The following is a 55,623-nucleotide window of genomic DNA, read 5'->3' on the forward strand; positions in this document are numbered from 1 at the left end:
GAATTGACCGCAGATCGAGCCATCGGTATCGAAGCGCACGTTGGCGAATTTGGCGGTCTTGGGATTACTCAAGTGTTCGGCCACCTGTTTGTGCACGCCATCCACTTCATTGTTGCAGCCCGCCAAGGCCAGCATCGCTGTTACCACCGCAAGTTTACGCACGCGTCTAACTCCAGAATCGAAGGCGCGGATTCTACCATGATGGCTGGCTAGCGCCGATGGGCAGGCTGCCGCAGGGTGTTTCAGGCGCGAAACAAATGCAAAAAGGGCGACCCTTTCGGATCACCCTCTTCAAGTTTGGTAGGCACAATTGGACTCGAACCAACGACCCCCACCATGTCAAGGTGGTGCTCTAACCAACTGAGCTATGTGCCTGTCGTGGGGCGCATATTACGAGTGAAGCGCACCCCTGTAAAGCTTTTTTTTGAAGAAAATCAAAACCTTTGCGCCACCGAGCGGCGCACTCTGGTGCACGCCCCTGAGACTGTGGTCGCCCCACCAGTCTCAGCAACCAACAGCAGCGTAAATGAAAAAAGGGTGACCCTTGCGGATCACCCCTTTTCGATTTGGTAGGCACAATTGGACTCGAACCAACGACCCCCACCATGTCAAGGTGGTGCTCTAACCAACTGAGCTATGTGCCTGTCGTGGGGCGCATTCTACGGAATCCAAAAACCCTGTCAACTGTTTTTTCCACGCTAAGCCACTGAATCATAAAAATATTTACTAATAGTCACGCGCCACCGCTGCGTAAAGGATTTTCACCGTACGACTAGCGGGTGTTTATTATTATTGATAGCATCGGTACATTCGTTAAAAATATAAAACACGAGGTCTCTCGAGCATGGCTAATACCCCCTACCCACAGTCCTACTACGCCGCCTCGGCCAACCCGGTGCCGCCACGTCCGGCGCTGCAGGGTGAGGTGGAAACCGACATCTGCGTAATTGGTGCGGGCTATACCGGCCTGTCCAGCGCACTGTTCCTGCTGGAGAACGGCTTCAAGGTCACCGTCGTCGAAGCGGCCAAGGTTGGCTTTGGTGCATCCGGCCGCAACGGTGGCCAGATCGTCAACAGCTACAGCCGTGACATCGACGTGATCGAACGCACTGTTGGCCCGCGCGAAGCACAATTGCTGGGCGCGATGGCCTTCGAAGGCGGGCGTATCATCCGCGAGCGCGTAGCCAAGTACAACATCCAGTGCGACCTCAAGGACGGCGGCGTATTTGCGGCCATCACGCCCAAGCAGATGGCCCACCTGGAATCGCAAAAACGCCTGTGGGAACGCTATGGCCACACCCAACTGGAGCTGATGGACCAGAAGCGCATTCGTGAAGTGGTCGCGTGCGACAGCTATATAGGCGGCATGCTCGACATGAGCGGCGGCCATATTCACCCGCTCAACCTGGCCTTGGGCGAAGCGGCTGCGGTCGAGTCGCTGGGCGGCGTGATCTATGAACAGACCCCAGCCATACGCATCGAGCGCGGCGCCAACCCGGTCGTGCACACCCCGCAGGGTAAGATCCGCGCCAAGTACATCATCGTTGCCGGCAACGCTTACCTGGGTAACCTGGTGCCGGAGCTGGCCTCGAAGTCGATGCCATGCGGTACTCAGGTGATCACCACCGAGCCACTCAGCGAGGAGCTGGCACGTACCCTGCTGCCGCAGGACTACTGCGTCGAGGATTGCAACTACCTGCTCGACTACTACCGCCTGACCGGCGACAAGCGCCTGATATTCGGCGGCGGGGTGGTCTACGGCGCACGCGACCCGGCCAACATCGAAGCGATCATCCGGCCGAAGATGCTCAAGGCATTCCCGCAGCTCAAGGACGTCAAGATCGACTACGCCTGGACCGGCAACTTCCTGCTGACGCTGTCACGTCTGCCTCAGGTCGGCCGCATCGGCGACAACATCTACTACTCGCAAGGCTGCTCCGGCCACGGCGTGACCTACACCCACCTGGCGGGCAAAGTCCTGGCCGAAGCGCTGCGCGGCCAGGCCGAACGCTTTGACGCATTCGCCGGCCTGCCGCACTACCCGTTCCCGGGTGGCCAACTGCTGCGAGTACCGTTCAGCGCCATGGGTGCGTGGTATTACAGCCTGCGCGATCGCCTGGGCTTCTGAGCCATAGCGGATGAAGACGGCCGGCCATCAGCGCCGGCCGTTTGCGTTCAGGGCTGGCCGAGGCTGCTGACGGCTTGCCTGGCCGCCATTTCCTGCCCTGCCCGGGCAAGTTCATCGGCGCCTTGCAACCAGCGCTGGCGATCAACCTGTGCAGGCAGTTGCTGCGGTGGCTGAATCAACACTGCCCAACTGCCCTGCTCCGCCCACGCCTTGGCAAACGCGTCGAACGACATCATCTGCCGCCGCTGCATGCCTGCACGCAGCAGCACCCGCTGCTTGTAGCTGTCATAGCCGACCAGTACCGCATAACGCGGCTCACTCCACCACGCCGAACCCTCTTGATAACGCAGCAGCACCGGGTTGCCCGCCGCCACCTGGGCGAGCAATGCATCCAGACGCTTGTCCAGCGGATACACCAGCATGCCGTAATCACGCGCCACAGGCGGGATCGATGTTTCCAGCGCTTCGGCTGCTTCAGGCAGCTTCAGCGGCTTGTCGAGCAAGCCCGGGGTGATCCGAATGCCTTGCTGCGAGAGCATGACCGCCAGCGCCATGGCGCCGCTGTGATTGGCGTTGCCGCGGAAGAACGGCACGCTGCTGATCTCGACCCGCTGCGGCAAGCCTTTTACATCCGCTGGAGGCGCGCCGGCGCAGCCAACCAGACTGGCCGCCAGCAGGCATGCAGCGAGCAGGCGCTGTGAAGGGTTGAGCAACGACTTGCGGGAAGCTTGCAACATGGACACTCACTTGTCTGAAGCCGGGCTGGCATCCGGCGATGGTCTCTGATCATAGGGCGGACGCGCGCGCAGGAATAGCCCGACGCAGGCTAGTAACAAATCGGACCAAGGGTTCGACCTAAGCTCAATTGAACGTCATGAAGGTAACGCTAGACTAAGTAAGTGTCTGGAAGGTAAGCCTGGGGCAAGCCCGAGAGAAGGAGGCACACATGAGCCTGACTATGGGAATTCTGTTATTGGTAGGTATGTGGCTGAGTGTGGCCGCTGCCATGTTATGGGGCGTTCTGCGGATTGTCCGCAGGCATTCACATCATCCACTGCCGGTTCAGGCCAAGCCCTTGCCCGTGCAACGCGCTCGTCAGCCCGCTGCAGCGCACTGACATCGCGTCAGCGCAAAACAAAAAACCGCGCAGCTTGAAGGCATACGCGGTCGCTTGATGAAAATGCTATTGCGGATGGGGCGCCAAGCGCCCCGCGCACCTTACTCCTGTGCCGCCTCACGTTTGAGGCGAGCGCGGCGGGCAAAGATGTTGAGCATCTCGATCGCAGTCGAGAACGCCATCGCTGCATATACATAACCTTTAGGCACATGGGCACCGAAACCTTCGGCGATCAGGGTCATGCCGATCATGATCAGGAAGCCCAAGGCCAGCATCACGACGGTCGGGTTGTCGTTGATGAAGTTGGCAAGCGGATCGGCGGCCACCATCATCACGATAACAGCTGCCACTACAGCGATGATCATGATCGGCAGGTGTTCGGTCATGCCAACTGCGGTGATGATGCTGTCGACCGAGAATACGATGTCCAGCAGCAGAATCTGGAATATCGCCGCGGCGAAGCCCAGGGTCACGGTGGACGAGACCGTGGCCTCATGCTTGGCACCGTGCGGATCGACACTCTCGTGGATCTCTTTGGTTGCCTTCCACAGCAGGAACAGGCCACCGGCGATCAGGATCATGTCCTTCCAGGAGAAGGCATTGCCGAAGATCTCGATTACCGGATCGGTCAACTGAACGATCCAGGCCACGGTGCTGAGCAACGCCAGGCGCATGATCAACGCCATGCTGATACCAATCCGGCGCGCCTTGGAGCGGTACTCGACAGGCAGCTTGTTGGTCAGGATCGAGATGAAGATCAGGTTGTCGATACCGAGCACAACTTCCATTGCCACCAATGTGGCCAAAGCTACCCAGGCGGTCGGGCTTGCGGCGAGTTCCAGCAAATATTCCATGAATCAATCCTGTTTCTGGCTATGTTAGGGCTGTGTTCGCAGCTGTGGGTCAGATGTCCTGGGTCTTGCCTTCGCCATCGGCGGGCTTGGCCGATTTCTCACCCTCGCCGCCAATGACGTCATTCAACGCTTGCTGAGCGGCTTCATTGGTCTTGTCGATGGCCTGCTTGGCAGACTGCGCCGCCTGATCGAGCACCTGCTGGGCAGATTTCTCAGCCTGATCGCACCCGGCCAGGCTGAACAGCGCCAGCACAAGAACCAACGGGGTACCGATGGATTTCAGTTGTAGCATAGGATCCTCACTTGTCATGTCTGGGCAGCGCGCGTGGCGCCTGATGAAAGGCATTCTAATGAAGCGGAAACATCCGGAAAATTCGTTTTTTTAGCGGCTATACTTCGTTTTTTACGAATCCGGAAACAACCATGCTCAATTACCGGCAGCTGCATTATTTTTGGGTAGTCGCACGCACCGGCAGTATTGCCCGCGCCAGTGAGCAGCTGAATCTGACGCCGCAAACCATCAGTGGGCAGATCAGCCTGTTCGAGCAGACCCATGGTCTGGAATTGTTCCAGCGTGTCGGACGTCAGCTTGAGCTGACCGAGAGCGGCAGGCAGACACTGGTCTACGCCGAACAGATGTTCCAGATCGGCAGCGAGCTCGAGACCATGCTGCGCGCCGGGCCGCAGGAGCAGATCCTGTTCCGCGTCGGCGTTGCCGATGTGGTCCCCAAGTCCATCGTTTATCGCTTGCTGGCCCCGACCATGGAGCTGGACGGCGCCCTGCGCATCAATTGCCGGGAAGACAAACTCGAGCGGCTGCTGGCCGACCTGGCCATCCAGCGTCTGGACCTGGTGATTTCCGACAGCCCCATGCCCAGCCATCTGGATATCAAAGGCTACAGCCAGAAACTCGGCGAATGCGGCTTGAGCTTTTTTGCCACCCCAGCTCTGGCGGCAGAATACTCGGGTGCATTTCCGGCCTGCCTGAATGATGCGCCGTTGCTGATCCCGGGTCAGGAGACAGTTGTACGCAGCCGTTTACTGCGCTGGCTGTCCGAGCAGCAGGTGCAGCCGCGGATCGTCGGTGAGTTCGATGACAGTGCCTTGATGCAGGCCTTCGGTCAGTCCGGCAGCGGCATTTTCGTTGCGCCCAGCGTGATTGCCGATGAGGTGTGCCGCCAATATGCGGTGGTGCTGATCGGCCATACCGAGGCGGTCAACGAGTCGTTCTATGCGATCTCGGTAGAGCGCAAGGTCAAGCACCCGGGGATCGTCGCGATTACCGAGGGAGCGCGCAAAGAGTTGTTCCACTGGTAAGCAGCGGCCGGGAGCGCTGGTCTATGGTACAGTCGCGCCCGTCCAAATCCCTGAGATTCGCTGCACATGCTGCCTGTTCTTCGCCTGCTCACCCGCACCAGCCTGGTTACCCAGATCGTCATCGGCCTGATCGCCGGCATCGCCCTGGCCTTGCTCGCGCCTGCCGTGGCGCTGGACCTGGCGTTTCTCGGCAAGGTTTTCGTCAGTGCGCTCAAGGCGGTAGCGCCCGTCCTGGTGTTCGTGCTGGTGATGGCCTCGATCGCCAACCACAAGCACGGCCAGCAAATCCATATCCGGTCGATCCTGTGGCTGTACCTGCTGGGCACCTTTGGCGCAGCCGTGGTCGCCGTGATCGCCAGCATGCTGTTCCCCTCGACCCTGCTGCTCAGCGCCAGTGAGGCGTCGCTGAGTGCTCCGGGCGGTATCACCGAAGTGCTGCAGAACCTGCTGCTCAGCGCTGTCGATAATCCGGTAGCGGCGCTGCTCAATGCCAACTTCATCGGCGTGCTGACCTGGGCCATCGGCCTGGGGATCGCCCTGCGCCATGCCAGCGAGGCCACCCGCACCGTAGTCGACGACCTGTCCAATGCGATGACTTATATCGTGCGCGTGGTCATTCGTTTTGCGCCGCTGGGGATCTTCGGCCTGGTCGCAGCGACCCTGGCCCAGTCGGGGCTGAGCGCCCTGCTTGGCTACCTGCACCTGCTGGCGGTTTTGATCGGCTGCATGCTGTTTGTCGCGCTGGTGATGAACCCGCTGATCGTGTTCTGGAAGATCCGCCGCAACCCCTACCCGCTGGTGCTGATGTGCCTGCGCGAGAGCGGCATCACGGCGTTCTTCACCCGCAGCTCGGCCGCCAACATCCCGGTCAACCTGACACTGGCGAAGAAACTCGGCCTGCATGAGGACACCTACTCGGTCTCGATCCCGCTGGGCGCAACCATCAACATGGCCGGTGCGGCAATCACGATCACCGTACTGACTCTGGCGGCCGTGCATACCCTGGGCATCAGTGTCGATCTGCCCACTGCCGTACTCCTTAGCGTAGTGGCTGCGGTGTGTGCCTGCGGCGCATCGGGCGTGGCCGGTGGTTCTCTGTTGCTGATCCCACTGGCGTGCAGCCTGTTCGGCATTCCCAGTGAAATCGCCATGCAGGTGGTCGCCGTCGGTTTCATCATCGGTGTGCTGCAGGACTCGGCTGAAACAGCGCTGAATTCTTCGACCGATGTGATCTTCACCGCCGCCGCCTGTAAGGCCCGGGAGCGACGCGCAGCCTGAGTGATAAGGCGGCGCCGCTGGCAATTGCTTAACGGCGCCGCTTTACCTAGGCTAGTGGCCTTTCCTCGCAACGAGACAGGGCCATGTCAGAACAACACAACGCCAGTGAAGGCCGCTTCAACAGCACCGAGATCCGCATCCTCGGCTCGCTGATCGAAAAGCAGGCCACCAGCCCTGAAACCTACCCCTTGACCCTCAACGCGCTGGTGGTCGCCTGTAACCAGAAGACCAGCCGCGAACCGGTGATGAACCTCTCTCAGGGCCAGGTTGGCCAAGCGCTGCGAGCGCTCGAAGGGCGTGGTTTTACCAAACTGCAGATGGGCAGCCGCGCTGACCGCTGGGAGCAACGCGTAGACAAGGCGCTGGAACTGGTGCCCGCGCAGCTGGTGCTGATGGGTTTGATGTTTTTGCGCGGGCCGCAGACGATCAACGAGTTGTTAACCCGCAGCAACCGCTTGCATGAGTTCGAGGATGACCAACAGGTCCAGCATCAGCTCGAGCGCTTGATTTCACGTGAGCTGGCGGTACACCTGCCGCGCCAGGCTGGGCAGCGGGAAGACCGCTATACCCACGCGCTGGGTGATCCGGCAGAGATCGAGGCTATTCTTGCGGCGCGCCAGCAAGGCGGCGCTGAACGCAGCTCGGCCCCCAGCATCGCTGAAGAACGTATCAGCGCGCTGGAGGCACGAATTGCAGCACTGGAAGAACGCCTGGCCCTGCTGGAAGGCTGAACCCAGCCAGCGCAGCAGGCGTCTACGTCAGGCCGGCGCCGAGCTGCGGATCAGGTGATCGAAGGCGGACAGCGAGGCCTTGGCACCCTCGCCCACCGCAATCACGATCTGCTTGTACGGCACGGTGGTGACGTCCCCGGCAGCGAACACACCAGGGATGTTGGTCTGGCCCTTGGCGTCGACGATGATCTCGCCACGCGGCGACAGCTCGACCGTGCCTTTGAGCCAATCGGTGTTGGGCAGCAGGCCGATCTGTACAAAGATCCCTTCCAGCGCGATGTCATGCAGCTCATCGCTGTTGCGGTCCTTGTAGCGCAGGCCGTTGACCTTTTCGCCATCTCCCAACACTTCGGTGGTCAGCGCACTGGTGATCACCTTGACGTTGGCCAGGCTGTGCAGTTTGCGCTGCAATACCGCATCGGCACGCAGCTGGCTGTCGAACTCGATCAATGTCACCTGAGCGACGATACCGGCGAGGTCGATGGCCGCTTCCACACCTGAGTTGCCGCCACCGATCACCGCCACGCGCTTGCCCTTGAACAGCGGACCATCGCAGTGCGGGCAGTAGGCAACACCGCGGGCGCGGTACTGCTGCTCGCCAGGCACGTTCATCTCGCGCCAGCGTGCACCGGTCGCAAGGATCACGGTCTTGGCCTTGAGCGAAGCGCCGCTGGCCAGCCGCACTTCGTGCAGGCCGCCAGCAGCAGCCGGGATCAATGCCTCACCGCGCTGCAGGTTCATGATGTCGACGTCGTACTGTTTGACGTGCTCTTCCAGCGCCGAGGCCAGTTTTGGCCCTTCGGTTTCCTGCACCGAGATGAAGTTCTCGATCGCCATGGTGTCGAGCACCTGGCCGCCGAAACGCTCGGCGGCAACGCCGGTACGGATGCCTTTGCGCGCAGCATAGATTGCAGCTGCGGCGCCGGCTGGGCCACCGCCCACTACCAGCACATCGAAAGCGTCTTTGGCATTGATCTTCTCGGCCTGGCGAGTGCCGGAGCTGGTGTCGATCTTGCCAAGAATCTCTTCCAGGCCCATGCGGCCCTGGCCAAACACTTCGCCGTTGAGATAGATACTCGGCACGGCCATGACCTTGCGTGCTTCAACCTCGTCCTGGAACAGCGCGCCATCGATGGCCACGTGTTTCACATTGGGGTTGAGCACCGCCATCAGGTTCAACGCCTGGACTACGTCCGGGCAGTTCTGGCACGACAGCGAGAAGTAGGTTTCAAAAGTGAAGTCGCCTTGCAATGCCTGGATCTGCTCGATCACTTCGGCACTGGCCTTGGATGGGTGGCCGCCGACCTGCAGCAGCGCCAGCACCAGAGACGTGAATTCGTGGCCCATGGGAATGCCGGCAAAGCGCAGGCTGATATCAGCACCCGGGCGGTTCAGCGAGAACGAGGGCCGGCGCGCGTCGCTGCCGTCCTTGTTCAGGGTAATCAGGTCCGACAGGCCGGCGATCTCCACCAGCAGGTCGTGCATTTCGCGGGACTTCGCACCGTCGTCGAGGGAGGCTACGATCTCGATCGGCTGGGTGACCCGCTCCAGGTAGGTTTTCAGTTGCGATTTAAGCGTGGCGTCCAACATACGGGCGATTCCTTGAGCAATCAGGGTAAACAAAAACGCCCAGGCAAAAGTGCCCGGGCGTTTGGCAGGGCGGTGATGACTTCAGCTGTGGCGGCTGTTCACCGCCCGCGACTGGCGCACGATCTTAGATCTTGCCAACCAGGTCCAGCGATGGTGCCAGGGTGGCTTCGCCTTCTTTCCACTTGGCCGGGCAGACTTCGCCTGGGTGAGCGGCAACGTATTGGGCAGCCTTGACCTTGCGCAGCAGCTCGCTGGCGTCACGGCCTACACCACCGTCGTTGATTTCGACGATCTTGATCTGGCCTTCTGGGTTGATCACGAAGGTACCGCGATCAGCCATGCCAGCTTCTTCGATCAGCACGTCGAAGTTGCGCGAGATGACGTGGGTCGGGTCACCGATCAGCGGGTACTTGATCTTGCCGATGGTTTCCGAAGTGTCATGCCAAGCTTTGTGGGTGAAGTGGGTGTCGGTCGACACACCGTAGATTTCCACGCCCAGCTTCTGGAACTCGGCGTAGTTGTCGGCCAGGTCGCCCAGTTCGGTCGGGCAGACGAAGGTGAAGTCGGCTGGGTAGAAGAACACGACAGCCCACTTGCCTTTCAGGTCGGCTTCGCTGACCTGAACGAATTCGCCGTTATGGAAGGCAGTAGCGTTGAACGGTTTGACCTGGCTGTTGATGATAGGCATGAGAGAAGCTCCGTCATGGGATTAAGAAGTGGTTGACGGGGAGAATACTAACCACCTAAACCGGCGATGGCTCATTGGCAAAGCTCATGCTCTTGATTGGTTTTGGCTATAAGCGGCTCACTCCGGTAGATCCTTTCATTCATAGGAAAGCAGCACAGTGGCACGCGCCCTGGCCACTCCCGGCCGAACGCTCTGCGCAATCTGCACATACGCCGCACGCAGACCTATCCGCACAAAGTCCTCCCCAAGTCGCACTCTGGCCAAGTTATGCCGAGTGGTGCCCAACTGCAGCAAGCCGCCATCACTGCGCATCAGACGCACCCCCAGGCCCGCAGCACTTGATTCGCCGGCAAGTTGCAGGTGATCAGTTGCGCCACCACCGCTGGCATCTTCGAACTGCGCAAGCACCTGCACTGACCGGCCGTTTGTGCTCGGCTGGCAGCGCAACCGCAACTCGAAGTCGACAGCCGCCGACTGGCTGCCAAGGCCCCGGAAACGGCTCCAGGACTGGACGCTGAGGTTGACCTGAGTGTCCCGGCTTGACCCCTCCAGATGGCAGGTCGGCTGCTGCACGCCCACGCTGATCACCGCCGGTGTCAGACCAAGACGCTGAATCAGCTGCGAGCCCGCATAAGCCTCGGCCGCAACCGCTGGCAGCCGTAGTTCACCGGCGCTGATCGGGCCGGTCTTGATCAGCGCGAGCTCATAACCGCTGTCGAAGCGGTGCTCACCTGCCGGCAGCATCCGCTCGCTCATCGGCCAGGTCAGGCCGCTGCGTTCGCCTGGCAGCGGTCGTAACCTCACGCTGATGCCGGCAATACTGGTCGACAGCAGACCGGGCTGAGCATTTCCTGCACCTGGCGCGTGCAACCAGCCCTCGCGCAACGGTGCTGGCTGGCTGCAACTCACCTGTAGTGACGGGCCATTCACCTGCTTGCTGAACAGCACCTGACCAATGCCAGCCGCCGCCGGCAGTTGCAACTGCGCCGGTAATGCCAGCGCCAGGCGCGCCGGCTGCTGCCCCGAGCCCAACCGGCATTCGGCGGTTGCCAACGGCGTGATGACCAGGCTGATCATGAGTAGGCCGAACGAACACTTCATGCTTGATCCTCAGGGTGGGCAAGGCACACAGCTACCAACGCTTGGGCAGGCACCTCAGTACGTTGCTCAATTCGGCAGCGTTGTCCGGCAGCGCTACCCCAGGTCACATCCAGCGTTGCCTGCTGATCATCACTGCGCAGGTGCAGGCGACTGCCCTGGCCAACCAGACCCAGCTCAGTGCCGTGCACATCGGTCACCTGTGCGCCAAAAGGCAACGCCTGGCCGTACTCGCGGCGGGCTTCGAGAATCCATGGGCGACCGCTGCGAGTGGCGAACTCCAGATAGCCGACGGCGCCAGCGCGCGGCACCAGGGATTGTGCAGTCAATTGCAGCTCGACTTGATCGGTCATGCCGCGCGGGTCGAGCTCGACGGTGTTGACGCTGTAGGGCGTCAGGGCCGGCGTGACGGCATAACCGCGACTGTCCAGACGTATGTAGGGGTGCTGGGCAATCCGCGCCGAGGCAGCGCCGGGCGCGCGAACGATGGCGAAGCTCTCGCCCAACGCCGGCGCTGCGATCACCCCACCCGCATGGGCGACCAGCGCACCACGAATGCCCAGCGCGGCCTGTCGATGACCCGGACGGCTGGCCAGCGAGCCGCTGAGCTCGCCAGCAGCGCTGCGCCGCAGCAGGTCGGCGTCAAGCCCGGTGGCGTTGTCAACGCCACCCTGGCGTACCGCGGCCAAACCATAGCGCCATTGATCATCCTCACCGGCGGTGGCGCTCCAGCGCAGACTGGCACTCGACTGGCCTTCGCTGTCCAGACTAAGGCCGCTGCTGATCGAACCGCTCCGCCGCTCGCCGAGGGGGGCGCTGACGGTAAACGTCAGGCTGTTGACAGCAAGGCCATCGGCACGCTGCTCACGGCTCAGGTTCAGGCCATACCCCATCGCGCGGTAAGCATTGTGATACCCCAGGTTGTAACCGGTAGTAGTGCCCTGCCCAAACCAGCGCTGGCTGCTGATGGCACTGAAGTTGAGCCGACCGCCGCCAGGCCCGAGGTCTTGATTGAGGCTGGCGCTGGCACGCCAGCGGGCCTGATCGCTGCGGCCATCGGCGCGGGCGAAGGCAAAGTCGTTGAAGGTTTGATAGCCCGCGCTGTCAGTCTGGGTCAGACTCAAACCCAGATCGGTGGCGCTGGACTCGAACCGATGGCGCCAGCTCCATCGCAGCGCTTGGCCTTGCAGCGTCTGCCCGGGATGGGGCGCGGAACGGGATAGGTAAGCGGTCAGGCCGAATGCGCCGAAATGGCTGTTGATCGCCGCGCCCACAGCGCTGGCCAGGTAATCGTCGCTCAGCCAGCCGCCACCGTGGGCGCTAAGCTGATTGTTCAGCCCCTGCTGCCAGCTGCCTTGGACGAAACCGGGCCCCGTGTCGCCCTGATCGTCACGCCAGACGCCGCCGTTGAGCTCGAAGCGATGCGAACCAGGACGCAATGCCAACGGCGCGGCCTGGTAGGGTATGGTGAAACTGCGCACACTGCCATCAGCCTCGCGCAGACTTACCTGCAGATCCTGGTTGATGCCGCTGGCATACATATCCTCGATTTCGAACGGCCCGGGCGGCACGGTCGACTCATGCAGCAACACCCCGCCCTGGCGAATGCTCAGCAATGCAGTGCTCTTGGCTACACCACGTACTACCGGCGCAAAGCCCCGCATCGACTGCGGCAACATGCGTTCATCGCTGCTGACTTGAAGCCCCCGGAACGCACTCGTCTCGAACACATCGCCGGCACTGTGACCGTCCCCTGCAGTGAACTGCGCCGACCAACTGGGGATATCCCGCCTGACCCAGCTCGCCGCAGGTAGATAGTGCGAACGGCCATCACTGGTCGCTTGCCAGCTGCCTTCGTGACGCCAGTACCAGGCGCCGGTATTCACCCCGGCGCGCACGCCAAGGTAACCTTGCCGACTGCTGCTGTGCTGCTGCAAATCCTGTTGCTGGAACAGGTTCAGGCGATAGTCGATAAAGCCCGCCGTGACACCGGACTCCCACGTACTGGGCGGCAGATAACCGTGCGGTTGCCTGAGCAAGGCCTGCTGAGCAACCTCAAGGTGCAGGCGTAGTTCGGCGAAGTTCAAGTCTTCACTGGCTGACAGTTGCAATGCCGGCAAGCTCAGGCAGGCGCTCGTATCAGCCAGCGCCTCAACTGCACCCGCTGGCAGTTGCCCCCTATCCACGCCCAGCGCCTGCAGCAGTGAGGCACTGTAACAAGGGCTGGCTTGCAGGTTGAGCGCCTGGCGCCGCAGTAATACCGAGTGACGTCCCAGCCAGCGCTGGTTGAGCGTTATATCGAGGGTCACTTCGGTCTCCGGTACGCTCTGGTCGTTCTCGTAACGCTGCAGATCAAGGCTGGTGCCAGGTCGCAGAAACCCCGCTTCGAATTCAACCGCGAAGGTCAGACGGGTGGCCAGGCAGCTGGCCAGGACGGTCAACCCGCGGGATGTGATCCAGCTTTTCATGGGCGCGCTAGCCCAACGCTCTCGCGCAAGGCGCCGTAGTCGTCGATGGCCGCATAACTGACCTTGACACTTGCGCCCGGCGCAGGCTGCAAGCCCGGGATGGCAAATCGAGTACTCGCCAGTGGTGGCACGTGGCTGGGCTCGCCGTGCAGCTCGCCTCCCCCCTGAAGCATGTCGAGACTGCTCAAGTTAATGAAATACGGGGTCGGGTTATAGGCCTCAAGGGCCCAACCCTGGGTATCGCTTACCAGCTTCCAAGTCAGTTGGAGGTAGGCCTCTGCGGCACTGCCGCTCAGCCCCACGGGCCGATACAACAGCTTGATCCGGCTGCGTAGCGACACCTGCAAGACGTTACCGTCAGCCTTGGGCGGTACATCCAGGATATTCAGCCAGTACAAGCTCTCACGGTCTGCCGGCAGTGCCTGGCCAAGCTTGGCAATGCGCAGACTCTGGCCCTTTTTGGGGTCGATGCGAAACAACGGTGGCGATAGACTGAACGGCACGTCCAGATCCTCCAGGGCCGCTTGAGCGCGGCCGTCATCGATCCAGGCCTGAACCAGCGAAGGGCTGCTGCCTTCGTTACTGAGCCTTACGGTGACCTCGGATTGCTGCGCCGGGTAAATCACCCGAGTGGAGGCAATCACCACACTGGCACTTGCCTGAGAGGGCAGCACGCAGACGCACAGCAGCAGCCCGCACACGCGGGCGGGAACGAACGATTGCATGGGGAGTACTCGCTGAGGGTTGGAAGGCAGCTCCGAACAGAGCTGCCTACTGCACTTACAGGTAGTTCAGCGAGTACTGAACGCGCGAGCTGACAGTGCCAGGCGTGGCTGCGCCAGTCGCATAGTAATTGACCGAATACTGCAGGAGCGCGCCGCCATTGCTGATTGCAACGAGCTGCGAGTTCTGGCTGCCGTCTGCGCCAGCCAGGTTCATTGGAACGCTGGCGTTGTTGAGCAGTTGCAACTGGACGTTGCGGGCCCCCCCGGCGTCGGTGATCAGGCGCCCCTCAGGACTGATGGTCGGGCCTGGCTCGAAATAGGTGGATACACGACTGATGCCTGGAGCGCATGCACTCAGGCGCAACTGGAAGTTTGTATTACCGGCAATCCGGCCGGCACGCGACAGGGCAGAGGCGTTGACTGGCTGCAAACGCACAGGCAGATCATTGCTGCCTCCATTGATCACACAGGTTGGCGCGACCACTTCCCCGGAAAAGCTGATCACGCCATCCGTTGCATTAGCGGAAGTAGCTGCCACAAGCAATGCGCAGCAAGCCGCAAGCGAGGCTTTCGATACCATGTTCATGTTCACCTTTGCTGATTCAAATAAGCATTCAGGCCTTTGCCTGGACGGCACCACCGCTGGGGTGCCGGCTCAGTATCTGCAAGGTGTGCTTGACTTGATGTCGGCTCTGGTAGTTGCAACAGGCGCTAAGTCACCGGACACCGTAGGAAACTAGGCAACTTAGCGTCGGCCCCTGACCCCACCAGCAGGATCAGCGCATTGCCGTGCGCATGGTTACAAACTCTTCGGCCGCTGTAGGGTGCACGCCAATAGTCTCGTCGAATTGCGCCTTGGTCGCGCCTGCCTTGAGCGCAATACCCAGGCCTTGAATGATCTCTCCCGCGTCTGGCCCGACCATGTGACAACCCAGCACCTTGTCGGTATCGGCGTCCACCACCAACTTCATCAGGGTCTTCTCCTGAATCTCGGTGAGGGTCAGCTTCATTGCTCGGAAGCGGCTTTCGAATACTCGCACCTTGTGACCCGCCTCAATGGCCTGCTCCTCGGTCAGCCCAACCGTACCAATCGGCGGTTGACTGAACACCGCGGTGGGGATGTTCCGGTAATCCACCGGTCGGTACTGCTCCGGTTTGAACAGACGCCGCGCAACGGCCATGCCTTCAGCCAGAGCCACAGGGGTGAGCTGGACTCGACCGATGACATCACCAATCGCCAGAATAGAAGGCTCAGTGGTCTGGTACTGATCATCGACACGCACGAAGCCACGCTCGTCGAGTTCCACACCCGTGTGTTCCAGGCCAAGGTTGTCCAGCATCGGCCGGCGGCCTGTCGCGTAGAACACGCAGTCGGTGAGCAGCTCACGGCCATCCTTGAGGGTGGCCTTGAGGCTGCCGTCTGCCTGCTGATCGATCCGTTGAATGTCGCTATTGAACTGCAGGTCAACGCCGCGCTTGTCCAATTCGTCCTTGAGATGAGTGCGCACCGAGCCGTCGAAGCCGCGCAGGAACAAGTCGCCGCGATAAAGCAGGCTGGTGGCGCTGCCAAGCCCTTGGAAAATGCCGGCAAACTCGACCGCGATGTAGCCGCCGCCGACAACCAGAATGCGCTTGGGCAGCTGCTTGAGGTAGAACGCCTCGTTGGATGTGATCGCCAGCTCTTTGCCAGGGATGTCCGGCACCAGCGGCCAACCGCCGGTAGCGATGAGGATATGCTTGGCTGAGTAGCGCTGACCGTCTATTTCGACTTCATTGGCGCCCGTCAGTCGCGCATGGCCTTCAAGCAGGGTCACCCCACTGTTGACCAGCAAGTTGCGGTAAATGCCATTGAGCCGCTCGATTTCGCGATTCTTGTTGGCAATCAGCGTACCCCAGTCGAAGTGCCCCTCTTCCAGCGTCCAGCCGAAGCCGGCAGCCTGCTCCATTTCGTCAGCGACGTGGGCGGCATACACCATCAGCTTTTTCGGCACGCAGCCCACATTGACACAGGTACCGCCCAGGTAGCGGCTCTCGGCCACAGCGACCTTGGCGCCAAAACCCGCCGCGAATCGCGCGGCACGCACACCGCCGGAACCGGCACCAATCACGAACAGATCAAAATCGTAAGTCACAATCCAGACTCCACAAAAAAGCCACCCAAGAGGGTGGCTGTTTTTCATACGGGCTGCAAGCCTGCAGGCTTAGTAAGCCTTGCCAGCCTTGTAGAAGTTCTCGAAGCAGAAGTTGGTCGCCTCGATGTAACCTTCGGCGCCACCGCAGTCAAAGCGCTTGCCCTTGAACTTGTAGGCAATCACACAGCCTTCCTGCGCCTGCTTCATCAGCGCGTCGGTGATCTGAATCTCGCCGCCTTTGCCTGGCTCGGTTTCACGGATCTTCTGGAAGATGTCCGGGGTCAAGATGTAGCGGCCGATGATGGCCAGGTTCGACGGGGCATCTTCCGGTGCTGGTTTCTCGACCATGCTGTTAACACGGTAGATGTCGTCACGGATCATCTCGCCAGAGATAACGCCGTACTTGTTGGTTTCCTGCGGATCGACTTCCTGAATGGCAACGATCGAGCAGCGGAACTGGTTGTACAGCTTGACCATCTGCTGCAGCACGCCGTCGCCGTCGAGGTTGACACACAGGTCGTCCGCCAGCACGACCGCAAACGGCTCGTCGCCGATCAGCGGTTGGCCGGTCAGGATGGCATGGCCCAGGCCTTTCATTTCGGTCTGACGGGTGTACGAGAACGAGCACTCGTCGAGCAGACGGCGAATACCGACCAGGTATTTTTCCTTGTCGGTGCCTTTGATCTGATTTTCCAACTCGTAGCTGATGTCGAAGTGGTCTTCAAGCGCACGCTTGCCACGACCGGTCACGATGGAGATCTCGCTCAGGCCGGCATCCAGTGCCTCCTCGACGCCATACTGGATCAGTGGCTTGTTTACCACTGGCAGCATTTCCTTGGGCATGGCTTTGGTAGCTGGCAGGAAGCGGGTTCCGTAGCCGGCTGCCGGGAACAAGCATTTCTTGATCATATACGTCCTTAACAAGGGCTTAGCGTACGAAATTCGGCGCAGTCTAATCAGGCGGCGCGCACCTTACAATGCCTAGCCTGAAGCGACCGCTGCCATGATAGAGATACCCCAGTGTAGTTAGTTCCAACGGATCGCAAATATTCAGCCTGTTGCCGGCAGGTTTGGCCCGCTGACAGCGGGCTCTGGTAGCCCTGAACCCGCTTCGAGGCGCGTCATTTTCACGCCAGTGCATACGCAAAAAGACGCGCATCAGAAGTGTCTACCGCAAGCGTTACCGGGTTGTGCCCTGCCCGATCACCATGCCATCGACCTTTTGCCCATACAGGTTGACGCCGTCATTGGCATGAAACTTCAATCGGGTTTTTTCGACTGAGCCTTCCAGCAGGCGCGGGTCCTGCGGCCGTTCGTGGCGATTGATCCATGCAGCGACATCCCATGCCTGCTGATCACTGAGGCTGCCGGGCTTGCCAAGTGGCATGTTGTACTTAATGAACGACGCCGCCGTATTGATCCGGTGCATGCCAGCGCCCCAGTTGTAGGAGTCCTTGCCCCATAGCGGTGGCATCACGTATTCACCTGCCACCTGCTGGCCTTCGCCTTGGTCGCCGTGGCAGATCGCACATTGCTCGCGATACACCTGCTTGCCGCGTTTGAAGTCATACCCACCCTTGGGCTGAGGCACTTCGGGATAACCACGCCCAGGTGCCTCGACCGCGGTCGGCGCATTGGTCGACAGCCAGTATGAGTAAACGCTCAGTGCGGTCATTTGCGGGCTATCCGCCGCAGGCGGCTTGCCGTTCATGCTGAACTGGAAGCAGCCCTGGATGCGTTCGGCGAAGGTGTTGACCTTGTCGTTTTTCCTGCGATATGCCGGGTACATCGGATAAGCGCCCCACAGCGGCGCAGAAAACGCCATACGGCCCTGATCAAGGTGGCAATTGCTGCAGTTCATGCCGTTGCCCACGGCCTCGGGCATCAGCCGGCGGGTATCGACAAACAAGGCATGGCCCTCGCGGACCATCTGGCCAAAGGCGTTGTCCGGGATCTGGCTTTCCGCGGGCGGCGCGAACTGCACTGCAGCCTGCGTGCCGGGCACCTTGAGCTGGGATTGATCTTCCATGGCAATCGGCGTGGCAGCCTGGGCGCTACCCATGGCCAACAACAGGGTTGCAATGATCGGCTTCATGGCTTGACCTCCTGAGCCAGTGGATGGGCGAAGAACTCGGCAACTGCCGTGATCTCGGCATCGGTCATGGCCTTGGCCACGCCGACCATCAACTGATTGGGGTCATTGCTACGGCTGCCGTCGCGCCAGGCATTGAGCTGCGCCACCAGGTACGCCGCGGGCTGCCCCGCCAGTGGCGGGAAGTGCTCACCGACGCCGCTGCCGCCTGGCCCGTGGCACTGCACACAACCCGGGATTTGCCGGTCCCAGTCGCCGTACAGGGCCAAGCGCGACACCGGGTCGGTGGCAATCTGCTGGCGACGCAGATCAGACGCCGGGGCACTCGGCAGGCTGGCCAGGTACTCACTGACGGCTTTGGCTTCCTGCGCGCTCAAGGCTTTGGCCAGCGGCTCCATCACCGGCTGCTTGCGGCTGCCACTGCGAAAGTCTTGCAGCTGCTTGTTCAGGTATCCGGCCGACAAGCCGGCCAGCCGCGGAAACCCTGCAGCGGCGATGCCCTTGGCATCGGGCCCATGACAGCCCAGGCAGGCCATCGCAGCGGGGTTAGCCCCACCCTGGGTGAAAATTTTCTGACCTTCGGCGGCATGCGCCACGGGCCAGGCCAGGATCAGCGCAGTGCTGATCGCAAAACGACTCAACGGATTCATCACGGGACGCTCCATTTCCTTGTTATAAGCTTAGGCTTAAAAGGTATAAGCACAAAAATAGTAGGCTTATCCTCCGGCAGGCAACAACGCCTACCGGACAAGAACATGAGAATTGGCCCGCTAAATGGCCGTTTAGCTGAGCTGGATCAAGATCCGGAGATGCATTTGGTCGTGGCTGCGCGCACATCACCCAGGCGCAGCGGGAAGTTGTTCAGCCGCTCGCGCAGCTTGATGCTGCTGCCGCTACCACGCTTGTCGATGTCGAGCAACGCAGCAGGACCCGCACCCGCGGTCAGCTTCTGCGGCACGATCAGGCGCAGGCCGTCGCCGCGCTTTTCCTGCACCAGCGCGTCGCGGCTACTCGCCAACTCGGCCTTGATACAATCGGCGTACACCTGAGGCGCCTTGCCAGACATCACATCCATGGTTTCTCGCGATTGCTCCAGCTCAGCGACACTTACACAGCCGCCCAGAGTCAAGGTCATCGCCGCCACCGCCCACTTCATTGGAATACCTCTGCCTGCTTTAAAGAATGTGTATGACAACAACCGGGCGGGTTTGCTCCCTGGTTTGGCGGATTTATCCCTACCCCGGCCATCAGGGGCGGGAGTGTACCGCTACATCGTGATATCTTGCGCAATTGCACGAATAAACTTTGCGGAGCATCACATGAAATTCGTACACCAGCGCGAGCACCTCAACGAGGACGACATTGTCGTGATCGAGTGCTCCCAGCGCTGCAACATTCGCCTGATGAACGACGCCAATTTCCGCAGTTTCAAGAATGGCGGGCGTCATACCTACCATGGCGGCGCGTTCGACCAGTTCCCGGCGAAGATCGTCGTGCCCAGCACCGGCTTTTGGAACATCACCCTCGACACGACCACGCCCCGGCCGATCTCGGTCACGCGCAAGCCAACTTTCACGCACAAGATCAAAATCGTGCGTCGCTCGTCGTCGCAACTGAGATAAGCCCGCCATGACCCAGAACATCAAGTACGTGATCAAATACAAGCTCGATGGCGAGCAACGCTTCGACTTCGCCGTGATGCCGGACAACTCCGAAGAGCAGGCGCGCCTGGCGCTGCAACAGATCCATGGCGATGACGTCGCCAAGATCAGCGACATCAAGGTCAGCAAGGCCCTGTAAACCTGGCCCTGGCTGGGCGCCGAGTTGGAATAGACGTTGACAGGAGTGCACATGAGCAACTGGCCAGACCGCCGTATCCTGGATCTGCTCGGCATCGATGTGCCGATCTTGCAAGCACCGATGGCCGGAGCCACCGGCTCACCCATGGCCATCGCTGTGGGCACGGCTGGCGGCCTGGCCGCTCTGCCCTGCGCCATGCTCAGCCTGGATCAGGTGCGCAGTGAAGTGGCAGCGTTCCGCGCCGCCTGCGCAGGGCCTTTGAACCTGAACTTCTTCTGCCATCAACCGCCGCCCGCTGATGCAGCCCGCGCACTGCGCTGGAAGCAGGCCCTGCAGTCGTATTATCAGGAGCTGGGCGCTGATTTCGCCGCGCCGACGCCGGTATCCAACCGCGCGCCATTCGATGAGCACAGCTGCCAACTGGTTGAAGAACTGCGGCCGCAGGTGGTCAGCTTTCACTTCGGCCTGCCCGCTGCCAGCCTGCTGCAGCGGGTCAAGGCCACCGGCGCCAAAGTGCTGTCGAGTGCGACCACGGTGCAGGAGGCGCTCTGGCTGGAACAGCACGGTTGCGATGCGATCATCGCCATGGGCTATGAAGCCGGCGGCCATCGCGGCATGTTCCTCAGCGATGACATCACCAGCCAGATCGGCACCTTCGCCTTGATCCCGCAAATTGTCGACGCAGTGCGGCTACCGGTGATCGGCGCCGGTGGCATTGCCGATCACCGCGGCCTGGTGGCCGCACTGGCTCTTGGCGCCTCGGCGGTGCAGATCGGCACTGCCTACCTGTTCTGCCCGGAGGCGAAGGTATCTGCAGCACACCGCCAGGCGCTGGATACCGCCCCCGCCAGTGACACAGCGCTGACCAACCTGTTCACCGGGCGGCCCGCGCGTGGCATCAACAACCGCATCATGCGCGAACTTGGCCCGATGAGCGATCTGGCACCCGCCTTCCCCCTGGCAGGAGGCGCATTGATGCCGCTGCGGGCGATCAGCGATAGCGCCGGCAGCAGTGACTTCAGCAATCTGTGGGCCGGCCAGGCTTTGCGCCTTGGCCGACACCTGCCTGCGACAGAGCTGACCAGAGACATTGCCGAGCGCGCGCTGGAACAGTTAGGGCGCTGATTCGATCCCGCGACTATGGCCCTTCCCGTAGAGCCGACTCTCGCTATATAGTCCCGTATATAACGATAACCTGCTCCCGGAGAGTTGCTTCATGCGTATGCGTTTGTCCTACCTGGCTGCAACGGCGGCCACCTTGCTCGCCTGCACCAATGCCTGGGCCGATGAAGTTCAAGTTGCTGTCGCAGCCAACTTCACCGCGCCGATCCAGGCGATTGCCAAAGACTTCGAGAAGGACACCGGGCACAAGCTAGTGGCTTCCTTCGGCGCGACGGGCCAGTTCTATGCGCAGATCAATAACGGCGCACCTTTCGAAGTATTCCTGGCGGCCGATGACAGCACTCCGGCCAAGCTTGAGCAAGAAAAGCAGACCGTTGCCGGCTCGCGCTTCACCTACGCCATCGGCACCTTGGCACTCTGGTCTGCCAAGCCAGGCTACGTCGACGTGCAAGGCGAAGTGCTGAAAACAAATGACTACAAGCACCTGTCGATCGCCAACCCCAAGACCGCTCCCTACGGCCTGGCAGCGACTCAGGTGCTGGCCAAGCTGAACCTGACTGAAGCCACCAAAGGCAAGCTCGTCGAAGGCCAGAACATCACCCAGGCGTTCCAGTTCGTTTCCACCGGCAACGCTGAGCTGGGCTTTGTCGCCCTGTCGCAGATCTACAAAGATGGCAAAGTCGAAAACGGCTCGGCCTGGATCGTCCCGTCCAGCCTGCATGACCCGATCCGCCAGGATGCGGTAATCCTCAACAAGGGCAAGGACAACCCCGCAGCCAAGGCGTTTATCGACTACCTCAGAGGCCCCAAGGCCACAGCCGTGATCAAATCTTATGGTTATCAGATCTGATGCCGCTTGATGCTGCAGACTTCGGAGCGATCTGGCTGACCTTCAAACTGGCCAGCCTGACTACTCTGATTCTGCTCGTCATAGGCACACCGATTGCCTGGTGGCTGGCGCGGACCCGCTCGTGGTTGCGCGGCCCGGTCGGCGCGGTGGTCGCTCTGCCATTGGTGCTGCCGCCGACGGTGATCGGCTTTTATCTGCTGATCGCCCTCGGCCCGCACGGCTGGCTGGGCCAAGCCACCCAGGCACTCGGCCTGGGCAGCGTGGTATTCAGCTTCACCGGCCTGGTAATTGGTTCGGTGGTGTACTCCATGCCGTTTGTGGTGCAACCCCTGCAAAACGCCTTCAGCGCGATTGGATCAAGGCCTTTGGAAGTCGCCGCCACGCTGCGTGCAAGCCCTTGGGACACTTTCATTCACGTCGTGCTGCCGCTGGCTCGGCCGGGGTTCGTCACCGCCAGCATCCTTGGCTTTGCCCACACCGTGGGCGAGTTCGGTGTGGTGTTGATGATCGGCGGCAATATCCCTGACAAGACCCGCGTGGTGTCGGTGCAGATCTTCGACCATGTCGAGTCGATGGCCTACGCACAAGCACACTGGCTGGCCGCAGCCATGCTGGTGTTCTCGTTCCTGGTGTTGCTCCTGCTGTACGCGGGGCGCCGTGGCAAGCCCGGCTGGAGTTGAGATGAGTGCTTCAATACTGACGCGACTGACCCTGGCGCGCGACGATTTCACTCTGGATGTCGACCTGCAACTGCCAGGTTCAGGGATCAGCGCCTTGTTCGGCCACTCCGGGTCGGGCAAAACATCGTGCCTGCGTTGCCTGGCGGGTCTGGAGCGTGCGGCGAGCGCCTACATCGAGGTCAACGGTGAAGTGTGGGAAGACAGTGCCAGCGGGTTTTTCCTCCCCCCACATCGGCGCCCGATCGGCTATGTATTCCAGGAAGCAAGCCTGTTTCCCCACCTGTCAGTGCGCGCCAACCTGGAGTTCGGCTGGCGCCGGGTGCCGGCGGCACAGCGCAAGGTCAGCCTTGAACAGGCATGTGCGCTACTGGGCATTGGTCATTTGCTTGAGCGCCGTCCAGCCACCTTGTCTGGCGGCGAAGCGCAGCGGGTCGGCATCGCTCGCGCCCTGCTCAGCAGCCCGCGCTTGCTGCTGCTGGACGAGCCGCTGGCAGCGCTGGATGGACCACGCAAACGCGAGATTCTGCCGTATCTGGAGCACCTGCATGAAGAGCTGCAGATTCCACTGGTCTACGTCAGCCATGCCCAGGATGAAGTGGCGCGGCTAGCTGACTACCTGGTGTTGCTGGAGCAGGGCAAGGTGCTTGCAAGCGGCCCCATCAGCGAGACACTGGCCCGGTTGGACCTGCCGTTGGCTCAGGGCGACGATGCCGGCGTGGTGCTGGAAGGGCTGGTGGTTGGCCATGATCCGCACTATCAACTGTTCGACCTGCGCTTGCCGGGCAATGACAGCCAACCACTGCGTATCGCTCACCCATCGTTGCAGGTCGGTAGCACGCACCGGCTGAAGATCCAGGCGCGCGATGTCAGCCTGGCCTTGGCGGCAGACAGCCAGTCGAGCATTCTCAACCGCTTGCCCGTGCGCGTGAGTGAGCTGCGCGCCGCCGATAACCCGGCCCACCTGCTGGTCAGTCTGGATGCGGCCGGGACCACGATGCTGGCGCGCATCACCCGTTACTCCGCCGACCAGCTCGGCGTGCACCCGGGCCAGGCGCTATGGGCGCAAATCAAATCGGTCGCTGTTTTACTCTGAGCATCCACGCCAACGGCGTTGTCCATTGAGCAGACACCTGGTCGCTGGATGCCGCCCCATGCTCGATTGCCCGCTGCCCCGTTCCCTGCACTATGTCGACGACAGCCAGCCTGGCCTGAGCCGGCGCCGATGGCGTGATCGCTTTATCTACCTGGACGCCGACGGTGAACGGGTGCGCGATGAGGCGACGCTTGCGCGCATCGCGGCGCTGGTCATCCCACCGGCCTACACCGACGTGTGGATCTGTGCCGACCCGCAGGGCCATCTGCAAGCCACCGGCCGCGACGCCCGCGGACGCAAACAATATCGCTATCACGCGCAATGGCGCGAAGTGCGCGATCAGCATAAATACGGACGCATGCTGGCCTTTGCTCAGGTGCTGCCCAAATTGCGCAAGCAGCTCGACGCCCACCTGCGCCGCCCAGGGCTGGGCCGGGAAAAGGTCATGGCGCTGGTGGTCAGCCTGCTCGACTCGACCCTGATCCGCGTCGGCAATCGCCAGTACATGCGCGACAACAACTCCTATGGACTGACCACCCTCAACTCCGATCATGTCGAGGTCAAGGGCAGTACCATTCGCTTCCAGTTCAGGGGCAAGCGCGGCGTGGAGCACAACGTTACCTTGCGCGACCGGCGGCTGGCCGGCATGGTCAAACGCTGCATGGAGCTGCCCGGGCAGACGTTATTCCAGTACCTGGATGACAACGGCGAGCGGCACAGCATCGGCTCGAGCGATATCAACCTGTTTCTGCAACAGCTGACCGGCGCTGACTTTACCGCCAAGGACTACCGCACCTGGGCCGGCAGCAGCCTGGCCCTGCACCTGTTACGGCCATTGGCCTGGGAGCCGGAAACCGAAGCCAAGCGCCAGGTCACCGCCATTGTGCGTCAGGTTGCCGCACGCTTGGGCAACACGCCGGCAGTGTGCAGGCGCTGCTACATCCACCCGGCAGTGCTTGAACATTTCCAGCTGGGGCGCCTCGGTGCTCTGCCGCGAGCCCGCATTCGCCAGGGGCTTGAGCCAGAAGAAGTGACCTTGATGCACTTTTTGCGGGCGCTGCAGGAGTCCGATTGAGCGGGTCTATGTGCGCTATCAAGCAGAGAAATTTCCAATCTGCGCGTAAGCCCCCTATTCTTGCCCCCGAGCACCTCCGCCGGGGCACTTCAACCCGCAAAACCGGCACCTGCAGCTAGAGACATGAAACAGATTTTATTTACGGGGGAATTACTATCCTCCGAAAGCGTCTTTAATGAGAAGGAAGAGGGACACGCTCCCGCCGCAGCGGTAACTGACCGCACGGTTTTCGTTATTACCCAAGGAGAACTACATGCTGATACTCACCCGCAAGGTCGGCGAAAGCATCGTCATCGACGATAATATCAAAGTGACCATTCTGGGCGTCAAAGGGATGCAAGTGAGGATCGGCATCGATGCGCCTAAAGATGTTCAGGTTCATCGCGAGGAGATTTTCAAACGCATCCAGGCAGGCAGCCCTGCACCGGAAAAGCCCCACGACGAGCAACACTGAAACCTGCATCGCTTGAAGCCGCACGGATGCGCTTGACCGATCGGCCCGCCGATGCGGGATCTTGCCAGGCCCTCAGCCGCCCAGCAGCTCCCGCACTTTGGCAACCAGTTCATTGGCATGAAATGGTTTCTGAAACACCGCACCGAACAAATCGCAGTCCGCTTGCGCGGCTTGCGCGCCGCTCATCAAGATCAGCGGTAAATGCGCCAGCGCAGGATCATCTCGAATTGCCCTGGCCAATTCCTGGCCATTCTTCTTCGGCATCATGTAATCGGTAATCACCAGATCAATAGGCTTCTGGCGCAGCAGATCCAGCGCCTTTTCGCCATTGTTGGCCTTTTCCACCAGGAAACCCTCGTCCTCCAGGGCATAACCCAGGATCTCAGCGATTTGGTATTCGTCATCGACGATCAAAATGGTCTTCATCGCTGGACTGTCAGCCCCCTCCGAATGCGTAGGCGTGCCGCTAAGCACTGCGCTGGCACCTTCGAACGCCTTGCGCACTACCACTCCATCCGGCCCCATGCACAGCTCATGGAGCGCAGGGTCGTAGTCGCTGTCGCGCACCTTGAGCAGTGACAGCATGCGCCGCAGCCGGCTATCGAGTTCGACAAATCGGGTCAGGATCAGGTTATCGACGATGCTCGACAGGTCGGGTGACGGCGCACTGACTTCGGCACCAAACAGATCACGCACTTCCCAGGTCATCAACATCGTCACATCGCGGGCACGCAGCTCGCCGATCAGGGCGCGGAAGAAGCCATTGATGCGTGCCGGATCGAATGCCAGCCGGCTGAGTGCACCGAGGCTGTCGATCACCACGCGCTTGGCGCCGAGGCTATCAACCTGTTTCAGCAAGCGCGCACCGACCTGATCGAGCAGGCCCTCGGTGGTTGGCTGCCAGCTCAACAGCAAAGCCCCTGAGCGCTCCAGCTCAGCGAAGTCGTAACCAAAGGCACTGGCCTTCTGGCGCAATCGGGTAGGCGATTCGTAGAAGCCAAAATGCACCGCCGGCTGCACAGGTGACGCAGCCGCTACGAATGCCAGGCCCAGAGAGGTTTTGCCGATCCCCGAAGGCCCCATTATCAATGTGGTTGAGCCGACACTGACGCCACCGCCAAGCATGTCGTCCAGCGCTTGCGAGCCGGTGCTGATAGATTCCATTGTCTCCGAGCCAAGGTGGCTGGGATGGCTGTAGAGCGCCTCCAGACGCGGGAACACCGTCAGCCCGGCGCTATCGATCTGGCACTCGTGCAAGCCAGACAACGCAGCGCTGCCGCGGGTCTTGCGCAGCTGAATAGTACGCACGGCACGGCTGCCAACCAACGTCTCACCCAGTTCGATGACGCCATCGACCATGGTGTGTTCGGGGCTGCCTTCCTGCAGGCGCGAACTGGTCAGCAGCAGCACGGTGCAACCCGCGAAGGCGGCATGCCCTTGCAGCTCGGAGATGAATTTCTTGGTGTCGAGCGTGGTTTCGGCACGTATGCGGGCATTGAGCAGGCCATCGACAATCAGCAGGCTGGCCTGCTGCCGGCTAATTTCCTGACGCATCAGCCGCACCACGGCATCCAGGCCCTCCTGTTCGAGGGTGTCGAACGCGCTGACAAACTGGATCTGATCGCCTACCAGCGCCGGGTCGAAGAACTCCAGCGTCGACAGGCACTGGAACAACCGCTCATGTGATTCGCTAAGCAGAGTGGCCACCAGCACCCGTCCGCCATTGCGCACGTGGCCACACGCCAACTGATTGGCGAGGATGGTTTTGCCGGCCCCAGGCGGGCCTTGAACGACATAGGACGCGCCAGCGACCAGGCCGCCACGCAGCAAAGCATCCAGCCCTTCGATACCTGTCTCGACTCGCTTGAGTACTTCAACCATGGCCGCTACCTGTCGGGTTCGCGTTAAGGGGGGCTCAGCACCGCCGGCAAGTACAGGCACATACTGGTGCCCTCCCCGACCTTGCTGGACGCACAGATGGCACCGTTGCTCTGCTTGGCAAAGCCATACACCTGGCTAAGACCCAGCCCGGTACCCTTGCCAAACGACTTGGTGGTGAAAAACGGCTCGAAGATGCGCGGCAGCACATGCGCCTCGATACCCACGCCGGAGTCTTGCACATTGAACCGCACGAATGGCCCGTGCAGGCCCTCGACCTCACCTGCCAATTGCACGCAATCGACCTCGAGGCGAATCCGCCCCTCACCTTCGATCGCATCGCGCGCATTGAACAGAAGATTGAGCAGAACCATCTGCAATTGGCCAGGGTCGGCCTCGATCAGCGGCAGCTCTGTCGCCAGCTGCTGCTCGAATTCGATGCTGCCGGGTAGCGCGTGCTCGATCAAGCCACGGGTCGAATCAATCAGCGCGAGCGGAGCAATGCTCACCGAACTCAACTGGCGATGGCGGGCAAAACTGAGCAGTTGCTGAGTCAGTTGAGTGCCGCGCTGCCCTGCATCGATGATGTGTTCGAGCAAGCGCTGGACCCGCTGCGGATCCTGGCTGCTGCTGGCCATCCGCGCCGAGCTGAGGATAATCGTCAGCAGGTTGTTGAAGTCATGCGCCAGCCCGCCGGTCAACTGCCCCAGGGCTTCGAGCTTTTGCGCCTGGAACAACTGCGCGCGTACCGCGTCGAGCTGCAGCGCAGACTCGCGCCGGTCGGTGATATCGCGCGTAACCTTGGCTAGGCCGATGATCTGGCCCTGCTCATCGCGCACTACGTCCAACGCGGCCAACGCCCAGAACTGCGTGCCGTCCTGACGCACGCGCCAGCCTTCATCCTGGGCGACGCCATTCTCCAAGGCCTCGCGCAGGATCTGCTCGGGGCGATCCTGGGCACAGTCCTCAGGCGTGAAAAAAACGGAGAAGTGCTGGCCGATGATCTCGGCGGCCTTGTAGCCCTTGATACGCTCTGCACCCGCATTCCACGACACTACGTGGCCAGAGGGATCAAGCATATAGATAGCGTAATCAACCACCGACTGAACGAGCTGCTCGTAGCGGTTGGCGGTCATTTCGGATTGGTCCGGGTGGTCGGTTGAAACCATGAAAACTCCACAGGCACCACAGGGTGAGGCATAAACATGATGTTGAGTCTACTCGCCCTTTACAGGCTAAGCGAAGCTCTTGACGAGTAGCCGTCTGACGGAGCCGCTTCGGGCTGGCGATATCGCTCGCAGTGAGCAGCATGGTCGCCTGAAAAGTCGCGAACAGTGGCTTAATGACACTATCGTGTCAATTGCTTGGGGTTCAGCCCTCAGGGATCAGCCGGAAATGCCTGCATGGAGGAGTGTTTTGTTGACGCATCTATAACGATGGGTTATAAAGCGCGCTTGATTGCTGAGCATCTGTTTAACGTGCCGGTCGCACAGACCCTTTCAAGCGTGCGAGTGTGGTGGAATTGGTATACACAGCAGACTTAAAATCTGCCGGCGTGAGCCTTGCGGGTTCGAGTCCCGCCACTCGCACCACTTATTGCGTAAAGGGCGCCCCATGGGGCGCCTTTTGTTTGCGCGCAAGAATTGTTCGCAACTCCTGCTACAGTGAAATCATCCAACCTCACTGGTATCCCGCCATGCGCTATACCCTGTTCGCCGGTCAACGCGATGCCATCATCCTGCTCGCCCGCATCCTGCTGATGATCCTGTTCTTGCTCTCGGGCTGGAGCAAACTAACAGGCTTTGAAGGCACGGTCAGCTACTTCACCTCGATAGGTGCACCTGCGCCGACACTGGCAGCAGCCATCGCAGTGATCATGGAGTTCTTCGTCGCAATCGTGCTGATTCTCGGGTTCTATACGCGACCATTGGCGATGCTGTTCGCGCTCTTCGTGGTCGGCACCGCAATGATTGGCCACCCGTTCTGGGACATGGTCGAGCCTGCGCGCAGCGCCAACATGACTCAGTTTTTCAAGAACATGAGCATTGTCGGTGGTCTGCTGCTGCTCGCCGTGACGGGCGCTGGCAGGTTCTCGCTGGATCGGCGCTGAGTGCTTGCCTTCGGCTTGATCTGCGTGCTGGTGTGAGTCAGTCGTCTACGTCATCGTGCCAGGCAGGATGGTCGTATTCGTCGTCGCTGTCATTGAGGGTGCTCTCATCGAGCGTGCTTTCGTCATCCTCGACCTCATCCAGCAAACCCTGGGCATCGGCCTCGGGCGCAAAGTCTTCATAGAGGAATTCGTGATCAAGCAGATGATCGTGTTCGGGTTCGTGGAGGTCGTGTTCGTCGCTCATACCAGGCTCCTTGAATAGCTCGCCTGTATAAAGTGATCATCGGTGCAGGTCAACGGCTGAACTGTTAATCCCGACTTAACCAGGGCATTGCACCCTGCCTGAGCTCCCTTCAAGAATCCTTGCCTGCCTTACGGCGGGCTTTTTTTCGCCTGCAGATTACCTGAATGATCTTGCTACATCGTCTTCACGTTTTACTGACAAGCCCGGCCAGATACTACACAGGCTCCGTACGATCTTTAGACCCGCCCACCGTTGGCGGGTTTTCTTTGCCTGTGATTCGGCAATCGCGCAACTCGGCGTCCAGCCAGCGCAGCGCAAACGCGCACGCGCCGAAGGACACCTGTTACAGCAGACTCACGGCGTCTTGGCAGCCTGAGCCTTGGTCCAGTGCACCTTGGGCGCGGCAGGGTTGAAACCGCTTACGCCTCGTGGCACTTCCTTGATCTCGCCGCCCTTGGACAAGAACTGCTCAATTTGCTCATTCAAGCGCAGTTGAGCGTGATGGGTCGCAGACTGGGACATGCTGATACCTCACTGATGAGCCACCCAGAGAGAGGACTCGCCCGCCACTATACACCGCAAAGCACGTAAGCAGGACTTTAAAGCCAGATAAAGAGAGATCCCTGCCAAATTTACGCAGATATCAGCAAGATTAACGAGCGTAAAACTTCGCGCTCTTGCCTCGGTTGTGGTGGTCTCGAATATGAGTGAAGCTTGGCGAAACTCACGGAGAGAGGATGTACCCATGCCGTTTTCAGCGGACGAACGCGCAGCACTGCTGGCGCTCAAGGGCGTAGGCCCGACGGTTATCAGCAGGCTTGAGCAGATGGGCATCGAGTCACTGCAGATGTTGGGCGATTCGAACGTAGATGACATTCTGGCGCAGGCTTCGGCAGCGCTGGGGTCAACTTGCTGGAAGAACAGCCCGCAGGCGCGAGCGGCGATAACTGCGGCAGTGATGCTTGGCAAGCAGTCGAGCATTAGCCTGTCACTGCGCTAGCGCGCTCATCTATCAAACCCGCAGCATATGGACTGCCAAACCTGCAATGGCGCAAGCGAATAGAACCTGGATCACTGTTAGCTTGAAGCGGAACAGGGCAATAGCGGCAGCAACCGAGATCACCGCTGCAGGCCAGTCAAATGCGCCGCTGAAGCCTTTTGGCCAGAGCACGTGATAGCCGAAGAAGAGGGCAAGATTGAGGATCACTCCGACCACAGCAGCGGTGATGGCTGTCAGCGGCGCGGTGAATTTCAGGTCGTTGTGCGTCGACTCCACCACCGGCCCACCGGCAAGGATGAAGATGAACGAAGGCAGGAACGTGAACCAGGTGACGAGCCCGGCCGCGACTGCGCCTGCAAGAAATGGATGCTGCGCAACGAACATCGGCTGCACATAGCCGCCGACGAAACCGACAAAGGCGACCACCATGATCAGCGGCCCTGGAGTCGTTTCACCTAAAGCGAGGCCATCGATCATCTGAGCTGGCGTCAACCAACCGTAGTGCCCCACAGCGCCCTGATAGACATAAGGCAGCACAGCATAGGCGCCGCCAAAGGTCATCAATGCAGCCTTGGTGAAGAACCAGCCCATCTGCGTCAGCGTACCATCCCAACCAAACGACAGCGTCAGCAACCCCATGGGCAGACACCAAAGCCCAGCCCCGATGAGTAGCAGGCGCACCAGCTGCGCCCAGCTGAAACGTGCATGTTCAGGCGTCGGGGTATCGTCGTCGATCATGGCTGGGCCGTAGCTGTTGCTCGCCGCGCCATGGTCGCCACCGATGGCGAATATGCCAGGAGCGAAGCGACCACCCATATAGCCGATGATGGCAGCGGCGAGCACGATCAGCGGGAACGGCACGTTGAGGGCAAAGATAGCAACGAACGAGGCACCGGCCAGGCCCCATAACCAACCGTTCTTCAGCGCGCGCGAACCAATCCGGTGGGCCGCATGAACGACGATCGCCGTGACCGCCGGCTTGATGCCATAAAAGATCCCCGCCACTACCGGTACCTCGCCAAAAGCGATGTACACCCAGGACAAACCGATCAGCATGAACAGCGAAGGCAGCACGAACAATGCGCCGGCAATCACCCCTCCCCAACTGCGGTGCATGAGCCAGCCGATGTAGGTGGCAAGCTGCTGGGCCTCGGGGCCTGGCAACAACATGCAGTAGTTGAGCGCGTGTAAAAAACGCTTCTCGCTGATCCAGCGCCTGCGCTCGACCAGCTCCTGGTGCATGATCGAAATCTGCCCGGCCGGCCCGCCAAAACTGATGAAGCCTAGCTTGAGCCAGAACAGGAAGGCCTGGTAAAGGCCAACCGGCTGCACAGCCGGCTTGGATGGCGACTGCTTGTTCACCGCGCAAGTGCTCTCAACCATCTTGAGCTTCCTCATCAGCCAAGGCCGTCAGTTGCGAAAGTCGAAACTCGTTCAAAAATCTGGACATAAATCGGAATAAACTCATTAACTGGAATTCAATTCCTATTTCTATATCATAGCCTCTGACTCAATCCAGCTCGACGACGGCCACGACAGTCCAGGCCTGTGGATGCCCTGCTCGATCCGCACCGCGAAGGACGGCTACCAGGCCATATGGCCACACATCCTGCTCGACCGCGCCAAGCCTGGATTGATCGCCGTGAATGCCCAAGGCAAGCGCTTCGTCAACGAGTCGAACTCCTACCACGACTTCGTCATGGGGATGCTTAACGACGGCAGCGCCACTGCTCACCTGATCTGTGACCAGAACTTCCTGCAACGCTACGGCCTGGGCCTGGTCATGCCGCTGCGCAGCGCCATCAATATTGCCAGGTTCGTCAAAGCCGGCTACTTGATCAAAGGCAGCACCCTGGGCGAACTTGCCAGCAAGCTCAAGGTTGATGCCGAGGGGCTGGCAAACACCGTCAGAACCTACAACGCCGCCGCTGCAAACGGTGACGACCCTGCATTCAACCGCGGTACCAGCCCCATGAACCGTCACAATGGCGACCCGCAGCAACTACCCAACCCCTGCGTGCGCCCGCTAGGCGATGGGCCCTACTATGCCGTCACAGTGCAACCGGCCGATCTCGCCTGCAGCGCAGGCTTGAGTGGTAACGCCGATGGCCAGGTGCTGAACATGCAAGGCCAGGTGATCGATGGGCTATACGCCTGCGGCAATGACCTTGCTTCAATCTTTCGCGGCACCTACCCAGGCCCAGGCACCACGCTGGGACCTGCGATCGTGTTCGGCTGGCGAGTGGCGCGGCATGCTGCGCGAGTTGCTGATCGCCAGTGTTGAAGCTAGCGACCAGTGAGCGCCTGCTTCGGGTTCAGGCTGTGTGGGAAAGTGCCATCCGCCAACACCAGGCTAGCCAAGCCATCCACTCAGCATCGCGGCGCCCAACGCGACTAACGCGGTATTGAGGCAGACCAGCATGAAGCCGAACCTTATCAGTTCGCCTTCCTCCCTGGCCTGGGTTTTGGCAAGCCCCAGAATCAGCATGACAACCGATAGCGAGCCCAGCGCCGCATGCCCCGCCGAGCTGTTCTGGACGGCAGCCAGCAGTAGGCGGGAGGACTCTGGCAACGTCGCGATGGCCGGCATGAAGATCGCATTGCCACCAACATTCGACCCGGTCATGTAGCCAGACAACGCGCCAAACAGGGCAACCAACGACGTCGCGGCGGTGGGCGACAGCCCAGCCAGCAGTTGCATCAACCCCGCAAGGAAGCCGGCCTTAACCATCATCTGCGACATCGCGAGAAAGAAGAAAATGGTCAGCAATGGCCGCTTCGCCCGAGCCAACAGCGCAGCAGGCAGGTTAACGTCGTGTGCGGTCCGGGATTGTATGCTGCGCGCACGAACGCCTAGCACGATCAGGACAATGCCCAACGCCAGGCCTGGTGAGGCGAGTGGCTTCCAGTTGACCTGGGCGCTCTGTACAACCCAGTGCTCCTGCCAGGAGGTGATCGCCCACAGCATCTTCAAGCCGACAATGCAGACAATCAGCACCAGATACGGCCATGCCTGACGCGGCCATTGCACCGGACCGCGCTCGCTGTCGTAGCGGCGCAGGCGCCACAGCCCAACAGAGAGTACCGCTGCTGCCGTCACCAGGCCCGCAGCAACGCCGGCTACTTCCGGCCCCAGCCACCGACTTGCGCTGTAAAGAACGCCCACAAACAGCAGCCAGAAAACGCCCAACGCCCCCCATCCCCGCGAGTCACGAACGCCTGCAAGATAAAGCGCGAATGCACTGAGAGCGAAGAAAACCGGGGCGCTGGTCAATGCCGAGGTCGATGCCAGCATGGGTGCGTCCAGGTTAACCAACGAAGCACCAATGACAGATGCCAGGCCCAGCGTTCCCCAGGGCATGATGGCCATGCCGGCCAGTGCGATCCGGAGCGCGACCCGACGCTCGAAGAGACTGAGCAGCAGGGGCACCGTAGCGATCAACGACACGCCGAAACCAGTCATCGCTTCGAGCAACGGTGCCAACCCAAGGACGATTAACACGACTTGATCGCCGCGCCCAAGCCCCAGTGACCGCACCCATTGGCTCAGCGCCAGATTGACGCCCATGCGCTCGATAAAAATCACGAAGAGCAGACCTGGGACGATAACGAAAGCGGTACTTGCAAACAGCACGACGGTATCTTGAGCGGCGGCCACCATACTGCTCAGGCGCCATGCGTCTGCCGCGCCGGCGAGCCAGAGCACAATGACTAACAGAGTGCCTGCAACGGCGGCGTGAACGGGCGGCCGGCGCAATACCACGAGCATGACTGTAACCAACAGGACCGGGGAAAGATGGAACAGTGCGAGCATGCCAATAATATCCTGTGTGTGTTCCCGAATAGGCTGCGTACGCAGACTGCTGGCAAGATAATATTGCTCTTGCCTAGATAAAGGGCCGCAGTTTTCTGGTAGTTTTCGAGAAAATTTCTCACGGATTTGCAATGGCCAAAAACGACGCTGAACCTGAATCGCTAGACAAATTTGACCGTGCCATCCTGGACCTGGTCCAGCGCGACAACACCATGCCGCTGCGCCTTATGGCCGAGCAGGTCAATCTTTCCACGGCCGCCGTTCAGCGCCGCATCAAACGAATGGAAGACCGGGGAGTCATCACGGGCAACGTAGCCATCGTCGATCCCACCGCCGTAGGCCGGCCGATCACGATAATCGTGGAAGTGATGGCTGAGCGCACCAGCATCGAAGCGCTGGAGGCGATGAAGGCACACTTCGCGGTGCCCGAAGTTCAGCAGTGTTACTACGTCACCGGCGAAGTGGATTTCATTCTGGTACTCACCGTCGCCAGCATGAAGGAATACCAGACTCTGGCGCGGCGATTGTTTGCCGAAAACTCCAACGTTACCTGGTTCAAGACAATCGTCGCGCTAGACCGTGTGAAAGTCGGGCTTGATGTGCCAAGCATGGCTGGGTAGATGCTCATGCAAAAGCCTGTGGTGGCTCGCGCCATGGCGGCAGATTTGCGCCCCAAGTCGCCAGCGCAACAAAAGCCACGACTGCTGCGCACTAGTCGGCAATAGCCCCTGAACGAAATTGGCGTTAGCATCACACTCTTAGTCGGCTTAACAGCCTGTTTTTCAGATCAGGGTCGCATCGTGGAAAAGCTCAAACGCCTCCAAAGTGGAATAGAAGGACTGGACGCTCTGCTCAAGGGCGGGCTGGTCGCAGGTGCCTCGTACATTATCCAAGGGCGCCCAGGTTCAGGCAAAACGATCCTGGCCAACCAACTTGGATTCCATCATGCGAACAATGGCGGCCGCGTTTTGGTTGCCACGCTGCTGGCCGAGTCACATGACCGCCTTTTCCAGTTTCTTTCCACACTGAGCTTTTTCGACTCATCCAAGATTGGCGAAGAAATTCAGTTCGTCAGCGCGTTTGACACACTGGAAAACGAAGGTCTGGATGAGGTAGTAAAGCTGCTGCGTCGCGAGATCAGCCGTCGCAAAGCTACCGTACTGGTCGTCGATGGCCTGCTCAATGCGCGCTCCAAAGCCGACTCACACATCGACACCAAAAAGTTCATTTCAGAGCTGCAGGGTCACGCCGCTTTTGCTGGTTGCACCGTGCTGTTTCTAACCAGTTCACGGCTGGACGACGGTAGCCCTGAGCACACCATGGTCGATGGCGTCATTGAAATAGGCGAAGAGCTGTTCGGCACCCGCTCGGTACGGCGTATTCAACTGCGTAAAACGCGCGGCAGTGCTGCGTTGGCAGGCCTTCACGAGTGTGAGATTACCGACAACGGGCTGGTGGTTTATCCTCGTCTGGAAAGCCTGTACAGCCACCCGTCCGCACCCGACAGTGCTGACATGACGCGCATTGGCAGTGGGATTGCCTCGCTGGACACGATACTGGGAGGCGGCCTTTATAGTTCCAGCGTGTCTTTGGTCATGGGCCCTTCCGGCATCGGAAAAACGACGCTGGGTCTGAAGTTCCTGGCGGAGTCGACGGTGGACAGCCCAGGGCTGCATTTTGGCTTCTACGAAAGCCCGCAACGCCTGCGGCTCAAGGGCGACTCACTGGGCATCGACATCAAAGGCATGGAAGACAGCGGCGCCCTGACCATCGCCTGGCAGCCCACGACTGAAGGCCTGCTGGACGGGCTTGGCGCACGCTTGCTGAGTATCGTCGAAGAAAATGGCATCAAGCGTGTGTTCGTCGACAGCCTTAGCGGCATGACCCGGGTTGCAACCAATACGGCAAGGATTACTGACTTCCTCAGTGCGCTGATGAACGAGCTGCGCGCCCGAGGTGTCACGGTACTGGCAACGTGGGAAATGCGCGATCTGCTGGGCTCCGAGGTCAGCGCGCCCAACTCCGACCTGTCGAGCATCGTCGACAACCTGATGCTGATGCGCTTCGCCGAGAATGACTTTGAACTAAAGAGAACGCTTTCCGTTCTCAAAGTTCGAGATAGCGCTTATGACCCCTCCCGATTCGAGGTCGTCATCCAAGCCCAGGATGTTTTACTCAAAAAGGCTTCAAGACATGAACCATCAGTCCCAACTGAGTGATGTCCTGGTTCGATCTCTTAGGTTTTTGAGTGGATTACAATAAAGTGACTACCATCTTGGTCGTCGACGACGAATATTTAATTGCTGACATTCTCAGCTTCGCGCTGGAGGATGAGGGGTTTTCCGTGGTAACGGCCAGCAATGGCCGAAAAGGGCTCGATGCTCTGGACAGAGTCAAGCCAGCCTTGATCATCACCGACTTCATGATGCCGGCCATGGACGGCCTGGAGTTCGCTACCGCCGTGCGAGCCCTGCCATCGCTACTTCAAGTCCCGATTATTCTGATAAGCGGCGCCCAGGCACATATCGGTATGCAGCGACCGGATTTATTTGACGCGGTATTGCCTAAGCCCTTCAATATCGACGCAATTATTGCCGAGGTGAGAAAACTGCTGCATTTAGCGTAGCCGTGTCCACGCGGCTGACCCTGACTGCGCCGGCCACAGCCGAGTCATCCCCGAGCCCGCTCGGTTGCCCAGGTGCCTCATCGGTCATTTCTGCCTATTCGGCACCCACCAATAAACATTGGACTTCAGCTGCTTCACTCCATACTTTTCCGACCCGCAAAGAAAAACCCCGCAGAAGTTAATCTGCGGGGCTTTCAAATATGGAGGCCGAGGTCGGAATCGAACCGGCGTAGACGGATTTGCAATCCGGAGCATAACCACTTTGCTACTCGGCCTCAAAGGTTGGATCTAGCGGCTTGCGCCCTGCTATCTCCTTGAAACTTCAGTGCTTTTTCAAGCTTGCTGCGCTTCAATGGACGCCATTATGTCTGCATTCGCTTGGCCTTGCAACCCCCATGTCAGAAAAAATCTTCAAGGGGTTCAAGGTGTTAGCGCAGGCGGCCGAGCTTGCTCCACAGCCCCACCAAGGTGTTCTCAACCGCGCCGCTGGCGGCCACACCAATGCGCTCCTGCAAGCTTTTGCGTTCGGCAAAGCGCAGGTGGTAAAGGTTGGCTTCACGGGCGCGGTCACTGAGGTATTCGTCGCTGGTGCGCAGCTCATCAACCAGCTGCATGTTCAGCGCCGCAACACCCAGCCAGACCTCACCGGTGGCTACTTCGTCCATGTGCAGCTGCGGGCGGTAACGACCAACAAAGTCCTTGAACAGCTGATGGGTGACGTCAAGGTCTTCCTGGAACTTCTCGCGGCCCTTCTCGGTGTTCTCGCCGAATACGGTCAGCGTGCGTTTGTACTCACCGGCGGTCAGCACTTCAAAATCGATGTCGTGCTTTTTGAGCAGGCGATTGACGTTCGGCAACTGAGCGACCACACCGATCGAGCCAAGGATGGCAAACGGTGCGCTGACGATCTTGTCGCCGATGCAGGCCATCATGTAACCGCCGCTGGCAGCAACCTTGTCGATGCACACGGTAAGCGGGATACCGGCCTGACGGATGCGCGCCAGTTGCGACGAGGCCAGGCCATAACTGTGCACCAGTCCACCGCCGCTCTCGAGCCGCAGCACGACTTCATCACGCGGGGTGGCGAGGGTCAGCAGCGCGGTAATTTCATTACGCAGACTTTCGGTGGCAGAGGCTTTGATGTCGCCATCGAAATCAAGAACGAAGACCCGCGCCTTGTCCTCGCCCTTGGCTTTCTTCTGCTGCTTGTCGGCCTTGGCCTGCTGCTTGCGCAGGGCCTTGAGTTGAGCCTTGTCGAACAGGCCCGCCTCGAGTCGCTCACGCAGCGCCTTATAGAAGTCGTTGAGACGGGTGACCTGCAACTGCCCGCCGGGCTTGCCGCGGCCTTTGCCACGCAGGCCGGCAATAGCCGAAAGCACCACCAGAAAAGCAATCACCAGGGTGGCGGTTTTGGCGAGAAAGCTTGCGTATTCTGCAAGAAACTCCACGTTGACTCCTTGATAAATCAGCACCTGCACGGTGCGAAACTGCTGCCAGCATACCGGGGCGTACGGGGCACTGCCAGCAGGCGAAAACGCTGGCAACATCTTTCAAACAAGCTTTTCAAACGCTTGTATGTTTTTTCGTTGACAGCCACTCTGGCGCATCCTAACCTCCCAGCAACTTCACTCGGCCGGATATCGATGTGGGCAACCTCTACCTGATCCGACATGGCCAAGCCTCATTTGGTGCCGCCGACTACGACGTACTGTCGCCGGTCGGCGTGCGTCAGAGCCAGGCCTTGGGCAGCCATCTAGCCAACCTCGGCTTGCGCCTGGATCGTTGCATCGCCGGCGACCTGCGCCGGCAACAGGACACCGCCCTGCTCGCGCTTGAAGCCATGAGTACCCTGGGCTGCGCGGTGCCGGCGCTGGAGACCGATGCCGGCTTCAATGAATTCGACGCCGATGGGGTGATCCGCACACTGCTGCCGGCGCTGCTGCCAGATGAGCCGCAGGCACTGCATGTGCTCAGCAACGCTGCGCAAAACCGCAGCGAGTTTCAGCGCCTGTTTGCCTTGATGGTCCAGCGCTGGCACGACGGCCAGCATCCGGCCGATGGGCTGGAGAGCTGGGAGGCTTTTACCGGCCGCCTGCGCATTGCCCTGCAGCGGGTATTGGACGCCGCCGGCAGCGGCGACAACGTGGCTGTTTTCACCTCGGGCGGCAGCATCGCCGCCCTGCTCCACCTGATTACCGGCATCACCCCCAGCCAAGCGTTTGCGCTGAACTGGCAGATTATCAACACGTCGTTCAGCCAGCTGAAGTTTCGCGGCCATGACGTGGCACTGGCTTCCTTCAACTGTCAGGCCCATGTGCAGCTGTTGAAGGCGCCGGAGCTCATCACCTATAGGTGAGCCCGGCCTGTTGTGTCCCTGCGGACGCGAATTTCACTTAACAAGGAATACACCATGAGCGATGTAGCTAAAGCCGTCGAAGCGATGAAAGCCAAGTTCAATCCCGCTGCTGCTGAAGGCCTGGACCTGGTGTTCGGCTTCAACATCACCGACGAAGACAAGCAATACGCGCTGGTCGTCAAAGACGGCACCTGCGACATCCAGGAAGGTGAAAACCCAGATGCCAACTGCACCCTGGTGCTGGACAGCGAAACCCTCAAAGGCATCGTCAGCGGCGAAACCGATGGCATGCAAGCGTTCATGGGCGGCAAGCTGCGTGTTGAAGGCGACATGATGCTGTCGATGAAGCTCAGCGAGCTGTTCCCTGCCTGAGTGGCAACGACGACTGCATGAAAGAAACCGAAGCCGGCACCGGCTTCGGTTTTTTTTTGCCTGATCTGGCGTTCATCGCACAGTGCAGAGGCCGCGCATCAAGCGCACTGATCAAGCGCCAACACGCCTGCCTATATGGCGATTGGCACGCTTGTTCCATTACCTCAGGCCGATTAGATTAGCCAATAATGCTCGACACCGAGAATAAGGATCACGCATGACGCTGACTGACCAGTCCACCCAGGTACGCCCCGGCGAAGAACTCGATGCCAGCGTCATCGATCCCTATCTCAAAGCTCATCTGCCTGGCCTGGAAGGCATGCCGCTGATCAGCCAGTTCCCGGGCGGCGCCTCCAATCTGACCTACCTGGTCAGCTACCCACAGCGTGAGTTCGTGTTGCGGCGTCCGCCCTTTGGCGCCAAAGCCAAGTCAGCGCACGACATGGCCCGTGAGTTTCGTATCCTCAATCAGCTCAACAGCGGTTTTCCTTACTGCCCCAAGGCGTACCTGCACTGCACCGACGAAAGCCTGATCGGCAGCGAGTTCTACCTGATGGACCGGGTCAAAGGGATCATCCTGCGCTCGGACATCCCGCTGGAGCTGGGCCTCGATGCCCAGCGCACCGAAGCCCTGTGCAAAAGCTTCATCGACCGTTTGGTGGAATTGCATCAAGTGGATTACCGCGCCTGCGGCCTGGCTGACCTGGGCAAACCCGAGGGTTACGTGCAGCGCCAGATCGAGGGCTGGATCAGCCGCTATGAGAAGGCCGCCACCCCGGATGCACCGCGCTGGCAGCAGGTCATCGACTGGCTGCGGGCAAAGATGCCAGCCGACCACCCGCGCTCAGCCGTCGTGCACAACGACTACCGCTTCGACAACGTCATCCTCGACGCAGCCAACCCGATGCAGATCATCGGCGTTCTGGACTGGGAGATGGCCACCCTCGGTGATCCGTTGATGGACCTGGGCAACAGCCTGGCTTACTGGATCGAGGCCGATGACCCCGCCCCCATGCAACTGATGCGGCGCCAGCCAAGCAACGCCCCGGGCATGCTCAGCCGGGCGCAGTTCGTTGCCTACTACGCCGAGCGCGCCGGCATCCGCATCGACAACTTTGACTTCTACTATTGTTATGGACTGTTCCGCCTCGCAGGGATCGTCCAGCAGATCTATTACCGCTTCCACCACGGCCAGACGCAGGACAAACGCTTCGCGCAGTTCATTCACATGAACCGCCTGCTTGAGCAGATGGCACTGCAAGTGATCGGCAAGTCCGCACTTTGACCACACACAACAAGGGACACAGCATGGCCAAGACGCAACTGTTCGACCTCGACGGCAAGATTGCCTTCGTTTCCGGCGCCAGCCGCGGCATCGGCGAAGCCATCGCCCACTTGCTGGCGCAGCAAGGCGCGCATGTGATTGTCTCCAGCCGCAAGCTCGACGGCTGTCAGCAGGTCGCCGACGCGATCATCGCAGCCGGCGGCAAAGCAACTGCAGTGGCCTGCCATATCGGTGAGCTGGAACAGATCCAACAGGTGTTTGCCGGCATTCGCGAGCAGTTCGGCAGGCTCGACATCCTGGTCAACAACGCGGCCACCAACCCGCAGTTCTGCAACGTGCTGGACACCGACCCGGGCGCCTTTCAGAAGACCGTCGACGTCAACATCCGCGGTTACTTCTTCATGTCGGTAGAGGCCGGCAAACTGATGCGTGAGCACGGTGGTGGCAGCATTATCAACGTGGCCTCGATCAACGGCGTGTCCCCGGGGCTGTTCCAGGGCATCTACTCGGTGACCAAGGCCGCGGTGATCAACATGACCAAGGTGTTCGCCAAGGAGTGCGCGCAGTTCGGCATCCGCTGCAACGCTTTGCTGCCAGGCCTGACCGATACCAAGTTCGCCTCGGCACTGGTCAAGAATGACGCCATCCTCAACGTCGCCCTGCAGCAGATCCCGCTCAAGCGTGTAGCGGCGCCCAGCGAGATGGCCGGCGCAGTGTTGTACCTGGCGAGCGACGCCTCGAGCTACACCACCGGTACCCTGCTCAATGTCGACGGTGGTTTTCTGTCCTGAGCCGGCCGGTTACAGACAGGTCGCAGCAGCAGCCCGGCGGCGCAGTGCGGTGGTGTCGGCTGTTCGCGCGTAATAGTCGACGCGTGTGCCACCGTCTTGCGGGTAGATGTCGGCAAACGACTCTGCCTCACGGGTATATACCGTCAAGCCGCCACTCTTGCGCGGCTGCAGGTAACCACTGGCGTCGACCCCAAAGACAGCCTCATCCTGCCAACTGAACTGGATGCACTGGGCAACCAGTTCCGCAGCCTTTTGCGACTTCAGCTGTGCAGTCGGCGCAGTGCCGCGCGCGGCATCCATGGTCGACGAGGCACACCCCAGCAGCATCAATGCTGCGGCCATCGGCACAATTGCACGCATGTTTCATCCTCGTGGGCAAAAAAGAACACGACTCTAGCATTTGCGTGCCTGCACAAGTGAATTCTCGACGCTCAGCTGTTGTCGCATTAACACACCTATTGCATTTGGAGACTGTGCATGAAAATGCGCCCACTGCTGTCCGCCCTGCTGTTCACCGCCACCCTGCCTTGCCTGCCATTGGCTGCTACTGCAGCCGAAAGCAACGTCGAGAGCGTCAAGGCGCCGGAATCCCACGACCGCGAGCTGAAGGTCGGTGACAAGGCCCCGGATCAATACAAACGCGATGATGCCGCCGTGGTTGACTGGAAAGCCAACGGCCTGCCAGCGCCGGAAAAAGAAAGCCACTGGGTGAAAATGGGCAATCGCTTCGTGCTGGTGCAGATCACCAACGGCGTCGTGCTGGCCATTCACACGAAGTGATCTAGCAGGGGCCAGACACTGCTGCCATGTGCACGGTGTTACGCCCATCCGCCTTGGCTTGATACAGCGCCGCATCCGCTCGCCCGAGCAGCGCTGCCGCACTGTCATCAGGCCCGGGCACTGCGCACCACAGGCCGACGCTGAAGCGCAGCTCGATAGTGTCGTCAGCGAACTGCGCCGGGCTTTGTGCGATGGCCTGGCGCAAGCCCTGAAGTGCCGCCATCGCGCCCTCACGATCGGTATGTGGCAACAGCAGCAGGAATTCCTCCCCGCCATAACGCCCCAGGCTGTCAGCCGCACGCAGGCGCCGTTGTAGCTGGCGAACGCAGTGGCACAACACCTCATCCCCAGCCAGGTGGCCATACAGATCGTTGATCCGTTTGAAATGGTCGATATCGATCATAGCCACCGCCAGGTAATTGCCCTCATCACGTGCGCGCTCCAGCTCTTGGTCGAAACGCTGCAGGATGGCCCGCCGGTTGTAAGTTCCGGTCAGCACATCGTGCAGCGCCATGTGCTGCAAGCGCGACTCGCTGCGCTCTTTGGCCATCAGCACCAGGCCGAGCGAATACATCATCACCGTTAGCGTGCCGATCGCCACCGATACTGTCTGCTTGAGGTTGCTGATGTCGTAGCGCATATCGGCTGCCTCCCCAGCCAGCACCGCGATAACCCGCATGCCCAGGCCTACCAGGCTTATAGAAGCGCCGATCACCAACAGCAGATGCGCCCGACCGGGACGTTCGGCATGACGCCGCGCCCAATGCAGCAACAGCCCGCATTGAGCCATGAGCACCACGGTGGCCAGCAGCATGCGTGGCTCGAGCGTCTCCAGCAGAAGCAGCAGCCCGCCTAACATGCATAACGGAATGATGAAAATAACTCGCCACGGTACTTTCAGTTCACGCACCCGAAACAAGCTTGCCGAGTAGAACGCCAACGCCAGCGACAGCAGGCTGTTGCCCAAGGCATAGCTGACCCACAGCGGGGCCTGGGCATACAGCGTGTAGCAGATGTATGCGAGGGCGTGCGCGAGCAGGCCGCAGCCGGTCAGCAGCAGGTTGTCACGGCGGTTGTATTGACCCACCAGCAACAGACAGAACGCCATGATGGTGGCGACCAGCGCGACGGCGGCGAACAGTGTAGGGGTATGGGCGATCATGTTGGTTAACCAGGCAGCGGGTGGCCGTCTCACTGCGGCCTGAAGATAGTCTAGGGCGCCCTGCGCAAACCGGCCATGACCGAACGGGACAGATCAGCAGCCATCAAGCCCGAGCGTTCCCTCGCGTGACAAAAAATTCATTGTCGAAGAAACCAAATCGATCGAACCCGGTCCTACTGAGTACCCCGTAATCCCTTACGGATCAATGACCTGACTTAGCCACTTGTTTTGAGGTTCACCATTATGCGTCTGACTCTGCCTTCTCTCGCCTTGGGTCTGTTGCTGAGCCAAAGCGCTTTTGCCGGTGACGGCACTGCAGCTATCGGCGGCGGCCTCGGCGGCGTGCTCGGTAATGTGGTCGGTCAACAGATGGGCGGCCGCACCGGCGCAGCTATCGGCGCGGGCCTGGGCGGCGCAGCCGGTAGCGCCGTCGGCGCGCGCAAAGGCAATCGCACCGAGGCAGCGCTGGGCGGCGGCCTTGGTTCGGCAGGTGGCTCGCTGGTCGGTGGCGCCCTCGGCGGCTCGACCGGTTCGACCGTCGGCGCTGGCCTGGGCGGCGCAGCAGGTGGCGCTTTGGGTAACCACATGGGCGACAACGGCGGCAGCAAGAAGAAGCACAAGCGCCGCCATCGCCACTGATTGCAATCTCAGAAGGCCGGGGCCACGTTGCAGCCCCGGCAATCGCAAGCCGCCCTACCCTAACAACGCTTAGGCTGATCCCGCCCTGCGCCAGCACAGCGCGTCAAAAACCTGCATCACATCAACACCTCCATCACGCCAAACTGCCACACTGACTGCTACTGTCTTGTGTGCCCCCTGCGTGAAGGATCACTTCCTCGTCATGAACCCTGAGCTACTCATGGTGCTCGGCCTGCTGGCCGTGGTTATCCTGTTATTCATCCTCAACCGCCCACGCATGGACGTGGTTGCGTTGCTGGTCATCGTATTTCTGCCGCTGTCCGGCATCCTCACTGTCGAGCAAGCCCTGGCCGGCTTCAGCGATCCTAACGTGGTCCTTATCGCGGCGCTGTTCGTCATCGGCGAAGGCCTGGTGCGCACCGGCATTGCCTACCGCATCGGTGAATGGATGAGCGCCCGCGCAGGCAACAGCGAAGCGCGTCTGCTGGTCTTGCTGATGGTTTCAGTAGCCGGCCTGGGTTCGGTGATGAGCTCGACTGGAGTCGTCGCTATCTTTATCCCGGTGGTGCTGAGCATTGCCGCGCGGCTCGGCCTGGCACCCAGCCGACTGATGATGCCGTTGAGCTTTGCCGGTTTGATCAGCGGCATGCTCAGCCTGGTGGCCACGCCGCCCAACGTGGTTGTGCACAGCGAGCTGGTGCGTCATGGCGAGCAGGGCTTCGGCTTTTTCAGTTTTACCCCGTTCGGCCTGGTAGTGCTGGTGCTGGGCATCGGCTACATGCTGCTGACCCGACGCTGGCTCAACGGCGAAGTACGCAAGGATGGCCGCACCGAAAGCCGCCGCACGTTGCTCGACCTGGTGCTCGACTACAAGCTCAATGGCCGCGAACGGCGCTTGCGCATTCGCCCTGACTCACCGCTGGTGGGGCATACCCTGGGTGAACTGGAATTACGCACTCGCCACGGCGCCAACGTGATCGGTATCGAGCGCCAGCACAAGTTCACCACCCGGGTGATCAGCGCCGACTCCAACAGCGTTTTGCAACAGGGCGATGTGCTGCTACTCGATCTGTTCGCCAACCGCGATGATCTGCGCAGCCTGTGCCAATCGATGCGCCTTGAGCCGCTGCACTTCAAGGCGGCCTACTTCATCGATCAGTCGCAGGAACTGGGCATGGCCGAAGTTTCGCTGCCACCCGGCTCGCAGCTGATCGGCAAAAGCATTCTTGAGCTGACCTTCCGCAGCCGCTACGACCTCAACGTAGTCGGTCTGCGCCGCGAACAGGCCGCCATCGACGAGCAACTGGTGGAAGAAAAACTGCGCCAAGGCGATACCTTGCTGGTGGTCGGTCCCTGGAAAGCCGTGCGTCAGCTGCAAAGCCAGCCCAGGGATTTTCTGGTGCTGAGTCTGCCTGCCGAGATCGATCAGGTGGCGCCGGCACGAAGCCGCGCGCCATACGCCTTGATCAGCCTGGCGGTGATGGTTGGCTTGATGGTCAGCGGGCTGGTCCCCAACGTCATCGCCGCGCTGATCGGCTGCCTGCTGATGGGCGCCGGGCGCTGCATCGACATGAACAGCGCCTACCGCGCGATCCACTGGCAGAGCCTGGTGCTTATCGTCGGCATGTTGCCATTTGCCTTGGCCCTGCAGCAGACCGGCGGCATCGATCTGGCGGTCGGCGGCCTGGTCAGCCTGCTCGGCAATGCCGGGCCCAGCGCCATTCTTGCCTGCCTGTTCGCCGTGACTGCGATTATCGGCCTGTTCATCTCCAACACCGCCACCGCAGTACTGATGGCGCCAGTGGCGATCAGCACCGCCCATCAACTGGGCATGTCGCCCTACCCGTTCGCCATGACTGTTGCACTGGCAGCCTCGGCGGCGTTCATGACGCCGGTGTCTTCGCCGGTCAACACCTTGGTCCTGGGGCCTGGCCAATACCGCTTTGCTGACTTCGTCAAAGTGGGGGTGCCGTTCACCTTGCTGGTGATGCTGGTAACTGTGGTGATGGTGCCGTGGTTCTTTGGGCTCTAGTGAGGCAATTTGACAGCAGGCGGGCCGGCGAAACACACTGACACTAATGTCCCAGGTGCCTGCAGTCGTTGTCCTGGATCCGTCTATGCCAGCCGGTAGAACCCATGGTGTTTCCAGCACGCTCGCAGCTCTTGCCTTATGTTGTCCTGTTCAGCCTGACCCTGGCCCTTACCCTGGGCGGCATTCTCGCCCGCCCGATCGAGTCGTTGTCGCTGTTCTGGCCGGTCAATGCAGTGCTGGCAGGCGTCCTATTGCGCTATCCCCGCCAGGCAACTCCACTAGGCTTCGCCCTGGTGTGGCTGGCCATGGTGGCTGCCGACCTGGCCTGCGGGAGTAATTGGCAACCGGCGCTGTGGTTCAACCTGTGCAATCTGAGCGTGATCGTTACGGTTTGGCTGCTGCTGGTCCGCTTGCCGCGCCAGCACCGGCGCATGCGCAGCCCTCAGGGCGTGCTTTGCGTGTTTGCCGCGTGCGCCGCTGGCGCCATGGTGGCGGCAAGCATGGCCTGCCTGATGTCGGCACCGTGGTTTCAGGAGTCGATGCGCGCGACTTGGCTGGCCTGGTTCAGCGAACAGTTCTCCACCTGCATATTGATCGTGCCGGCCCTGCTGACCGCGCCCTCGCGGGGCGTGTTGCTGCATGGCGGCGGTAAGCCCATTCGCCTGGCACCGCTGCTGGTGCTGGTGGGTTCGTTGGCACTGAGCATCGTATTTGGCGGCCCTGGCGCGATTGCGTTCCCGATCGCCGCCTTGCTCTGGTGTGCCTGGACCTACTCACCCTTCCTTTTGTCGCTACTGGCGCTGATGGCGGGCAGCAGCTTGATCGTCGCCGTGGCGCAAAATCTCATGCACTTCAGCGTGCCGCAGAGCGTGCCGGGGGTGACCACGCTGATGTCGGCACGGCTGGGCATCGCCATGCTGGTATTGGGCCCTCTGGTAGTGGCCTGCGTAAGTAATGCCAACCGGAGTCTACTGGCGCGGCTTGAGCATCAGGCAACCATCGATCATCTGACCGGCGCCCTCACCCGCAGCGCCTTCACGCGTTTGGCCAATGCCCTGCTCGACAGCCGCCAGCAGCTTGATCAGGCCATGCCGCTGACCTTGATGATGCTCGATATTGATCACTTCAAGAGCATCAATGACCGCCATGGCCACGGTGTCGGCGACCAGGTGCTGCGCACCTTCGCCCATGCCCTGCAAGAGCAGCTGCGCGATGGCGAGCTGTTTGCCCGGTTGGGTGGCGAGGAGTTTGTCGTGATCTTGCCCGGGCTTGCGCCCGAGCATGCCCAGTTCACTGCCGAGCGCCTGCGCCGGGCAGTGCAGGACCTGCACCTGACCCACTCCGACCCGCGCCTGCAGATGACCGTCAGCATCGGTTTGGCAGGTTGTGCCGAGGGCGGCCCATCGCCTGCGCTGGACGCGCTGCTGGTATGCGCCGACAAGGCGCTGTATCGCGCCAAGGCACATGGCCGCAATTGCGTCGAGCTCGCCGAACAGGCGCTACGGCAGACCGTCTGAATCCAGGCCGATAATCGCTGCTCAAATTCTGCTCAATCTAACGCAGGCCGCTAACTACCTAACCTGCAGCGATTTATCCACAGACCTACCCACGTTTTCTGTGGACAGTTTTCCCAAGACAAAGAACGACTTATCGCACATACGACAACGTCGAGTCGGCTTGTAGGCCACTCGGCTATGGGTAGGTGCACAAGGGTGAGCGCCGCAGCTCTGGCCCGCCTGGGGAAGCAACGGGCCGGCAGCGAGGTATCGCCGGTCAAGGCGGCGGAATGGTGCCCAAAAGGCCGATACAGATTGTCAGCAGCAGAAAACCACCGAGGAACAGCGCAAGCTTGCCCATTGGAACCTCTACAGTGTGAACACGAATTGGCGTAGCTGGCCCGGGGCGGACCATCGCGGCACAAGTAGCTTGGCGTGCAACGGTCAGTCGATTGGGCTTGTGAGGTATTTTCCGCCTTCGGCTGATACGGTTACAGATGCAGGTTCGCGGAAAAAAAGCAGATCAGATGAGACCAGCAGCTGGCCGCAGGCACCTCTTCAACGCGTCACTCCAGCAATTGCAGCTTCTCGCGAGGCAGCCAGCCCAACTCACCATTGCCAGCACGGCGGCACCACAACCAGCCATTCATGGGCAGCAGGGCGAGCACCTGCTGCCCCGGATCAACATCCAGCTCATGCGCCGAGTAGTGCTCCAGCGCCCTGCCATGGGCGACGCCAACCCGCTCGATAAGCTGCGCCGGGATCCAGCCAGGCTCCTGCCCGGCGCAAGTGCACAGGTACCAGTCCAGCCAGCTCTCGTTACCCTCGTAACGCTGGCCGATCTCGAGCAGATCGCCCTTGGCGACCCGGATGGGTCGCGGGTATCCGGATCGATGCGCTTGGATAACAACGTACTTCACTTGCCTCTCCCTGGCTGAGTGCGCGTCGGGCCAACGCTGGCGCGCCCGAAATCATATAACTGCGTTACAACGCCATGATCATCTCGTGCCAGCTCATGCCACCGTGATCGGAGGGTGATGGCTGCACATAGCGATAGCCGAGTTTTTCGTACAGTGTGACGTGGCGCTGCTTGCACATCAGATGGATAGTCGCCTTGCCCCGCGCGCGCATCTGCTCGACGAAGTGCGCCATCAGCAGCCCGGCAAAGCCGCGCCCCTGCAGCGCCGGGTCTACCACCACCGACATGATCACCACATTGGCAGCGCGCGGATCATGCCCGACCAGCTCCTTGAAGGCCTCATCGGACATCACCACCTGCTCGGCGCAACCGCTGTTGATGAAACCAGCAATCTCGCCATCCAGTTCCAGAATCAGAAAGCCCTCTGGATACTGCTCGATGCGCATGGCTATTTTTTCCCGAGTGGCCGCCTCATCGCCCTCGTAGGCGCTGGTTTCGATCTGGTAGCAGCGCTCCACATCCTGCAAGCTGGCCTGGCGCAAGGTCGGCGTGGTCATCAAACTGTCCCCCATTTCGGTAAAGCCCGCCATGCTAGCGCAACTGCCGGCAAACTTGTTGCTCGCGGGACAGACTGACGCCAGAATCAGCCGATCAGCCCACACGCGCCGCAGGAAGCCGCCCCCATGAGCACCGCCAAGCGACGCACCGCGCCCAGCGTGATCAATCATCTGCTTGCCTTTGAGGCCGCTGCCCGGCTGGGCAGCTTCCGCGCCGCAGGCGAGGCGCTGAGCGTCACCCAGGGCGCAGTCGCCCAGCAAGTACGCACGCTGGAAGAGAAGCTCGGCATGGCCTTGTTCGAACGCCTGCCCCGCGGCCTGTGCACGACGCCCCAGGGCCGCGAGTACCTGCAGCGGGTGCAGCAGGCATTGCACATCATCGAAGACGCCACCACCGAGCTCCTCGCTCAAGGTGCCCCGGGCGATCCCCACCAGGTAGTGCTCAGCACCACGCCAGCTTTTGCCAGCCGCTGGTTGATCCCACGACTGGGCCGGCTGGCGGCCGCACATCCGCAGATCGCGCTGATGATCGATGCCTCCGACAGTACCCGGCCACTGACCGGCAAAGGCGCGGTGGACATGGCCGTGCGCTGGGGCACTGCCCCTTTCGCGGGCTGTCACGCGCGTCACCTGCTGGTGGGCCAGGCTCTGCCCGTGTGCGCGCCGTCACTACGTAACGCGGGTGACTGGCAGGTACCTGCTGATCTGGCCAGTGCACCGCTTGTTTCCGACAGCCACAACAACTGGAAGCGCTGGTTCGATCACTACGGCCAGCCAGGCACCCGGTTTACCGGCCCAGCATTCTCGCAAACCATTCTGGCGATAGAGGCTGCCGAGCAAGGCATGGGCATCGCCTTGGTGCCAGCACTGCTGGTAGCCAACGCCCTGCAGGCTGGCACGCTGGTACTGGCCTTGGCGGGCCATGAGTTACCCACCGGTGCGGGCTTCTACATACTTACTGGGGAAGCTGCGGCCGTTGGTTCGGCAGCCGCGTTGGTCACCCAATGGCTAGAGCAGGAGGCCGCCGAGCCGGGGCAATTGCAACAGGTCGTTTCACGGGAGCCGCGCAGTTAGGCGGTAGAGGCGCAGTAAGAAATTATTTCAGAGCGCAGACAAAAACCTTGGAAACACTGCACCGCTTGGCCTGCGAGCGCATTAAATACAAACGTTTCGAAATATCGGCACACACTCATCGTAGGACGACTCTGGTCGGCTTGTAGGATTAAACCTACAGCAGTGCAACACCTGTACGAAAACGCAGTTCCGGCTCCCAGAATGAGCTGATACGGTCGGCTCATTCCTACAACGGCAGGGACGCCATGAGCCAGAGAATCGAGATGGAAAACTACGACCAGTCCGCCCTAGCACTGCAGAAAAACCTACTCACCCTGCGTCAGCAGCGCGATCGTCAGCGCGCAGTCGGCAATCACACCGAAGCTGATCATCTGGACAAGCTGATTACAGGCATCGAGCAGACCTTCGCCCAGTTGCAGGACACCTTCAAGCCGACGACCCTGCAGTGATCTGAGCGGCCTCAGGCGTCGAATTTCTGCCGCACGACCCAGCTCAATGCCCAGCCGGCGAATGTGTAGAACGCGTCCAGATAAACCAGGCCTTTGTAATTGGGCAGCAGCCCACCCTGTGCCAGCAGTTCGGCCATGTCCGGCGTCGGCGGGCTCAGCAGGTAGTAGGCGTTGGGCAACAATGCCAACGCCAGCAGGATCAGATACGTCACGCCTGTGAACAATGACTCCCGCTCGGGCGATTGTGCGGCCAGGCGCATCCCGAAAAAGGCGACCACGCCCGCTACTGGCAAGACCCACAGATGGGATGGCATGCTGAAAAAGATCTCTGCAGCAAGACTGCGTGATTCCACGGTTGAAACTCCTTGTCAAAATGGGCAGGGCTTTTGCGGCGGCTGCATGACCGCCAAAAGGCCGGGATTGTTACAAGCGCGCAGACCAATTGCAAAGTCCGTACTGACTGAACGCGACCGCTCTCCCCACCCCCCCGCCGTGCCAGCCCCGGCGAAATCATTGCCAAATTTCTCGCAACAGCGTCTAATTGCAATTAGTTATCATTAGTGACCAAGCCATGTCTGCTGACGACCTTGCCCTTCGATGCGCCACCCAGGATCTCTACAGTAGCCACAGCGGCTGGCTGCTCGGCTGGCTGCGCCGGCGTCTGCAGTGTCACAGCGATGCCGCCGACCTGGTCCAGGATACGTTCGTACGGGTCATCAAGGGGCGCCGCGGCCCCGCAATGCGGTGATCAATGCCAAGTGGCGCTTCTGACAGTGACGCGGGAATTACACCGAGCTGTTGAACGTGGAGCGGCCTTGTGTCGCGAAAGGGTCGCGCAGCGGCCCCTGGATGTATGCCTCGCCGCAGGATCGCCGGGCCAGCTACGCTGGCCTTTCGCGACACAAGGCCGCTCCTACACCAGCTCGGCCCTGCAGACCGCCAAATTTCAGAACATCTGGTTGATCTGGTAAAGTGCCGCCGCCCAATATTTGGATCAAGCCGAACAGCATCAGGCCGGTGGCACTGGCTCAAGCTGAAGACTGCTCAGTAAGTAGCGTCTTGCTTGATAAAGCCCGGTTCGCCGGGCTTTTTTATGTGTGCCAACTCGCGATCAGGCTTTACCTCCGTGACGCCTGGCCGTTACAGTCGACGCCTGGGCGTGTGCTGCGCCTGCGGTCCGCGCGAAGGGGTTTCCCAGGCATGCGTTGTACATTGCCCATTCCAGCTCCCGGCTTGTCGGCGGACCGAGCCCTGTAAGGAGTTGGCATGCCCGCAATTAATGCTTCCCGCCATCATGGTCTTGTTGACCTGCCCTCGCTGCGCAAACGCGCCAAGCACTTACTCAAAGCACTCAAGAGCAATCAAGCCGAACAGGCCCGCGTACAGTTACGCACGATCGGTCTGCCGGGCCCTGACTACAAGCTTGCCGACACGCAGTGGCTGGTAGCGCGTGAAGCAGGTTTCCCCAGTTGGCCAAAGCTGATCGCACATGCCGACAGTGTCGCCTTCGCCGCCCGTCATCCAGACTTTGCTGCAAGCAACGAGGCCACCGTTCAGCACTGGCGCTGCGGCAACGATATCGAGCACAGCCTGCGAGTCGCTGGCTTCACGGGCACATTTCATATGTTCGATGACCCGATGGTCATGGGTCCTGTTCCGGCCCTGCCTGACGACGATTACTGGCAAGTGCGTGCAGCGTTCATTCAGCAGGCATTCGGCTTATCGCCACGTGATGCCCAGCAACGCCAAGCCTCACAACGCCAGGCCCTCGCGCAACTTGGCCACGATAGTGAATTGGTGCTGTGGTGCGAGGGCGACGCCTATGATCAGTTGTTTCTGATTCGGCTCCTGGCGAGTTTGGCTACGGTGCCGCGCAGGCTGGAACTGATCGAGATCAACCGCGTGCCGGGCATTGAGCGTTTCATTGGGCTGGGCCAGCTGGCGCCGGATGTGCTTGCATGGCTCTGGCCACAACGGCGCGCACTGGCTGCAGACGCCTTGGCGCTGGCACGGGAGGCATGGGCGGCCTACACCTCAGCCGACCCTGGCAACTGGGCGCGGATGGCAGGCCCGGTGCATCCGGCATTGCCGCTGCTCGGTCCCGCGCTGGCCAGGCAACTCCAGGAACTCCCGGGCGCCTCGGATGGCTTGAGTCTGACCCAGCGTCTGACCCTGCGGATACTGGCAGATCACGGAGCGTTGCCTGCCGGCAAAGTGTTCGCTCATTTGAGAAAGGACTATGAACCTCTGCCCTTTCTGGGGGATTTGATGTTCGCTACGCTGTTGCGTCCGCTCATCGATGCGCCGCAGCCACTGGTGCAGGAACAGCCGGGCGGTGAGTGGCAGCACCGTCTTGTTCGAATCACCGACCTGGGTGAGCGGGTATTACGAGGCACCGTGAATTGGCTCGACTGTGCCCCAGCTGAGCGCTGGGTTGGCGGCGTGCAGATCGTTGCTGAGCAAAAGCCATGGGTCGTCAGTGAACACGGGGACGTCTGGCGGCGTTGATTCAGCGATCAACGCGTTCCTGTTACCGCGGCCCTAAAGTGCCACTAGCACACTTGTGCTAATCGACCCCGCACCCACCTGGCGCTATATTCGCCAGCAACCCCAATGCTCCCCGCCAGCACGGCGAAATCGCCGTGCAAGGGATCGTTGCGCGTTGAAAAAACCAAAACATCCCCCAAGGAAGAAACGCCATGAAACTGCACGCTCCAGTCACCCGCCTCGCCCTGCTCGGCGCCCTGATGATCGGCGTTGCCGGTTGCAGCCATATGAAACCCACCGAAGACCATCTCAGAACGCTCTCGGAAACCAATATCGGTGAGACGGTCAAGCGCGTTTCCAATGTGCGCAGTGACTCCATGTCCACCTATTACATCGCCAGCACCGCTTCCGGTGACTACAACTGCTCCGTGCCCAGCGGTGCCAGTGGCGGAATGTTCGCCGTGGCCAGCTTCGGCATGATGAAACCCGCCGCCTACTGCCAGCCAAAAGGCGCCCGCGGTAATGGGTTGACCCCGTTCAACCAGTAAGCGGCCCCTGACTGAGCTCACGCAGAGCGCCCCGTAGTTCAGCGGGGCGCACTGGCTTGGACAGAATGGCGATCTGCCGATCGTGCAGGGCTGCCTGGATTCTCTCGAGATCATGCCCGGTCAGAATCAGCGCTGGCACCGCCACGCCGCGCTGCGCGCGCAGATGGTCGATGCATTCGATACCGGTGGCGTGGTTGCCCAGGTCATAGTCGGCGACGATGATGTCGCAATCGCTGACCAGATCATGCCCGCTCGACTCCGCCTGCACCGTGCAGCCCCAGCGCTCCAGCAATGCCTGGGTGGCGAGCAGCACGTTGTGGTCATCTTCCACCAGGCACACTTTCAAACCGGTCAACAGACCCGCCTGACGTGGATCGTCGCGCACTACGTGTTGCTCAGGGGCGGTCGCCAGCGGCAAGCCGCTGAGGCTGACCGAAGTGCCACGGCCCACCCGCGAGCGCAGCGTCACGTCCATGCCCATCAACAGCCCAAGGCGCTTGACGATAGACAAGCCCAGACCGACACCCTCAACGTCTTTATCGCGCAGCTGGCGAACGCGATAGAACTCCTCGAACACCCGCGACAGATGCTCCTCGGCAATCCCCTGCCCCTGGTCGTGGATCTCCACCACCAGGCCGCCGTGGCGCCGGCGCACGCCGACCAGTACAGGGCGCTGGCGGCCGTACTTGAAGCAGTTGGAGAGCACGTTCTGCACCATGGTCGCCAATAGTGCCGGGTCGACCCGCACCCAGTGTTTGCATGGCCGCAGGCGCAATTCGACCCCGGCCCAACGGGCGGCTTCGGAGTTCTGGCGGAGCAGCTCGGCGAGCAACTCGCCCAGGTGAGCTTCCTGATACTTGGGTAGCAAGCGGCCGTTGTCCAGGGTGTAGAGATCGAGAATGGAGCGGAACAATTGCGAGACGTTCAGCAGCGACCGGTCGATGTTATCTACCAGCCGCCGCTCTTCATCGCCCAGGCGTGCCTCACGCAGGCAGGCGGTGAACAGGCCGATGGAGTGAATGGGTTGGCGCAGATCATGGCTGGCCTGGGCCAGGAAGCGCGACTTTTCCAGGTTGGCGGCGATGGCCTCCTCGGAGGCCTTGCGCGTGCGCTCCAGCAGCAGGTGGGCGTAGACCGGAATCACCGTACTGGTGATCATCAGCATCAGCATCATGAAGGGCTGCGCCTGCCACAACGGATTCAGCCCGTACACGATCATCAGCGCCAGCAAGCCAAGGACGGTGGCAATCGCCAGATAGCGCGAACCATAGCGCATGCCGTTGCCCAGGTTGACCCAGACCATCACCGCATACAACGGCAACGCCGCCTCGCCGCCGATCACCAGGCCGAACGAGGTGCCGGTATAGTCGTGAATCATCCCGAAAACCCGCCGCGCCGGGTAATGCCCGGGCCAGCGCGCGATGACCTGACGAAGTACGATCGAGGCCAGCAGGAACACAACGATATAGAGCATCACCGGCACGTAGTGCGCCACCGACTGCCCTGGCAAGAAGCCAAGCACACCGATGTACACCATGGCGCAAAGGGCTACCACAATACGCAGGTTGGCTTGATCCAGTTCAGCGTCTTTCATGAACTTCACGGGCAACGTCCTTGTACGGTCATCGTCATGCTGGCACGCCGAGCAGGCAGGCCCTGAGCAGAGTGTTAAAGTACCACGCAGGCGCAACACCTGACCCCAGGGAGGGGCA

58 protein-coding genes, 4 tRNA genes and 2 pseudogenes (1 of these 64 cut by a window edge) are annotated in these 55,623 nt (G+C 60.7%); 32 read left to right on the forward strand and 32 right to left on the reverse strand.

Translation table 11 applies throughout. The annotated features are described in order from the left end of the window. The 3 genes from HU736_RS07320 to HU736_RS07330 all read right to left on the reverse strand — a co-directional run. Positions 1-162 carry the 5' portion of an SPOR domain-containing protein gene (locus HU736_RS07320; protein ID WP_186699030.1) on the reverse strand. It extends 408 nt beyond the left edge of the window, so only the first 162 of its 570 coding nucleotides appear in the window; its start codon is at positions 160-162; its stop codon lies off the left edge, out of view. A gap of 136 nt (positions 163-298) precedes the next feature. Next, positions 299-375: transfer RNA gene (locus tag HU736_RS07325), tRNA-Val, on the reverse strand. A gap of 192 nt (positions 376-567) precedes the next feature. Further along, positions 568-644: transfer RNA gene (locus tag HU736_RS07330), tRNA-Val, on the reverse strand. 200 nt (positions 645-844) lie between these two features. On the opposite strand from HU736_RS07330, the gene HU736_RS07335 reads away from it, so the two are divergent. Continuing rightward, the gene (locus HU736_RS07335) at positions 845-2,128 is read left to right on the forward strand and encodes an NAD(P)/FAD-dependent oxidoreductase (RefSeq protein WP_186699028.1); all 1,284 of its coding nucleotides are present in this window, start codon (positions 845-847) and stop codon (positions 2,126-2,128) included. Positions 2,129-2,175: 47 nt separating this feature from the next. Here HU736_RS07335 and HU736_RS07340 read toward each other — a convergent pair whose 3' ends face one another. The 3 genes from HU736_RS07340 to HU736_RS07350 form a co-directional block, all read right to left on the reverse strand. Continuing rightward, positions 2,176-2,865, reverse strand: coding sequence for a peptidase C39 family protein (locus HU736_RS07340; protein ID WP_186699026.1), 690 nt, complete (start codon positions 2,863-2,865; stop codon positions 2,176-2,178). A gap of 481 nt (positions 2,866-3,346) precedes the next feature. After that, positions 3,347-4,099, reverse strand: a complete 753-nt coding sequence (locus HU736_RS07345; protein ID WP_101320657.1) for a TerC family protein — start codon at positions 4,097-4,099, stop codon at positions 3,347-3,349. Positions 4,100-4,148: 49 nt separating this feature from the next. Beyond that, a complete protein-coding gene (locus HU736_RS07350; protein ID WP_186699024.1) occupies positions 4,149-4,391 on the reverse strand; it encodes a hypothetical protein in 243 nt (80 codons plus the stop codon). 131 nt (positions 4,392-4,522) lie between these two features. Between HU736_RS07350 and nhaR the strand changes: the two genes are divergently transcribed. From nhaR to HU736_RS07365, 3 genes are all read left to right on the forward strand, one after another. Next, a complete protein-coding gene (gene nhaR / locus HU736_RS07355) occupies positions 4,523-5,416 on the forward strand; it encodes a transcriptional activator NhaR (protein ID WP_101320661.1) in 894 nt (297 codons plus the stop codon). A 66-nt stretch (positions 5,417-5,482) separates the two neighbouring features. Further along, positions 5,483-6,694 (forward strand): serine/threonine transporter SstT, encoded by a 1,212-nt coding sequence (gene sstT / locus HU736_RS07360; protein WP_186699022.1) that lies wholly within the window; start codon positions 5,483-5,485, stop codon positions 6,692-6,694. An 83-nt stretch (positions 6,695-6,777) separates the two neighbouring features. After that, on the forward strand, positions 6,778-7,425 hold the full coding sequence (locus HU736_RS07365) for a YceH family protein (protein WP_181106770.1): 648 nt from the start codon (positions 6,778-6,780) through the stop codon (positions 7,423-7,425). A 27-nt stretch (positions 7,426-7,452) separates the two neighbouring features. Here the strand turns inward: HU736_RS07365 and ahpF are convergent, their stop codons facing one another. The 11 genes from ahpF to HU736_RS07420 form a co-directional block, all read right to left on the reverse strand. Beyond that, positions 7,453-9,015, reverse strand: a complete 1,563-nt coding sequence (ahpF, locus tag HU736_RS07370) for an alkyl hydroperoxide reductase subunit F (RefSeq protein WP_103437812.1) — start codon at positions 9,013-9,015, stop codon at positions 7,453-7,455. A 124-nt stretch (positions 9,016-9,139) separates the two neighbouring features. After that, positions 9,140-9,703: an alkyl hydroperoxide reductase subunit C gene (gene ahpC / locus HU736_RS07375; RefSeq protein WP_101320669.1), complete on the reverse strand. Its 564-nt coding sequence runs from the start codon at positions 9,701-9,703 to the stop codon at positions 9,140-9,142. Positions 9,704-9,838: 135 nt separating this feature from the next. Further along, positions 9,839-10,804 (reverse strand): fimbrial protein, encoded by a 966-nt coding sequence (locus tag HU736_RS07380; protein ID WP_186699020.1) that lies wholly within the window; start codon positions 10,802-10,804, stop codon positions 9,839-9,841. After that, complete coding sequence (locus tag HU736_RS07385) at positions 10,801-13,269, reverse strand: fimbria/pilus outer membrane usher protein (RefSeq protein ID WP_186699017.1); 2,469 nt, start codon at positions 13,267-13,269, stop codon at positions 10,801-10,803. Before HU736_RS07385 ends, HU736_RS07380 begins: the two co-directional genes overlap by 4 nt. Beyond that, entirely contained in the window at positions 13,266-13,994 is a 729-nt protein-coding gene (locus tag HU736_RS07390) for a fimbrial biogenesis chaperone (protein WP_186699015.1), read from the reverse strand. Before HU736_RS07390 ends, HU736_RS07385 begins: the two co-directional genes overlap by 4 nt. Positions 13,995-14,049: 55 nt before the next feature. Then, positions 14,050-14,499, reverse strand: a complete 450-nt coding sequence (locus HU736_RS07395; protein ID WP_202883889.1) for a fimbrial protein — start codon at positions 14,497-14,499, stop codon at positions 14,050-14,052. A 271-nt stretch (positions 14,500-14,770) separates the two neighbouring features. After that, a complete protein-coding gene (gene gorA / locus HU736_RS07400; RefSeq protein ID WP_186699013.1) occupies positions 14,771-16,126 on the reverse strand; it encodes a glutathione-disulfide reductase in 1,356 nt (451 codons plus the stop codon). 69 nt (positions 16,127-16,195) lie between these two features. Further along, positions 16,196-17,035, reverse strand: a complete 840-nt coding sequence (galU, locus tag HU736_RS07405) for a UTP--glucose-1-phosphate uridylyltransferase GalU (protein ID WP_101320675.1) — start codon at positions 17,033-17,035, stop codon at positions 16,196-16,198. Positions 17,036-17,306: 271 nt separating this feature from the next. Next, a complete protein-coding gene (locus HU736_RS07410) occupies positions 17,307-18,221 on the reverse strand; it encodes a c-type cytochrome (protein ID WP_186699011.1) in 915 nt (304 codons plus the stop codon). Continuing rightward, positions 18,218-18,868, reverse strand: a complete 651-nt coding sequence (locus tag HU736_RS07415; RefSeq protein ID WP_103437818.1) for a c-type cytochrome — start codon at positions 18,866-18,868, stop codon at positions 18,218-18,220. The genes HU736_RS07410 and HU736_RS07415 overlap by 4 nt, the downstream gene beginning before the upstream one ends. Positions 18,869-19,014: 146 nt before the next feature. Continuing rightward, positions 19,015-19,374 carry a hypothetical protein gene (locus HU736_RS07420; RefSeq protein ID WP_103437819.1) on the reverse strand — a complete coding sequence of 120 codons (360 nt, stop codon included), beginning with the start codon at positions 19,372-19,374 and terminating at the stop codon, positions 19,015-19,017. Positions 19,375-19,537: 163 nt separating this feature from the next. Between HU736_RS07420 and HU736_RS07425 the strand changes: the two genes are divergently transcribed. From HU736_RS07425 to csrA, 8 genes are all read left to right on the forward strand, one after another. Next, positions 19,538-19,840: a DUF1883 domain-containing protein gene (locus HU736_RS07425; protein ID WP_101320683.1), complete on the forward strand. Its 303-nt coding sequence runs from the start codon at positions 19,538-19,540 to the stop codon at positions 19,838-19,840. 7 nt (positions 19,841-19,847) lie between these two features. Then, positions 19,848-20,018: a hypothetical protein gene (locus HU736_RS07430; protein ID WP_178080774.1), complete on the forward strand. Its 171-nt coding sequence runs from the start codon at positions 19,848-19,850 to the stop codon at positions 20,016-20,018. Between the two features lie 51 nt (positions 20,019-20,069). Then, entirely contained in the window at positions 20,070-21,143 is a 1,074-nt protein-coding gene (locus HU736_RS07435; RefSeq protein ID WP_186699009.1) for an NAD(P)H-dependent flavin oxidoreductase, read from the forward strand. Positions 21,144-21,234: 91 nt separating this feature from the next. Further along, positions 21,235-21,990 carry a molybdate ABC transporter substrate-binding protein gene (gene modA, locus HU736_RS07440; protein ID WP_186699007.1) on the forward strand — a complete coding sequence of 252 codons (756 nt, stop codon included), beginning with the start codon at positions 21,235-21,237 and terminating at the stop codon, positions 21,988-21,990. Next, complete coding sequence (gene modB / locus HU736_RS07445) at positions 21,990-22,670, forward strand: molybdate ABC transporter permease subunit (RefSeq protein WP_101320689.1); 681 nt, start codon at positions 21,990-21,992, stop codon at positions 22,668-22,670. Before modA ends, modB begins: the two co-directional genes overlap by 1 nt. A gap of 1 nt (position 22,671) precedes the next feature. After that, on the forward strand, positions 22,672-23,763 hold the full coding sequence (gene modC / locus HU736_RS07450; protein ID WP_186699005.1) for a molybdenum ABC transporter ATP-binding protein: 1,092 nt from the start codon (positions 22,672-22,674) through the stop codon (positions 23,761-23,763). 58 nt (positions 23,764-23,821) lie between these two features. Next, positions 23,822-24,838: a DNA topoisomerase IB gene (locus tag HU736_RS07455; protein ID WP_186699003.1), complete on the forward strand. Its 1,017-nt coding sequence runs from the start codon at positions 23,822-23,824 to the stop codon at positions 24,836-24,838. Positions 24,839-25,091: 253 nt separating this feature from the next. Beyond that, positions 25,092-25,292 (forward strand): carbon storage regulator CsrA, encoded by a 201-nt coding sequence (csrA, locus tag HU736_RS07460; protein WP_101320695.1) that lies wholly within the window; start codon positions 25,092-25,094, stop codon positions 25,290-25,292. Positions 25,293-25,364: 72 nt separating this feature from the next. Here csrA and HU736_RS07465 read toward each other — a convergent pair whose 3' ends face one another. From HU736_RS07465 to HU736_RS07475, 3 genes and pseudogenes are all read right to left on the reverse strand, one after another. Continuing rightward, the gene (locus HU736_RS07465; protein ID WP_103437826.1) at positions 25,365-25,718 is read right to left on the reverse strand and encodes a response regulator; all 354 of its coding nucleotides are present in this window, start codon (positions 25,716-25,718) and stop codon (positions 25,365-25,367) included. Positions 25,719-25,745: 27 nt separating this feature from the next. Then, positions 25,746-27,173: pseudogene (locus tag HU736_RS07470) on the reverse strand (ATPase domain-containing protein); the annotation flags it as partial. Positions 27,174-27,196: 23 nt separating this feature from the next. Then, on the reverse strand, positions 27,197-28,339 hold the full coding sequence (locus tag HU736_RS07475; protein ID WP_186698998.1) for a two-component system sensor histidine kinase NtrB: 1,143 nt from the start codon (positions 28,337-28,339) through the stop codon (positions 27,197-27,199). A 338-nt stretch (positions 28,340-28,677) separates the two neighbouring features. Here HU736_RS07475 and HU736_RS07480 point away from each other — a divergent pair. Together HU736_RS07480 and HU736_RS07485 are read left to right on the forward strand one after the other, a co-directional pair. Beyond that, positions 28,678-28,762, forward strand: a tRNA-Leu gene (locus HU736_RS07480). 104 nt (positions 28,763-28,866) lie between these two features. Next, positions 28,867-29,280 (forward strand): DoxX family protein, encoded by a 414-nt coding sequence (locus HU736_RS07485; protein ID WP_103437829.1) that lies wholly within the window; start codon positions 28,867-28,869, stop codon positions 29,278-29,280. A gap of 37 nt (positions 29,281-29,317) precedes the next feature. Here the strand turns inward: HU736_RS07485 and HU736_RS07490 are convergent, their stop codons facing one another. Beyond that, entirely contained in the window at positions 29,318-29,524 is a 207-nt protein-coding gene (locus HU736_RS07490) for a hypothetical protein (RefSeq protein ID WP_103437830.1), read from the reverse strand. Between the two features lie 354 nt (positions 29,525-29,878). After that, positions 29,879-30,046 carry a hypothetical protein gene (locus HU736_RS07495; protein ID WP_178080775.1) on the reverse strand — a complete coding sequence of 56 codons (168 nt, stop codon included), beginning with the start codon at positions 30,044-30,046 and terminating at the stop codon, positions 29,879-29,881. A gap of 223 nt (positions 30,047-30,269) precedes the next feature. Here HU736_RS07495 and HU736_RS07500 point away from each other — a divergent pair, with 223 nt between their 5' ends. Continuing rightward, complete coding sequence (locus HU736_RS07500; protein ID WP_186698996.1) at positions 30,270-30,524, forward strand: helix-hairpin-helix domain-containing protein; 255 nt, start codon at positions 30,270-30,272, stop codon at positions 30,522-30,524. A gap of 12 nt (positions 30,525-30,536) precedes the next feature. On the opposite strand, the gene chrA is transcribed toward HU736_RS07500, so the two are convergent. Continuing rightward, entirely contained in the window at positions 30,537-31,907 is a 1,371-nt protein-coding gene (gene chrA, locus HU736_RS07505; protein WP_186698994.1) for a chromate efflux transporter, read from the reverse strand. A gap of 169 nt (positions 31,908-32,076) precedes the next feature. Here chrA and HU736_RS07510 point away from each other — a divergent pair, with 169 nt between their 5' ends. Beyond that, positions 32,077-32,808, forward strand: a complete 732-nt coding sequence (locus HU736_RS07510; RefSeq protein ID WP_225912990.1) for an FAD-binding protein — start codon at positions 32,077-32,079, stop codon at positions 32,806-32,808. A 69-nt stretch (positions 32,809-32,877) separates the two neighbouring features. Here HU736_RS07510 and HU736_RS07515 read toward each other — a convergent pair whose 3' ends face one another. Further along, positions 32,878-34,338: an L-lactate permease gene (locus HU736_RS07515; protein ID WP_186698992.1), complete on the reverse strand. Its 1,461-nt coding sequence runs from the start codon at positions 34,336-34,338 to the stop codon at positions 32,878-32,880. A 131-nt stretch (positions 34,339-34,469) separates the two neighbouring features. On the opposite strand from HU736_RS07515, the gene HU736_RS07520 reads away from it, so the two are divergent. From HU736_RS07520 to HU736_RS07530, 3 genes are all read left to right on the forward strand, one after another. Next, the gene (locus HU736_RS07520) at positions 34,470-34,958 is read left to right on the forward strand and encodes an Lrp/AsnC family transcriptional regulator (RefSeq protein WP_103437833.1); all 489 of its coding nucleotides are present in this window, start codon (positions 34,470-34,472) and stop codon (positions 34,956-34,958) included. Between the two features lie 180 nt (positions 34,959-35,138). Then, positions 35,139-36,557, forward strand: coding sequence for an ATPase domain-containing protein (locus tag HU736_RS07525; protein WP_186698990.1), 1,419 nt, complete (start codon positions 35,139-35,141; stop codon positions 36,555-36,557). 44 nt (positions 36,558-36,601) lie between these two features. Continuing rightward, on the forward strand, positions 36,602-36,964 hold the full coding sequence (locus HU736_RS07530; protein ID WP_186698988.1) for a response regulator: 363 nt from the start codon (positions 36,602-36,604) through the stop codon (positions 36,962-36,964). A gap of 201 nt (positions 36,965-37,165) precedes the next feature. Here HU736_RS07530 and HU736_RS07535 read toward each other — a convergent pair. Together HU736_RS07535 and sohB are read right to left on the reverse strand one after the other, a co-directional pair. After that, a tRNA-Cys gene (locus tag HU736_RS07535) sits at positions 37,166-37,239 on the reverse strand. A gap of 153 nt (positions 37,240-37,392) precedes the next feature. After that, positions 37,393-38,412, reverse strand: a complete 1,020-nt coding sequence (gene sohB, locus HU736_RS07540; RefSeq protein WP_101323058.1) for a protease SohB — start codon at positions 38,410-38,412, stop codon at positions 37,393-37,395. Positions 38,413-38,609: 197 nt separating this feature from the next. On the opposite strand from sohB, the gene HU736_RS07545 reads away from it, so the two are divergent. The 4 genes from HU736_RS07545 (at position 38,610) to HU736_RS07560 (ending at position 41,768) form a co-directional block, all read left to right on the forward strand. Continuing rightward, positions 38,610-39,320 (forward strand): histidine phosphatase family protein, encoded by a 711-nt coding sequence (locus tag HU736_RS07545; protein ID WP_186698986.1) that lies wholly within the window; start codon positions 38,610-38,612, stop codon positions 39,318-39,320. 54 nt (positions 39,321-39,374) lie between these two features. Then, positions 39,375-39,692 carry an SCP2 sterol-binding domain-containing protein gene (locus tag HU736_RS07550; protein ID WP_101320731.1) on the forward strand — a complete coding sequence of 106 codons (318 nt, stop codon included), beginning with the start codon at positions 39,375-39,377 and terminating at the stop codon, positions 39,690-39,692. A gap of 217 nt (positions 39,693-39,909) precedes the next feature. Then, positions 39,910-40,977, forward strand: a complete 1,068-nt coding sequence (locus tag HU736_RS07555; RefSeq protein WP_186698984.1) for a phosphotransferase family protein — start codon at positions 39,910-39,912, stop codon at positions 40,975-40,977. 23 nt (positions 40,978-41,000) lie between these two features. Beyond that, positions 41,001-41,768: an SDR family oxidoreductase gene (locus tag HU736_RS07560; RefSeq protein WP_150568821.1), complete on the forward strand. Its 768-nt coding sequence runs from the start codon at positions 41,001-41,003 to the stop codon at positions 41,766-41,768. 9 nt (positions 41,769-41,777) lie between these two features. On the opposite strand, the gene HU736_RS07565 is transcribed toward HU736_RS07560, so the two are convergent. Next, positions 41,778-42,128: a hypothetical protein gene (locus HU736_RS07565; RefSeq protein WP_186698982.1), complete on the reverse strand. Its 351-nt coding sequence runs from the start codon at positions 42,126-42,128 to the stop codon at positions 41,778-41,780. A 123-nt stretch (positions 42,129-42,251) separates the two neighbouring features. Between HU736_RS07565 and HU736_RS07570 the strand changes: the two genes are divergently transcribed. Then, positions 42,252-42,548: an RcnB family protein gene (locus tag HU736_RS07570; RefSeq protein WP_479692320.1), complete on the forward strand. Its 297-nt coding sequence runs from the start codon at positions 42,252-42,254 to the stop codon at positions 42,546-42,548. 1 nt (position 42,549) lies between these two features. On the opposite strand, the gene HU736_RS07575 is transcribed toward HU736_RS07570, so the two are convergent. Further along, the gene (locus HU736_RS07575; RefSeq protein ID WP_186698980.1) at positions 42,550-43,710 is read right to left on the reverse strand and encodes a GGDEF domain-containing protein; all 1,161 of its coding nucleotides are present in this window, start codon (positions 43,708-43,710) and stop codon (positions 42,550-42,552) included. A gap of 243 nt (positions 43,711-43,953) precedes the next feature. Between HU736_RS07575 and HU736_RS07580 the strand changes: the two genes are divergently transcribed. The 3 genes from HU736_RS07580 (at position 43,954) to HU736_RS07590 (ending at position 47,898) form a co-directional block, all read left to right on the forward strand. Then, positions 43,954-44,349, forward strand: coding sequence for a bacteriocin (locus tag HU736_RS07580; protein WP_103437842.1), 396 nt, complete (start codon positions 43,954-43,956; stop codon positions 44,347-44,349). A gap of 202 nt (positions 44,350-44,551) precedes the next feature. Further along, positions 44,552-46,381, forward strand: coding sequence for an SLC13 family permease (locus HU736_RS07585; protein ID WP_186698978.1), 1,830 nt, complete (start codon positions 44,552-44,554; stop codon positions 46,379-46,381). Between the two features lie 104 nt (positions 46,382-46,485). After that, positions 46,486-47,898, forward strand: a complete 1,413-nt coding sequence (locus HU736_RS07590; RefSeq protein WP_186698976.1) for a GGDEF domain-containing protein — start codon at positions 46,486-46,488, stop codon at positions 47,896-47,898. A 545-nt stretch (positions 47,899-48,443) separates the two neighbouring features. Here HU736_RS07590 and HU736_RS07595 read toward each other — a convergent pair. Continuing rightward, positions 48,444-48,797 carry an SH3 domain-containing protein gene (locus HU736_RS07595; protein WP_186698974.1) on the reverse strand — a complete coding sequence of 118 codons (354 nt, stop codon included), beginning with the start codon at positions 48,795-48,797 and terminating at the stop codon, positions 48,444-48,446. A gap of 64 nt (positions 48,798-48,861) precedes the next feature. Next, the gene (locus HU736_RS07600; RefSeq protein ID WP_186698972.1) at positions 48,862-49,353 is read right to left on the reverse strand and encodes a GNAT family N-acetyltransferase; all 492 of its coding nucleotides are present in this window, start codon (positions 49,351-49,353) and stop codon (positions 48,862-48,864) included. A 126-nt stretch (positions 49,354-49,479) separates the two neighbouring features. On the opposite strand from HU736_RS07600, the gene HU736_RS07605 reads away from it, so the two are divergent. Together HU736_RS07605 and HU736_RS07610 are read left to right on the forward strand one after the other, a co-directional pair. Then, on the forward strand, positions 49,480-50,427 hold the full coding sequence (locus tag HU736_RS07605) for a LysR substrate-binding domain-containing protein (RefSeq protein WP_186698969.1): 948 nt from the start codon (positions 49,480-49,482) through the stop codon (positions 50,425-50,427). 245 nt (positions 50,428-50,672) lie between these two features. Further along, positions 50,673-50,876 (forward strand): hypothetical protein, encoded by a 204-nt coding sequence (locus tag HU736_RS07610; protein WP_224785525.1) that lies wholly within the window; start codon positions 50,673-50,675, stop codon positions 50,874-50,876. Between the two features lie 11 nt (positions 50,877-50,887). Here HU736_RS07610 and HU736_RS07615 read toward each other — a convergent pair whose 3' ends face one another. Beyond that, entirely contained in the window at positions 50,888-51,202 is a 315-nt protein-coding gene (locus tag HU736_RS07615) for a hypothetical protein (RefSeq protein ID WP_103438806.1), read from the reverse strand. Positions 51,203-51,447: 245 nt separating this feature from the next. On the opposite strand from HU736_RS07615, the pseudogene HU736_RS07620 reads away from it, so the two are divergent. The 3 genes and pseudogenes from HU736_RS07620 to HU736_RS07630 form a co-directional block, all read left to right on the forward strand. Further along, a pseudogene (locus tag HU736_RS07620) lies at positions 51,448-51,621 on the forward strand (sigma factor); the annotation flags it as partial. A gap of 521 nt (positions 51,622-52,142) precedes the next feature. Next, entirely contained in the window at positions 52,143-53,384 is a 1,242-nt protein-coding gene (locus HU736_RS07625) for a DUF1835 domain-containing protein (protein WP_186698965.1), read from the forward strand. Between the two features lie 191 nt (positions 53,385-53,575). After that, the gene (locus HU736_RS07630) at positions 53,576-53,911 is read left to right on the forward strand and encodes a hypothetical protein (protein ID WP_103437851.1); all 336 of its coding nucleotides are present in this window, start codon (positions 53,576-53,578) and stop codon (positions 53,909-53,911) included. Here the strand turns inward: HU736_RS07630 and HU736_RS07635 are convergent. Beyond that, positions 53,901-55,505: an ATP-binding response regulator gene (locus HU736_RS07635; protein ID WP_186699308.1), complete on the reverse strand. Its 1,605-nt coding sequence runs from the start codon at positions 55,503-55,505 to the stop codon at positions 53,901-53,903. The two genes, HU736_RS07630 and HU736_RS07635, sit on opposite strands and share 11 nt — an antisense overlap. Positions 55,506-55,623 lie beyond the last annotated feature (118 nt).

It is taken from the genome of Pseudomonas shirazensis (assembly GCF_014268785.2).
GTDB lineage: Bacteria > Pseudomonadota > Gammaproteobacteria > Pseudomonadales > Pseudomonadaceae > Aquipseudomonas > Aquipseudomonas shirazensis.

Bases quoted from the DNA above. Each gene is read 5' to 3' on its own strand.
- HU736_RS07435 (WP_186699009.1), top strand. From the start codon at position 20,070: ATGAGCAACTGGCCAGACCGCCGTATCCTGGATCTGCTCGGCATCGAT.
- HU736_RS07625 (WP_186698965.1), top strand. From the start codon at position 52,143: ATGCCCGCAATTAATGCTTCCCGCCATCATGGTCTTGTTGACCTGCCC.
- HU736_RS07630 (WP_103437851.1), top strand. From the start codon at position 53,576: ATGAAACTGCACGCTCCAGTCACCCGCCTCGCCCTGCTCGGCGCCCTG.
- HU736_RS07495 (WP_178080775.1), bottom strand. From the start codon at position 30,046: ATGTCCCAGTCTGCGACCCATCACGCTCAACTGCGCTTGAATGAGCAA.
- HU736_RS07475 (WP_186698998.1), bottom strand. From the start codon at position 28,339: ATGGTTTCAACCGACCACCCGGACCAATCCGAAATGACCGCCAACCGC.
- HU736_RS07365 (WP_181106770.1), top strand. From the start codon at position 6,778: ATGTCAGAACAACACAACGCCAGTGAAGGCCGCTTCAACAGCACCGAG.
- HU736_RS07605 (WP_186698969.1), top strand. From the start codon at position 49,480: ATGAGCACCGCCAAGCGACGCACCGCGCCCAGCGTGATCAATCATCTG.
- modA (WP_186699007.1), top strand. From the start codon at position 21,235: ATGCGTATGCGTTTGTCCTACCTGGCTGCAACGGCGGCCACCTTGCTC.
- HU736_RS07610 (WP_224785525.1), top strand. From the start codon at position 50,673: ATGAGCCAGAGAATCGAGATGGAAAACTACGACCAGTCCGCCCTAGCA.
- HU736_RS07415 (WP_103437818.1), bottom strand. From the start codon at position 18,868: ATGAATCCGTTGAGTCGTTTTGCGATCAGCACTGCGCTGATCCTGGCC.
- HU736_RS07385 (WP_186699017.1), bottom strand. From the start codon at position 13,269: ATGAAAAGCTGGATCACATCCCGCGGGTTGACCGTCCTGGCCAGCTGC.
- HU736_RS07340 (WP_186699026.1), bottom strand. From the start codon at position 2,865: ATGTTGCAAGCTTCCCGCAAGTCGTTGCTCAACCCTTCACAGCGCCTG.
- HU736_RS07570 (WP_479692320.1), top strand. From the start codon at position 42,252: ATGCGCCCACTGCTGTCCGCCCTGCTGTTCACCGCCACCCTGCCTTGC.
- HU736_RS07350 (WP_186699024.1), bottom strand. From the start codon at position 4,391: ATGCTACAACTGAAATCCATCGGTACCCCGTTGGTTCTTGTGCTGGCG.
- HU736_RS07345 (WP_101320657.1), bottom strand. From the start codon at position 4,099: ATGGAATATTTGCTGGAACTCGCCGCAAGCCCGACCGCCTGGGTAGCT.
- HU736_RS07490 (WP_103437830.1), bottom strand. From the start codon at position 29,524: ATGAGCGACGAACACGACCTCCACGAACCCGAACACGATCATCTGCTT.
- HU736_RS07560 (WP_150568821.1), top strand. From the start codon at position 41,001: ATGGCCAAGACGCAACTGTTCGACCTCGACGGCAAGATTGCCTTCGTT.
- HU736_RS07590 (WP_186698976.1), top strand. From the start codon at position 46,486: ATGGTGTTTCCAGCACGCTCGCAGCTCTTGCCTTATGTTGTCCTGTTC.
- HU736_RS07465 (WP_103437826.1), bottom strand. From the start codon at position 25,718: ATGAAGACCATTTTGATCGTCGATGACGAATACCAAATCGCTGAGATC.
- HU736_RS07585 (WP_186698978.1), top strand. From the start codon at position 44,552: ATGAACCCTGAGCTACTCATGGTGCTCGGCCTGCTGGCCGTGGTTATC.
- HU736_RS07380 (WP_186699020.1), bottom strand. From the start codon at position 10,804: ATGAAGTGTTCGTTCGGCCTACTCATGATCAGCCTGGTCATCACGCCG.
- HU736_RS07510 (WP_225912990.1), top strand. From the start codon at position 32,077: ATGCCCTGCTCGATCCGCACCGCGAAGGACGGCTACCAGGCCATATGG.
- modB (WP_101320689.1), top strand. From the start codon at position 21,990: ATGCCGCTTGATGCTGCAGACTTCGGAGCGATCTGGCTGACCTTCAAA.
- HU736_RS07455 (WP_186699003.1), top strand. From the start codon at position 23,822: ATGCTCGATTGCCCGCTGCCCCGTTCCCTGCACTATGTCGACGACAGC.
- chrA (WP_186698994.1), bottom strand. From the start codon at position 31,907: ATGGTTGAGAGCACTTGCGCGGTGAACAAGCAGTCGCCATCCAAGCCG.
- ahpC (WP_101320669.1), bottom strand. From the start codon at position 9,703: ATGCCTATCATCAACAGCCAGGTCAAACCGTTCAACGCTACTGCCTTC.
- HU736_RS07425 (WP_101320683.1), top strand. From the start codon at position 19,538: ATGAAATTCGTACACCAGCGCGAGCACCTCAACGAGGACGACATTGTC.
- HU736_RS07500 (WP_186698996.1), top strand. From the start codon at position 30,270: ATGCCGTTTTCAGCGGACGAACGCGCAGCACTGCTGGCGCTCAAGGGC.
- nhaR (WP_101320661.1), top strand. From the start codon at position 4,523: ATGCTCAATTACCGGCAGCTGCATTATTTTTGGGTAGTCGCACGCACC.
- HU736_RS07335 (WP_186699028.1), top strand. From the start codon at position 845: ATGGCTAATACCCCCTACCCACAGTCCTACTACGCCGCCTCGGCCAAC.
- HU736_RS07515 (WP_186698992.1), bottom strand. From the start codon at position 34,338: ATGCTCGCACTGTTCCATCTTTCCCCGGTCCTGTTGGTTACAGTCATG.
- csrA (WP_101320695.1), top strand. From the start codon at position 25,092: ATGCTGATACTCACCCGCAAGGTCGGCGAAAGCATCGTCATCGACGAT.
- HU736_RS07420 (WP_103437819.1), bottom strand. From the start codon at position 19,374: ATGAAGTGGGCGGTGGCGGCGATGACCTTGACTCTGGGCGGCTGTGTA.
- HU736_RS07580 (WP_103437842.1), top strand. From the start codon at position 43,954: ATGCGTCTGACTCTGCCTTCTCTCGCCTTGGGTCTGTTGCTGAGCCAA.
- ahpF (WP_103437812.1), bottom strand. From the start codon at position 9,015: ATGTTGGACGCCACGCTTAAATCGCAACTGAAAACCTACCTGGAGCGG.
- HU736_RS07575 (WP_186698980.1), bottom strand. From the start codon at position 43,710: ATGATCGCCCATACCCCTACACTGTTCGCCGCCGTCGCGCTGGTCGCC.
- HU736_RS07485 (WP_103437829.1), top strand. From the start codon at position 28,867: ATGCGCTATACCCTGTTCGCCGGTCAACGCGATGCCATCATCCTGCTC.
- modC (WP_186699005.1), top strand. From the start codon at position 22,672: ATGAGTGCTTCAATACTGACGCGACTGACCCTGGCGCGCGACGATTTC.
- HU736_RS07635 (WP_186699308.1), bottom strand. From the start codon at position 55,505: ATGAAAGACGCTGAACTGGATCAAGCCAACCTGCGTATTGTGGTAGCC.
- HU736_RS07520 (WP_103437833.1), top strand. From the start codon at position 34,470: ATGGCCAAAAACGACGCTGAACCTGAATCGCTAGACAAATTTGACCGT.
- HU736_RS07555 (WP_186698984.1), top strand. From the start codon at position 39,910: ATGACGCTGACTGACCAGTCCACCCAGGTACGCCCCGGCGAAGAACTC.
- HU736_RS07565 (WP_186698982.1), bottom strand. From the start codon at position 42,128: ATGCGTGCAATTGTGCCGATGGCCGCAGCATTGATGCTGCTGGGGTGT.
- HU736_RS07600 (WP_186698972.1), bottom strand. From the start codon at position 49,353: ATGACCACGCCGACCTTGCGCCAGGCCAGCTTGCAGGATGTGGAGCGC.
- HU736_RS07430 (WP_178080774.1), top strand. From the start codon at position 19,848: ATGACCCAGAACATCAAGTACGTGATCAAATACAAGCTCGATGGCGAG.
- HU736_RS07550 (WP_101320731.1), top strand. From the start codon at position 39,375: ATGAGCGATGTAGCTAAAGCCGTCGAAGCGATGAAAGCCAAGTTCAAT.
- sstT (WP_186699022.1), top strand. From the start codon at position 5,483: ATGCTGCCTGTTCTTCGCCTGCTCACCCGCACCAGCCTGGTTACCCAG.
- galU (WP_101320675.1), bottom strand. From the start codon at position 17,035: ATGATCAAGAAATGCTTGTTCCCGGCAGCCGGCTACGGAACCCGCTTC.
- HU736_RS07410 (WP_186699011.1), bottom strand. From the start codon at position 18,221: ATGAAGCCGATCATTGCAACCCTGTTGTTGGCCATGGGTAGCGCCCAG.
- HU736_RS07390 (WP_186699015.1), bottom strand. From the start codon at position 13,994: ATGCAATCGTTCGTTCCCGCCCGCGTGTGCGGGCTGCTGCTGTGCGTC.